Origin of the sequence: Marinomonas sp. (assembly GCF_039940335.1) — a bacterium.
Taxonomy (GTDB): Bacteria; Pseudomonadota; Gammaproteobacteria; order Pseudomonadales; family Marinomonadaceae; genus Marinomonas.
On sequence record NZ_JBDVGW010000009.1, the window covers coordinates 1 to 41,733 of the forward strand.

At 43.4% G+C, this 41,733-nt stretch carries 42 protein-coding genes and 3 tRNA genes; 22 read left to right on the plus strand and 23 right to left on the minus strand.

All coding sequences use genetic code 11. The features are described from left to right. Nucleotides 1–270: 270 nt before the first annotated feature. Nucleotides 271–1,575 (minus strand): tyrosine--tRNA ligase, encoded by a 1,305-nt coding sequence (tyrS, locus tag ABJF92_RS05870; RefSeq protein ID WP_446814885.1) that lies wholly within the window; start codon nt 1,573–1,575, stop codon nt 271–273. A gap of 105 nt (nt 1,576–1,680) precedes the next feature. Here tyrS and ABJF92_RS05875 point away from each other — a divergent pair, with 105 nt between their 5' ends. Next, nucleotides 1,681–3,159 (plus strand): peptidoglycan DD-metalloendopeptidase family protein, encoded by a 1,479-nt coding sequence (locus ABJF92_RS05875; protein WP_446814886.1) that lies wholly within the window; start codon nt 1,681–1,683, stop codon nt 3,157–3,159. A 67-nt stretch (nt 3,160–3,226) separates the two neighbouring features. On the opposite strand, the gene trxA is transcribed toward ABJF92_RS05875, so the two are convergent. The 6 genes from trxA to lptM all read right to left on the minus strand — a co-directional run bounded on the left by trxA (nt 3,227) and on the right by lptM (nt 7,269). Next, nucleotides 3,227–3,553: a thioredoxin TrxA gene (gene trxA / locus ABJF92_RS05880; protein WP_445977793.1), complete on the minus strand. Its 327-nt coding sequence runs from the start codon at nt 3,551–3,553 to the stop codon at nt 3,227–3,229. 105 nt (nt 3,554–3,658) lie between these two features. Continuing rightward, entirely contained in the window at nt 3,659–4,372 is a 714-nt protein-coding gene (locus tag ABJF92_RS05885; RefSeq protein WP_446814887.1) for an HAD family hydrolase, read from the minus strand. After that, nucleotides 4,369–5,034 carry a DUF484 family protein gene (locus tag ABJF92_RS05890; protein ID WP_446814888.1) on the minus strand — a complete coding sequence of 222 codons (666 nt, stop codon included), beginning with the start codon at nt 5,032–5,034 and terminating at the stop codon, nt 4,369–4,371. The genes ABJF92_RS05885 and ABJF92_RS05890 overlap by 4 nt, the downstream gene beginning before the upstream one ends. Before the next feature lie 7 nt (nt 5,035–5,041). Continuing rightward, entirely contained in the window at nt 5,042–5,872 is an 831-nt protein-coding gene (gene dapF / locus ABJF92_RS05895) for a diaminopimelate epimerase (RefSeq protein WP_446814889.1), read from the minus strand. 10 nt (nt 5,873–5,882) lie between these two features. Further along, entirely contained in the window at nt 5,883–7,136 is a 1,254-nt protein-coding gene (lysA, locus tag ABJF92_RS05900; protein WP_446814890.1) for a diaminopimelate decarboxylase, read from the minus strand. A 10-nt stretch (nt 7,137–7,146) separates the two neighbouring features. Next, nucleotides 7,147–7,269 carry an LPS translocon maturation chaperone LptM gene (gene lptM / locus ABJF92_RS05905; RefSeq protein WP_446814891.1) on the minus strand — a complete coding sequence of 41 codons (123 nt, stop codon included), beginning with the start codon at nt 7,267–7,269 and terminating at the stop codon, nt 7,147–7,149. Nucleotides 7,270–7,441: 172 nt separating this feature from the next. Here lptM and ABJF92_RS05910 point away from each other — a divergent pair, with 172 nt between their 5' ends. After that, a complete protein-coding gene (locus tag ABJF92_RS05910; protein WP_446814892.1) occupies nt 7,442–8,299 on the plus strand; it encodes a hypothetical protein in 858 nt (285 codons plus the stop codon). A gap of 76 nt (nt 8,300–8,375) precedes the next feature. Here the strand turns inward: ABJF92_RS05910 and argH are convergent, their stop codons facing one another. Further along, entirely contained in the window at nt 8,376–9,782 is a 1,407-nt protein-coding gene (gene argH / locus ABJF92_RS05915) for an argininosuccinate lyase (protein WP_446814893.1), read from the minus strand. Nucleotides 9,783–9,939: 157 nt separating this feature from the next. Between argH and hemC the strand changes: the two genes are divergently transcribed. Genes hemC through ABJF92_RS05935 form a run of 4 tightly spaced genes read left to right on the plus strand, consistent with a single transcriptional unit; the run spans nt 9,940 to nt 14,250 of the window. Continuing rightward, nucleotides 9,940–10,863 carry a hydroxymethylbilane synthase gene (gene hemC, locus ABJF92_RS05920; protein WP_446814894.1) on the plus strand — a complete coding sequence of 308 codons (924 nt, stop codon included), beginning with the start codon at nt 9,940–9,942 and terminating at the stop codon, nt 10,861–10,863. Nucleotides 10,864–10,872: 9 nt separating this feature from the next. Beyond that, on the plus strand, nt 10,873–11,634 hold the full coding sequence (locus tag ABJF92_RS05925; protein WP_446814895.1) for a uroporphyrinogen-III synthase: 762 nt from the start codon (nt 10,873–10,875) through the stop codon (nt 11,632–11,634). Continuing rightward, nucleotides 11,624–13,018 carry a uroporphyrinogen-III C-methyltransferase gene (locus ABJF92_RS05930; protein ID WP_446814896.1) on the plus strand — a complete coding sequence of 465 codons (1,395 nt, stop codon included), beginning with the start codon at nt 11,624–11,626 and terminating at the stop codon, nt 13,016–13,018. The genes ABJF92_RS05925 and ABJF92_RS05930 overlap by 11 nt, the downstream gene beginning before the upstream one ends. Then, on the plus strand, nt 13,015–14,250 hold the full coding sequence (locus ABJF92_RS05935; RefSeq protein WP_446814897.1) for a heme biosynthesis HemY N-terminal domain-containing protein: 1,236 nt from the start codon (nt 13,015–13,017) through the stop codon (nt 14,248–14,250). Before ABJF92_RS05930 ends, ABJF92_RS05935 begins: the two co-directional genes overlap by 4 nt. Before the next feature lie 81 nt (nt 14,251–14,331). Here ABJF92_RS05935 and ABJF92_RS05940 read toward each other — a convergent pair whose 3' ends face one another. Both ABJF92_RS05940 and ABJF92_RS05945 read right to left on the minus strand, forming a co-directional pair. Continuing rightward, nucleotides 14,332–15,243, minus strand: coding sequence for a hypothetical protein (locus ABJF92_RS05940; RefSeq protein WP_446814898.1), 912 nt, complete (start codon nt 15,241–15,243; stop codon nt 14,332–14,334). A gap of 46 nt (nt 15,244–15,289) precedes the next feature. Next, nucleotides 15,290–15,475, minus strand: coding sequence for a hypothetical protein (locus ABJF92_RS05945; RefSeq protein WP_446814899.1), 186 nt, complete (start codon nt 15,473–15,475; stop codon nt 15,290–15,292). Between the two features lie 89 nt (nt 15,476–15,564). Between ABJF92_RS05945 and yaaA the strand changes: the two genes are divergently transcribed. Beyond that, entirely contained in the window at nt 15,565–16,338 is a 774-nt protein-coding gene (yaaA, locus tag ABJF92_RS05950; protein ID WP_446814900.1) for a peroxide stress protein YaaA, read from the plus strand. A 53-nt stretch (nt 16,339–16,391) separates the two neighbouring features. Here the strand turns inward: yaaA and prmC are convergent, their stop codons facing one another. The 3 genes from prmC to hemA are packed head-to-tail and all read right to left on the minus strand — an operon-like array spanning nt 16,392 to nt 19,598. Beyond that, nucleotides 16,392–17,234, minus strand: coding sequence for a peptide chain release factor N(5)-glutamine methyltransferase (gene prmC / locus ABJF92_RS05955; RefSeq protein WP_446814901.1), 843 nt, complete (start codon nt 17,232–17,234; stop codon nt 16,392–16,394). Nucleotides 17,235–17,237: 3 nt separating this feature from the next. Further along, nucleotides 17,238–18,326, minus strand: coding sequence for a peptide chain release factor 1 (gene prfA, locus ABJF92_RS05960; RefSeq protein ID WP_446814902.1), 1,089 nt, complete (start codon nt 18,324–18,326; stop codon nt 17,238–17,240). A gap of 3 nt (nt 18,327–18,329) precedes the next feature. Continuing rightward, nucleotides 18,330–19,598 (minus strand): glutamyl-tRNA reductase, encoded by a 1,269-nt coding sequence (hemA, locus tag ABJF92_RS05965; RefSeq protein ID WP_446814903.1) that lies wholly within the window; start codon nt 19,596–19,598, stop codon nt 18,330–18,332. A gap of 264 nt (nt 19,599–19,862) precedes the next feature. Here hemA and ABJF92_RS05970 point away from each other — a divergent pair, with 264 nt between their 5' ends. From ABJF92_RS05970 to ABJF92_RS06020, 11 genes are all read left to right on the plus strand, one after another. Beyond that, complete coding sequence (locus ABJF92_RS05970) at nt 19,863–21,605, plus strand: tetratricopeptide repeat protein (protein WP_446814904.1); 1,743 nt, start codon at nt 19,863–19,865, stop codon at nt 21,603–21,605. 2 nt (nt 21,606–21,607) lie between these two features. Continuing rightward, the gene (gene lolB, locus ABJF92_RS05975; protein WP_446814905.1) at nt 21,608–22,189 is read left to right on the plus strand and encodes a lipoprotein insertase outer membrane protein LolB; all 582 of its coding nucleotides are present in this window, start codon (nt 21,608–21,610) and stop codon (nt 22,187–22,189) included. Between the two features lie 4 nt (nt 22,190–22,193). Next, entirely contained in the window at nt 22,194–23,051 is an 858-nt protein-coding gene (gene ispE / locus ABJF92_RS05980; protein ID WP_446814906.1) for a 4-(cytidine 5'-diphospho)-2-C-methyl-D-erythritol kinase, read from the plus strand. A 63-nt stretch (nt 23,052–23,114) separates the two neighbouring features. Continuing rightward, complete coding sequence (locus tag ABJF92_RS05985) at nt 23,115–24,062, plus strand: ribose-phosphate diphosphokinase (RefSeq protein WP_446814907.1); 948 nt, start codon at nt 23,115–23,117, stop codon at nt 24,060–24,062. A gap of 68 nt (nt 24,063–24,130) precedes the next feature. Continuing rightward, nucleotides 24,131–24,709 (plus strand): 50S ribosomal protein L25/general stress protein Ctc, encoded by a 579-nt coding sequence (locus tag ABJF92_RS05990; protein WP_446814908.1) that lies wholly within the window; start codon nt 24,131–24,133, stop codon nt 24,707–24,709. A gap of 19 nt (nt 24,710–24,728) precedes the next feature. After that, nucleotides 24,729–25,313: an aminoacyl-tRNA hydrolase gene (gene pth / locus ABJF92_RS05995; protein ID WP_446814909.1), complete on the plus strand. Its 585-nt coding sequence runs from the start codon at nt 24,729–24,731 to the stop codon at nt 25,311–25,313. A 29-nt stretch (nt 25,314–25,342) separates the two neighbouring features. Beyond that, nucleotides 25,343–26,434, plus strand: a complete 1,092-nt coding sequence (ychF, locus tag ABJF92_RS06000) for a redox-regulated ATPase YchF (RefSeq protein WP_446814910.1) — start codon at nt 25,343–25,345, stop codon at nt 26,432–26,434. Between the two features lie 112 nt (nt 26,435–26,546). Then, nucleotides 26,547–26,621 (plus strand) — tRNA-Gln (locus ABJF92_RS06005). 7 nt (nt 26,622–26,628) lie between these two features. After that, a tRNA-Met gene (locus ABJF92_RS06010) sits at nt 26,629–26,705 on the plus strand. Nucleotides 26,706–26,715: 10 nt separating this feature from the next. Continuing rightward, nucleotides 26,716–26,790: transfer RNA gene (locus ABJF92_RS06015), tRNA-Gln, on the plus strand. Between the two features lie 103 nt (nt 26,791–26,893). After that, nucleotides 26,894–27,559, plus strand: a complete 666-nt coding sequence (locus ABJF92_RS06020; RefSeq protein WP_446814911.1) for a TIGR04219 family outer membrane beta-barrel protein — start codon at nt 26,894–26,896, stop codon at nt 27,557–27,559. A 103-nt stretch (nt 27,560–27,662) separates the two neighbouring features. On the opposite strand, the gene clpB is transcribed toward ABJF92_RS06020, so the two are convergent. The 3 genes from clpB to rluD form a co-directional block, all read right to left on the minus strand. Further along, entirely contained in the window at nt 27,663–30,239 is a 2,577-nt protein-coding gene (gene clpB / locus ABJF92_RS06025; protein ID WP_446814912.1) for an ATP-dependent chaperone ClpB, read from the minus strand. Nucleotides 30,240–30,361: 122 nt separating this feature from the next. Beyond that, nucleotides 30,362–31,096: a peptidoglycan editing factor PgeF gene (gene pgeF / locus ABJF92_RS06030; RefSeq protein ID WP_446814913.1), complete on the minus strand. Its 735-nt coding sequence runs from the start codon at nt 31,094–31,096 to the stop codon at nt 30,362–30,364. Between the two features lie 243 nt (nt 31,097–31,339). Beyond that, nucleotides 31,340–32,323: a 23S rRNA pseudouridine(1911/1915/1917) synthase RluD gene (gene rluD / locus ABJF92_RS06035; protein ID WP_446814914.1), complete on the minus strand. Its 984-nt coding sequence runs from the start codon at nt 32,321–32,323 to the stop codon at nt 31,340–31,342. Nucleotides 32,324–32,483: 160 nt separating this feature from the next. On the opposite strand from rluD, the gene ABJF92_RS06040 reads away from it, so the two are divergent. Continuing rightward, nucleotides 32,484–33,326 (plus strand): outer membrane protein assembly factor BamD, encoded by an 843-nt coding sequence (locus ABJF92_RS06040; RefSeq protein ID WP_446814915.1) that lies wholly within the window; start codon nt 32,484–32,486, stop codon nt 33,324–33,326. Nucleotides 33,327–33,375: 49 nt separating this feature from the next. Here ABJF92_RS06040 and ABJF92_RS06045 read toward each other — a convergent pair whose 3' ends face one another. Together ABJF92_RS06045 and ABJF92_RS06050 are read right to left on the minus strand one after the other, a co-directional pair. Then, complete coding sequence (locus ABJF92_RS06045) at nt 33,376–34,035, minus strand: glutathione S-transferase (RefSeq protein ID WP_446814916.1); 660 nt, start codon at nt 34,033–34,035, stop codon at nt 33,376–33,378. A 69-nt stretch (nt 34,036–34,104) separates the two neighbouring features. Beyond that, the gene (locus ABJF92_RS06050; RefSeq protein WP_445977763.1) at nt 34,105–34,320 is read right to left on the minus strand and encodes a cold-shock protein; all 216 of its coding nucleotides are present in this window, start codon (nt 34,318–34,320) and stop codon (nt 34,105–34,107) included. A 451-nt stretch (nt 34,321–34,771) separates the two neighbouring features. Here ABJF92_RS06050 and ABJF92_RS06055 point away from each other — a divergent pair, with 451 nt between their 5' ends. Beyond that, entirely contained in the window at nt 34,772–35,983 is a 1,212-nt protein-coding gene (locus ABJF92_RS06055; protein ID WP_446814917.1) for an ammonium transporter, read from the plus strand. Between the two features lie 73 nt (nt 35,984–36,056). Further along, nucleotides 36,057–36,515, plus strand: a complete 459-nt coding sequence (locus ABJF92_RS06060; RefSeq protein ID WP_446814918.1) for a tRNA-uridine aminocarboxypropyltransferase — start codon at nt 36,057–36,059, stop codon at nt 36,513–36,515. Here ABJF92_RS06060 and ABJF92_RS06065 read toward each other — a convergent pair. From ABJF92_RS06065 to ABJF92_RS06085, 5 genes are all read right to left on the minus strand, one after another. After that, the gene (locus tag ABJF92_RS06065) at nt 36,505–37,227 is read right to left on the minus strand and encodes a fumarylacetoacetate hydrolase family protein (RefSeq protein WP_446814919.1); all 723 of its coding nucleotides are present in this window, start codon (nt 37,225–37,227) and stop codon (nt 36,505–36,507) included. The two genes, ABJF92_RS06060 and ABJF92_RS06065, sit on opposite strands and share 11 nt — an antisense overlap. 19 nt (nt 37,228–37,246) lie before the next feature. Further along, entirely contained in the window at nt 37,247–37,885 is a 639-nt protein-coding gene (locus tag ABJF92_RS06070; protein WP_446814920.1) for a cupin domain-containing protein, read from the minus strand. A gap of 244 nt (nt 37,886–38,129) precedes the next feature. After that, the gene (locus ABJF92_RS06075; protein WP_446814921.1) at nt 38,130–39,038 is read right to left on the minus strand and encodes a porin; all 909 of its coding nucleotides are present in this window, start codon (nt 39,036–39,038) and stop codon (nt 38,130–38,132) included. Nucleotides 39,039–39,462: 424 nt separating this feature from the next. Continuing rightward, the gene (locus ABJF92_RS06080; RefSeq protein ID WP_446814922.1) at nt 39,463–40,014 is read right to left on the minus strand and encodes a DUF2058 domain-containing protein; all 552 of its coding nucleotides are present in this window, start codon (nt 40,012–40,014) and stop codon (nt 39,463–39,465) included. Nucleotides 40,015–40,143: 129 nt separating this feature from the next. Next, nucleotides 40,144–40,353 (minus strand): cold-shock protein, encoded by a 210-nt coding sequence (locus ABJF92_RS06085; RefSeq protein ID WP_012071288.1) that lies wholly within the window; start codon nt 40,351–40,353, stop codon nt 40,144–40,146. 482 nt (nt 40,354–40,835) lie between these two features. Here ABJF92_RS06085 and ABJF92_RS06090 point away from each other — a divergent pair, with 482 nt between their 5' ends. Further along, complete coding sequence (locus ABJF92_RS06090; RefSeq protein ID WP_446814923.1) at nt 40,836–41,087, plus strand: hypothetical protein; 252 nt, start codon at nt 40,836–40,838, stop codon at nt 41,085–41,087. Nucleotides 41,088–41,733: the final 646 nt, after the last annotated feature.

A 41,733-nucleotide genomic window follows, 5' to 3' on the forward strand; every position in this document is an offset into this window, starting at 1 on the left:
TATAAAGCGAATTGACGTGTTTGACGTCTCGTAAGACTTCAATTTTTTTGATCAACCACCAACCGAAGTTAGTAAGTCGATCTTCTGAAGTCTCCAGCGAGCGCCCACACAAATTATCTGATTATCTATTTTAAAGAGCGTCTGATCACGTTCTCCGTGTCAGTGGGAGCGTATAATACCGTCTAACTTTTTTTGTGCAAGTAGTTTTTTTGATATAAACAAAAAAAGGCACCGAAGTGCCTTTTTTGAATTCAATTCTGTGTGTTTTGATTACAAAACAAACAGGTGATGCTTTTTCTTACCTAACTTCACGAGGAAATACTTACCGTAATAGCCAGTCTCAGTTGAAAAGATACTGGCAGCATCCATGTTATTTTCTAAGCCCTGAGCTTGACCGTTTACAAAAACAGAGTTTCGCTGCAAAGCATCCTTTACTTGCTTGCCACTGGCCGCTAAGCCTGCATCTGCTAACAAGGTAGTTAGTGGCGTTGCCGATAGGTCAATCCCCTGTAACGAACTACTTGGCAGACCGTCTAGTTGAATTTGCTCAAGATCTTGTTCACTTAGCTCATCCGCCTTACCACTAAATAATGCGGCCGTAATTCGCTCCGCAGCCTGCAAACCCTCTTCCCCATGCACTAGCTTGGTTGCTTCACGAGCAAGAATAGCTTGCGCTTGTGGTTTACCGGTACTTTCTTGATCAGCTTTTTCTATCTCACCAATTTCTTCAAGGCCTAAGAAGGTGAAGAATTTCAGGAATTTATATACATCAGCATCCGCAGTGTTCATCCAGAACTGGTAAAAAGCGTATTGACTGGTTTTCGCTGGATCTAACCAAACCGCACCCGACTCTGTTTTACCGAACTTTGTGCCGTCAGACTTTGTAACCAAAGGAACCGTTAAACCAAAAGTTTGCGCTTGATTTTGGCGACGAGATAAATCGATACCACCGACAATATTTCCCCACTGATCACTTCCGCCTACTTGAATCGTACAATCGTAGGCACGGTTAAGCTCAGCAAAGTCCATACCTTGCAGCAGTGCATAAGAGAATTCAGTAAAAGAAATACCTGCTCCTTCTCTATTCAGGCGCTGCTGTACAGATTCTTTATTGATCATGGCATTTACTGAGAAATGTTTACCAATTTCACGCAAGAAATCCAGCATACTCATTTCGCCAGCCCAATCTAAGTTGTTTACAACTTTTGCAGGATTAGGGACATTGTCAAACTTAACAAACTGACTGACTTGTCCGCGTATTTTTTCTGCCCAGTTAGCCACAACATCTGAGGTGTTCAATTGACGCTCTGCTGCTTTAAAGCTTGGGTCACCAATCAAACCAGTCGCACCACCAACTAGCGCAATAGGGTTGTGACCAGCATCTTGAAAACGTTTCAGTACTAGGAGAGGCACAAGGTGGCCTAGATGTAAACTATCGGCTGTTGGATCAAAACCACAATAAAGCGTACGACTGCCACTATTTAGGTGCGCTTTAAGCTCATCTTCTGCTGTCATTTGAGCAATAAGCCCACGAGCTTGTAAATCTACCAAAAGGTCGCTACTACCAACTGTCATTATTTCGATCCATTTCCTAGTGAGTTAATCTTTATAAAGCATTCAATTATAAAAGTAATGTTGGTAGGATTATAAGGCTTTATTAAGAATTTTTGGGTACTCATTTTGACTAAGTTACTACCAACAAGGCACCTTCTCTCGATTGCAGCCATTTCTTTTGTGATTGCGATTGCCTTAATTGCCTTCCCTACAGAGGAAGAGAACACTTCAGGCGCTATTTCACTGGAGACTAATTTTGCCATTGTGGAACAGTCCCAGCTCACATTAGCAGATCTGCCCACACCTAAAACACAGCCTAGCCTGCAGTTTCAGATTCCAACCAATGTCACCGCAAAAGGATTACCCTACGAACTTGACTCTCCGCTAGCCAATAAAAAGTCACTTCAATTGAGTAACGCGCAATCGGCTCAGACAACCCCTTTAGCACCAACGGAAAACCAAACAATCATTGAAGAGCAGCGTCCTAGCTTTCGCGAACAGTCGGCCACCGTTGTTTCCGGAGACTCTCTTTCAAAAATACTCAGCAGCCATGGCATCTCAGCAAATGATATTTATAAGGTTTCCCAAGCAGACAAAAGCCATAGGTCACTGTTAAGAATGCGACCCGGGCAGACTCTTGATTTCAAAACGGACAACCACTCAGGTGAACTTACTTCGTTGACACTAACGCTTAATCGTTTAGAAAGCGTGGTATTCCAACGTAACGACCAACAATTCGACCGTGAAGAAGTAACCCGCACCCCAGAAATTGCTCAGACCTACAAAGAAGCCACTATTAATAATTCATTATTTGTAGATGGCATGCGTGCTGGCATTAGCCAAGCCATGCTTATTGGGTTGGCTAACATCTTCGGCTGGGATATTGACTTTGCCTTAGACATTCGAAAAGGCGATAGCTTGAGTATACTTTTTGAAGAGAAGTTTTTAGATGGTGAAAAAATTGGCGAAGGCAATATCCTTGCTGCGCAGTTCATTAATAATGGACGAACCTTTCAAGCCATCCGCTACAAAACCGCTCGTGGCTCGAGTTATTACACCCCTGACGGGCTAGCCATGCGTAAAGCCTTCATCCGCACACCTGTAGATTTCACACGCATTTCTTCGAAATTCAACCCTAACCGACTGCATCCAATTTTCAAAACTAGCCGCCCACACCGTGGCGTGGATTACGCAACATCGAGTGGCACACCAGTCAAAGCCGCAGGGGATGGTAAAATCTCTTTTGCTGGCAAACAAAACGGTTATGGCAACGTTGTTATTATTGACCATGGTAAAGGTTATCAAACCCTCTACGCACACCTGAAAGGCTTTGCTCGTGGCACCAAGCGAGGCAATCGAGTTCAACAAGGTAAAGTAATTGCTTACGTTGGTCAGACCGGTTGGGCGACTGGTCCTCACTTACACTATGAATTTCGTATCAACGGTGTTCATAAAAATCCTGTTACGGTAAAACTACCGAACGATGATCCGATGGCGAAGAAGGATTTAACAAATTACCTTCCTTACGCCAAAAAAGTCATGGCCACGCTAGAAAATTCACATTCACCCGCCTTTGCACAGAAATTGGCATCTCTAAGCAACTAAGCCAAGCCAATATTCAGACACAAAAAAAGCAGCCCATTGGCTGCTTTTTTATTATTAAACAAAGCAATTAGATTGCGCTGTTAATAAATTCAACTAGTTGTGACTTAGAAACGGCGCCAACTTTAGTTGCAGCCACTTCACCACCTTTAACGATAAGTAAGGTAGGAATACCACGAACATTGTATTTTGGTGCTGTCTCTTGGTTTTCATCAACGTTCAATTTAACAACTTTTAAGCGTCCTTCAAATTCAACGGCAATATCTTCCAATACAGGCGCAATCATTTTACAAGGACCACACCAAGGAGCCCAAAAATCAACGATAACAGGTAGTTCGGAATTCAATACTTCTTCAGCGAACTGAGCATCTGTAATTTGGATAATATTTTCACTCATAAACTTTTCCTTTCAAGCGATTTGATAACTAACGAATGGTAGCTAGTGTAACACCAAATCCTCAGGGTAAAAATGAGTTCCTACTAATAAGCTAATAGAAAAGCGCTATGACAATAATGAGCGTATTGCAGTAGGCAGTTCCAGCAAAGAATAAACTTCCGCATCCGCTGGCTGACCCCAGCCATCTTGCCAACGTCTGGCCCCATGACGGTTAAACCAGATAGTTTTCGCCCCTGCATTTGCAGCGCCATAAACATCATCGTGGGGGTGGTCACCAATATGTATAACCTGCGGGGTAGAAGTTTTGCTTTGCTCGGCCGCCATTTCAAAAAGCTGAGCGTCAGGTTTCGCCACTCCTTGCTGGTCGGCTCTTAAAGCAAAGTCAAAGTACCCCCCTAAACCAATGTAGGGATGATACACATCGGCGTTGCCGTTCGTGATCACGGCCAATGAGTAATCTCGATAGAGCTCCTCGAGAACCTCTCTCACATGAGGAAAAAGATCTACCCTTTGTCGCCATTCAGCAAAGTGTGTCAGTGCTGCCTCGGCAACCATCTCACACTCTTCCGAGGGCAACTGAAACTGCTTCAATGCTTGCTGATACACACCAAGCCGAATTGCCGTCAAGTTGCCGACTAAGTCGGGGGATCGAGCCAACAGCCTAGCTTTTTCTTCTTGTTGCCAAGAAAAATCAAACTGGTCATAAAACCCCGGAAATCGTTCCTCGAACCAACTTTCCATAGCGTATTCTGCTCGCACGATAACAGGTTCAACATCCCAAAGCGTATTGTCTAGATCAAAGGTTATTAATACCGTCATTTTATCAACCTAGTCAAAATGGCACTTAGAAGATCAGCAATATATTGCAAAAACATCGCACCTTTTTCATGGTGAAAAGCAGACACCTGCTCCGCCCCCAGCACTAACACACCTAAGTTTTGGGCACTATCAGACTGAGTCGATAAGATAGGTAATACTGCGATGGATTGTATTTTTTTCGCGTTTTCCGAAAACAAAAAATCCAACTCACCCTCTGGTAGCTCACCACAATAACACTCAGCAAAACCTGAAGTTTGCGGCAACACAAGATCATCTTCCGTTAAAAAATGTGTTCGAATACTACAATCTGGGTAATCATCGAATAATACGAGGGAGTGAAAAGAGATATCAAAGTCGTCTCGAATCATATCATCAACCACGGCGGCAAAATCATCGAGCGTCTCACAAGCCAGACTTGCTAAAACCAAGCGACGACTTTTTTTCATGGTGGACTCATTTTCTCGAGCCACTTCCACCAATCGCTCAAACTCATTGCGATAACTCGCCGTAGACTTTCGCAACTGGTTGACCTGATACTCCAGCAAAGAAATTGCTTTACCAGAGGCAGGATGAGGAAGTGTTAAAGACTCCAACAACTCGGTATGTTTAATAAAAAAATCCGGACTGTCTGATAAGAACTGAATTACTTCCTCTTCCTTCATACGACCTCTATAGGTAAATTTGCCCTTCAAAGACTTTCGCGGCAGGCCCTGTCATAAGAATAGGTTGGTCACCACCCTGCCACTCAATTTGTAGATCACCACCGGTTAAATGGGCGGTAACTTTAGAGCTAAGCCAGCCTTGCTTAATACCAGCGACTACGGCGGCACAAGCACCTGTACCACAGGCTTGAGTTTCCCCAACACCACGTTCATACACTCGCAGATTTATTTCACTCTTGCTAAGCACTTCCATGAAACCAACATTCACATTATTTGAGAAACGCTCATGAGCTTCTAATTCTGGGCCTACTGTTGCCACCAACTCATCGCTCAATTGGTCTACTTTCAATACTGCGTGGGGGTTACCTACCGAAACGGGAGTAATATCATAAACGCCTGATTGCGTCTCAACAGCATAAGTCGACTGCAGAGCGTCCGCAGTGAAGGGTAAATCCTTCGGTTCAAAACTTGGCGCCCCCATATCTACGGTAACCTGACCATTATTCAACACTCTTAATTGAATAGGGCCGCGTTTGGTTTCCACGTCAATAATATGTTTGTTCGTCAATTCACGATCCAGTACAAACTTAGCAAAGCATCGAGCACCATTGCCACAGTGTTCCACCTCAGTGCCATCTGAATTATAAATACGGTAGCGGAAGTCCATTTCAGGATTGGAAGGCGGCTCAACCACTAACAGCTGATCAAAGCCAATCCCCCAATTACGATCACTTAATAGCTCAATCTGCTTTTTATTAAAAAAAACTTTTCGAGAAACCGCATCCACAACAACGAAGTCGTTACCTAGTCCATGCATTTTGGTAAATTTTAATAACACCTTCGTCTCCTTAGCTAGGCAAAACTTGCTCGCCAGCCAATTGGTGCTCTATCGTTTCACGAGCGCGAATCAAATGAGCTTGGTCTCCGTCTACCATCACTTCGGCAGCACGATTACGACTATTGTAGTTAGACGCCATAGTGAAGCCATAAGCACCCGCTGAACGGATAGCCAACAAATCACCCGCCTGAATATCTAGTTCGCGATCTTTACCAAGGAAATCCCCTGTCTCACAAATTGGCCCGACCAGGTCATAACTACGCTTACCTTCTGTGGTGGGCAACAATGAAACTGGAACTATGTCCATCCACGCAGAATACAAAGAAGGACGAATTAGATCATTCATTGCACCGTCGATAATGGCGAAGTTTTTATGTGGCGTGCATTTTAGAAACTCAACTTGCGTCACCAGCACACCTGAGTTGGCAGATATTGAACGACCAGGCTCGAACGCCAAAGACAGTGTACGGTCACCCAGTTTTTCCAACAAAAGCGCTGCGTATTCTGCTGGTTGCGGAGGCTCTTCATCACGGTAGCGAACCCCTAAGCCACCGCCAAGATCCAAGTGTTTGATTTCAATGCCATGGGCGGCAAGATCATCAATTAAACCAGTTAGGCGGTCGAAGGTGTCTAGAAACGGCTTAAGCTCCGTTAACTGAGAACCGATATGACAGTCCACGCCCATAACATTTAGGTTTGGCAATTCGTGAGCAATTTTGTAGATTCGAACAGCATCTTGAATATCGATCCCAAACTTATTTTCTTTTAAACCTGTCGAAATATAAGGGTGTGTTTTAGCGTCAACATCAGGGTTAACACGCAGAGACACAGGGGCAATTTTGCCACACTCTCCAGCCACTTCATTAAGACGATATAATTCCGCTTCAGACTCAACATTAAAACAGTGAATCCCTACTTCCAACGCTCGGCGCATTTCTACCGCTTGCTTACCAAGGCCTGAGAACATCACTTTTGCTGGATCGCCACCTGCTTTCAGTACACGCTCTAGCTCACCAATGGAAACTATGTCAAAACCAGCACCAAGACGCGCCAAGACATTTAAAATGGCGATATTCGAACAAGCCTTTACGGCATAACAAATCAATGTCGGATGAGAAGCAAAGGCTTCAGCATAGGCTAGATAACGGTTTTCAAAGGCAGCACGGGAATATACATAGCAAGGCGTACCAAATTGTTCTGCAATATTTGCTAAGGGTACATTTTCAGCATGTAGCTGCTGATCTGAGTAATTAAAAAATTCCAATTGGGGATCCTCAATTTGTCGATGATGCTTGTACTGCTTCAAGGTTTTTTTCTGGTAAATACAGAGCGCCCTTGTTACCACAAGACATTAAAATCACAGCAAAAAAACATATTGAAACGCATTTTAGCATCATCTCTATCTCTTCTATTTTTGATGGCTACAGTATACTGGTAGCCCGCTAGATTCCCAACCCTAGTCTAGAAATTACTCAGATTTTCATCAGATTAGACAAATATGAGGCTAGCTCTTGAATTTATAGGCTTTACCTCAAGCTATTGAGCTATACACTAGCCAAGGTTAACCATTTGAACGAAACAAAAAGAACGCTCGGGATGAAGAAGAATACGCCACCCAAAATTATTGCTTTGATATTTGCCATTATGGCGCACCTACTCATCCTGCACTTGTGGTTAGTAGATGATGAGGCGACAGTTATCTTTCCAAGCAATGCCGCATCACAAAGTAATTTCGAGATTTCGCTACTTCCTCAAAATGACGCGACATCGAAGAACACTGCGCCATCTATACAACAAGACACTGAATCAACTAAAAATAAGGTAGGTACCAATACGCCAGCCAGCGCCCCTCTCATTGACACGAAAAGTGAAGCCCCACTTAGTGATGTCAAAGACTTCACTGCATGGCACCAAAGCGCTGAAATGACCGGAGGAGCAAGTTATCCTGATAAATCCGATAATCTAACGGATGCGGATGCAGACCAAACCAAAGAACCTAGATATGTACCGCCTAAAGCTGGGCACGAGACAGTAGACACTGAGACGGAATTTACGGACCTACGTAAAATTGAAAAGCCAACACTTTTAGATGTAAAAATAGACGAGCATAAAAACACAACAAATTCTGCTACCGAAAAAGTCTTCTCTCCGACTTTAAAGGAGCAGATAACATCATCGCAAAAAACACAAAAGGAATATTTAAAAACTCAAACAAAAGAGACTCGATATCCTATCACGGAAGATGCGGATGGCACTCGATACGTCAATATCAAAGGGGTTTGCTGGCGCATTCCTAAAGACAACCAAAAGGAAGAGTGGACTGTAGTGCTCTCTGGTTGTGGCGGCCAAACCAAGACATTCTTGTTTGAACTGAGCATAGCGCCTGATATTTTAGGCGCTGATTCTCCGTTTAATTTACCCCAATAAAAACCCCCTTAGTGACAGAGGTTATCCACCATCACTAAGGGGTACAACTAGCCTAGGCTAGTAAGCTACCAATTTGTTACGCCATACGTTGAGACAAATCCGCTTTAGCACGTTCCACAGCTTTCAACACTTGGGCTGGAGCCGTGCCACCAACATGATCTCGCGCTGCAACAGAGCCTTCTAGAGTCAGTACATCAAACACATCTTGTTCAATCATACTACCAAAACTCTTAAGCTCTTCAAGGGTCATTTCAGATAGATCTTTGCCCTCTTTCACACCGTAACCTACGGCTTTACCAACCACTTCATGGGCATCACGGAAAGCCACACCTTGACGAACAAGGTAATCTGCAAGATCGGTTGCAGTGGAGAAACCACGACGCGCCGCTTCGTACATAGGCTCTTTTCGAGCTTCAATGGCAGGAATCATGTCCGCAAATGCACGCAATGACCCTTTTAAAGTATCAACCGTATCAAACAACGGCTCTTTGTCTTCTTGATTATCTTTGTTGTAAGCCAAGCACTGAGATTTCATCAGCGTTAATAGACTCATTAGATGCCCATAAACACGGCCTGTTTTGCCGCGTACCAATTCAGGCACATCTGGGTTTTTCTTCTGAGGCATGATAGAAGAGCCGGTACAGAAACGGTCTGGCAAATAAATAAAGTTAAACTGGGCAGACGCCCACATTACCATTTCTTCCGCCCAACGGGACATATGCATCATGATGATGGATGCAACAGATGTGAATTCGATGGCAAAGTCACGATCACTCACTGAGTCCAATGAGTTGTAAGTTGGACGCTCAAAGCCTAATAACTCTGCTGTCATATTACGATCAATAGGATACGTTGTGCCTGCTAAGGCCGCCGCACCAAGCGGCAAGATATTGATGCGCTTACGGCAGTCAACTAAGCGTTCGTAGTCACGTTGCATCATTTCATACCAAGCCATTAAGTGGTGACCAAAAGTCACTGGCTGAGCAGTTTGCAAGTGCGTAAAACCTGGCATTATGGTGCTGGCTTCTTTTTCAGCCAAACTCAGAATACCTTGTTGTAGTCGTGTTACTTCTTCTAACAGAAAATCCACTTCGTCACGCATGTAAAGACGAATATCCGTCGCCACTTGGTCATTACGCGAGCGGCCGGTGTGCAGTTTCTTGCCCGTTATGCCAATTTTTTGTGTTAGGCGAGCTTCGATGTTCATGTGTACATCTTCAAGTTCTACCGACCACTGGAATTCGCCATTAGCAATTTCCGTCTCTATTTCCGTTAAACCTTGAATAATCTGATCACGCTCTTCTTCCGTTAGCACGCCAACGGCGGCCAACATTTTACCGTGTGCAATCGATCCCTGAATATCTTGTTTTGCCATTCGTTGATCAAACTCAACGGAAGCGGTAAAACGTGCTACAAAAGCATCTACAGGCTCAGAAAAACGGCCACCCCATTGCTGGTTGGTGGTTTTATTCGTATCAGTCATTCAATCAGTTCCCAGACAAATTAAAACAGCTGCCAAGAGTACCCTAAGCGCCACTACATATAAAGTACAGAAGGATGACGCTGGCACGCTTAACGAGTATGATTGTCGATAAATTTGATAAAAATATCCCTTAGAAGCCCCACCATTAGGAGACTTTGTGAAAGATAAGATTGTGATCGCCACCCGTGAGAGCCAACTGGCATTATGGCAAGCCGAAAATGTCAAAAGCCAGCTCGAACAGCGCTACCCAGACCTTCAGGTAGAACTCTTAGGAATGACGACCAAAGGCGATCAAATTTTAGACTCCCCTCTATCCAAAATTGGCGGCAAAGGTTTATTTGTAAAAGAACTAGAAAATGCCTTGCTTGATGGCCGTGCCGATATCGCGGTTCACTCGATGAAAGATGTCCCAATGCATTTTCCTGAAGGGCTAGGGCTGGCCGTGATCTGTGAGCGTGAAAACCCTACTGATGCGTTTGTTTCCAACCACTATAAAGAGCTGGATCAACTACCAGAAGGCGCTGTGATTGGCACTTCTAGTTTACGCCGCTCCTGCCAGTTAAAAATGCAATACCCTCACTTAATCATTAAAGAGTTACGAGGCAACGTAAACACCCGCCTAAGAAAACTCGATAATGGTGAATATGATGCCATTATTTTAGCCACCGCGGGCTTGCTACGTCTTGAAATGGCTGACCGCATCCAGCAAGAAATTCCCGCTGAGCTAAGTCTACCAGCAGGTGGTCAAGGCGCTATGGGGATTGAGTGCCGCACCGACGACCAAGACACATGGCAGTTACTTAGCCCTCTTCAGCACGAAGAAACAAGCTATCGCGTAACCGCAGAGAGAGCCGTAAACGAAAGACTCAATGGTGGCTGCCAAGCCCCTATCGCTTGTTTCGCACTACTTGAAGAAGATCAAATATGGCTCCGTGGTTTAGTGGGAAGTCCCGATGGTAAAACCATGATCACAGGGGAAATTCGTGGCACTAAAGTGCAAGCTGAGCAACTTGGTGTGCAACTTGCCGATGATTTATTGGCTCGCGGTGCAGGCCAAATTCTAAAAGACTTATACAAGTAAAGAGACGGAATGCCACACAAAATTCTGATCACTCGGCCTGAGCCAGAAAATGCGCAAACCTGTCAGCGACTTGCTGAACAGGGCATTATTGCTGTGCCTCTCCCCATGATGTCTATTACCCCTATTACTGACATAACGGAAATCGCTAAGATTCGTTCACAAGTTTTTAATATAGATGAATATGATTACGTGATTTTCGTTAGCAAAAATGCAGCAAGAGCCGCCGCAGAATGGCTAGACGAATGTTGGCCCATGCTACCCGAAAAAGTTTACTGGATAGGGATAGGCCAAGGCACCACCCAAACCTTAATTGCAGAAGGTATTCCGGCCTTATCCAACCCAGGGCACACCAGCGAAGATTTATTAGACTGGCTCAAGCCCATAAAAATGGCAGGTCTAAAAATACTGATCGCTCGAGGCTCAGAAGGCCGCCCTACTTTAGGAGAAAAACTCTCCCAAAGAGGAGCAAAAGTGAGCTATCTTTCTCTCTATGAAAGAAAAAAACCCACATATAGTGCTCAAACTTTTGTTATGTTACCCGATATCAATAAAATATGGGCAACCAGTGGGGAAAGCCTGCAAACATTAACGGAATATACCCTAGCGCTGAAAAAAGCATGGCTGGACTATCCATTATTTGTCCCCAGCCAAAGAGTCGTACAACAAGCCATGGAAGCTGGCTGGAAAAAGGTTATATGTGCCGACGGTGCGGATGACTTTAGCCTATTAAAAGCAACTGAACTTCATACAGGAAGATCGAATGACAGATAATAATGAGCAAATAGCACAACAAAAAGATGCGGACCTAAACAAGTCGGACGATAAAAAAAGTAGCAATGCTCCCCATCCTGCTCAATCTAAAAAAGCCATCAAGGTTGGCACAACATCCTCTTCCAATAAACTAGCCAACCTTGCCATTGGCCTATCGGGTATCGCCTTATTAAGCAGCGCTTGGCTTTTTTACCAAAGCACTAACAACCAACAGAGCTATCATCAAATTACCACACAGCTAAGCACACTTAGCCAACAGCAAGACACTCTAAACGCCCGAGTAAATAAACAGGATAATCAGCAAGTCCAGCTGAACGCCATCACCAAAGAAATCAAAAGCCTCCAGCAAGACAGTCAAAATACAACAGCAGAATTCACTTTAGCGCAGACTCATCAAGCAGAAAAAATCCAGCAGCTTGAAGCTAAATTGAATCGTTTGAACAACACCACTAAAGAAGATTGGAAGTTGGCTGAAGCAGAATACCTAGTCCGCCTTGCCAATCAAAGGCTATTGCTGGAATCAGACAGTGGTGGCGCCGAAGCCCTGTTAAGCAATGCAGACAATATTTTAAAAGAACTAGAAGATCCTATTTTCTTTGCCGCCAGAAAAGCTATCGCCAAGGATATACAATCTCTAAAGGCTGTTAGTCAATTTGATCTGGAAGGACATTACCTGCAACTGGATGCCTTGTACGAACTAATCCCTCAACTGCCACAGCGAGAACCCTCTAAAGGCTGGCAAGAATCCGCAAAACAAACAGAGCAGGCCCAGCAAGAATCCGTTGAACAAACCAATGCGTTTGCAAACACATTAGAAAAACTTTGGTTATCGTTGCGTTCTCTTGTGGTGATTAACTATCAGCACAAACCAATTGAGGCGCTTCTTCCACCAGCTGAATACCAGCAGTTGGTTACTGGTTTACAACTACAAGTGGATGTTGCACAAGTCGCGCTCGTCAAAGGTGAGAGCAACATCTATCAGCAAGCCCTTGCTCGTGTCGCCGGCGCGATTACAGAGCACTTTGATACCGACTCACAACGAGTGACGACCTTCTTAGCAAGCCTCACAGCATTACAGCAAGTTAATCCTAATCCAGACTTACCTTTACCTAGAGGCTCTTTACTGGCAATGCAGTCTCTTATGAGTGAGTGGAAACAACGCAGTTCTGTTCAAAACACCGAAACGGATACACAACCCCCCGCTCAATCTCCAGCACTGAAAGAGCCATCGAGTAATGTTTCAAAAGGCATCTCGTCTTCAGAGGCAGACACGCCAGTAGAGGATCCTACCCAGCAACAGGAAACACCAAAGACCACCGACACCCCTCCTAAGCAGAGTGAAAGCACCACGCTAAATGCTGAAGCAACAGGAGAGCAGGTATGAGGAAGTTTCTCTTTTTACTGGTCATCATGATGGCCGTGGGCGGTGTGCTTGGCCTACTCATGCGACAAGACAGTGGTTATGTTCTCATTGCCTATAATGGCGTTACTCTAGAAACCAGCTTGTGGGTGCTAGTTGCCGCGCTTTTCGTGACATTATTTGTATTGAGCTGGGTAAAACGCATTTTGTTTATCACCTTGAGACCAAGTAATTCACTGGCCAAAGTCACCGGCAACCTTGCCCAGAAGCGCGCATCAAAAAATACCATTCGTGGCATGCTAGAGCTTATTGGGGGTAACTGGAATAAAGCAGAGAAACTATTAACCAATAGCGCTGATCGTGTTCCTTACCCTTTGATCAACTACATTGGCGCTGCTTATGCTGCCAGCGAGCAAGAAGAACATGAACGTTCTAAATCCCTACTTCGCAACGCTCATCAGGCAACCCCAGAAGCTGCATTTGCCATCGGCTTTGCCCAAAGCCAAATACAAATGCGTCAAAAGCATTACGAGAGCGCACTTGCTTCCTTGTTGCGCTTACAGAAGCTCAAACCTAAACATAAGCAAACGCTAAAAATGCTGGTTTCAGTGTACACCCAACTTAAAGATTGGGATGCCTTGCTGGCCCTAACTCCGACGCTAAAAAAGTACGGCATTTTTGATAACGACAACATGTTTGAGTTAGAGCGCAATGCCTTCTTAGCCTTGTTAGACAAGATGAAATTTCGAAACAAAATGGGCGACAATAACAAAGAACTCGTTCATGACATTGAAACCCTATGGCGTAAACTCGATACGCTAGATCAAGATCAGCGCATGCAACAGCTTTATGCACAAACTCTCATCACCTTTGGAGATGAGGCCAAAGCTGAAAGTTTTATTCGCGCCAGCCTAAATAAGAAATGGTCCGAAGAGCTCATCTACGAATACGGCCAATTAACGGAAAATAATGCTCGTAAACGCCTAAGCCAATGTGAAAGCTGGTTAAAGAAGTACACAGAAAGTGCCAACCTTTATTTAGTATGTGGGCGACTCAGTCAGTCATTACAGCTATGGGGCAAAGCCCGAGACTATTACGAGCAAGCCTTCTCTTTAGACTCGCAAAATGAGGCAATGGCCGAACTTAGCCGTTTATTGCATGCTCTAGGCGAAACACAAGCCAGCAATGAAATGCTGATGTTTAGTCTAAAACAAGCAAGCCATCATCTAAAAGAACTACCGCTGCCTCATCATTAATTAAGCACCAAGCTTAAAAATGCTAAACGCCGCTAACAAGCTAATGTTAGCGGCGTTTTTATTTGTTTGAAGAAAACGCTCTTAATCCTTCAGTACCTTATTCAGCCACCGAACGATCACAGGCAATACCGAGGTTGGAATCTGTAAAGCGCCAACCATTGGCAAAAAAGCCGGCCCGAGTAATCCACCAGCAATACTGTAAGTAAGCAATACGTTACGATTAGCGGAAGTTAGCCCTGCGGTTAAGGCGACTGCTTTGCCATAACGTCGGTAAAAACAATAGGCTAACCCAAAAAAGATACAACACAAGCCAATGGCGATAAGAAAATAGTTAAGGGCCATCCAAGGGTCTGTATCGAACAATAAGCGGAAACTACCAACCAAACCGAAAGGAAAAGCAAACACCAACAAAATGGTATAAGGAGAAATTTTTGCCAACACTCGTTGCAGCTTCTCTTCTGGACAAAACGCATGCACGACAAATGAAATCAGCATGGGTCCGAAAATAAAAATAACTAAGCGAATAAAATAGGTGACTAAATCTAGATCAATGGGCCCTTCTTGAAATAACAACAAGGCCATCACAATGCTTATAGGAAGCAATAGTGTACTCGCAATCGTCATTGCCATCGCTCCCAAACTATCAAAACCTAACGCTCTGATAATTGCAGGTGTAGCAAATAATGAACCTGTCGCCGCCACCCCGACTACGGCTAGCAAAAGATCATGGTCAAAATTCAGTAATTTGGCGAACACCGCCACCACCAGCATCATAATAAAAGCATGCAATAAGGCATATCGCCATACAGCAAGACTTCGTAGACGCTCAATCAAAAGCTTTTGCTTCATGCTCAATAGAGTCAAAGCCATCAGGAAGAAAAGCACGATAGGTAGAAATGGAAATATTGCTAGAGAAATCGAAGGGAGTAAAAAACCCAATACAGCAATAAGAAACATAAGCAACAGAGAGTGACGCACAACAAAAGCAAGCAAGAGGCATTCCTTTGACTAGATTGACTAACGATAAGTCCGTTAATTATTATTTTTTTGTACTAGAGAATAACTTATTATTTTCTGGAAGCTCAGCAATCTCTACTGGCCAGTTTTCACGGGCTCGGTCGAATTGATCACGTAATGCTACCAGCTCATCCCCAGACGTCGTCAGAGGTTGATCACCCATCTGCGGCTTTTTTACCTTCGGGAATGGGATTAAGTTATTCTTCATAAATTATCTCTATCAAAGCATTCTCTAGATATCTATCGGCACTCTATGGATAATCTTAAGCAAACGCAACGGCGAACAACGGAACTTATATGAAATTTTTAATATCACCAGCAAAAACACTCGATTTGACCTCACCGCCGACGGTGGAGGAAAATAGCCAACCAAGCTTACTCGAGCACTCTCAAGAGCTAATCGATACTATAAAAGATTACACTCCAGCACAAATTGCTAGTTTAATGAAACTTAGCGATAAATTGTCTTTATTGAATGTCTCCCGCTACCAAGAGTGGCAACAGAGTCACACCCAAAACAATAGCCGCCCAGCGGTTTATACCTTCATGGGTGATGTTTATACAGGTTTAGATGCCTATTCCCTTAGCGTCGAAGATATAGCTTATGCTCAGAAAAACCTACGTATCCTCAGTGGTTTATACGGTCTACTAAAACCATTAGATTTAATGCAGGCATACCGCTTAGAGATGGGCACCAAGCTGACCAATAACCGAGGTAGCAACTTATATCAATTCTGGGGTGATATTATTGTTGATAAACTCAACAACGAATTAGAAGACGGTGAACTTGTGGTAAACCTGGCCTCAAATGAATACTTTAAAGCCGTCAATAAGAAGAAGTTAGCGGCTCGCTTGATCAGCCCTAACTTTTTAGATGAAAAGAATGGTCAGTTCAAAGTGATCAGCTTTTACGCCAAGAAAGCCCGAGGATTGATGGCTCGCTATCTGATTGAAAACCGCTGCCAAACCTTGTCGGATATTCAAGCGTTCGATCTAGCGGGTTACCGTTACGACCCTGAACAATCAACGCCTGACGCTCCAATATTTGTTCGCCCAGAAAGCGCACAATAAAAGCACAACCATAGCTAAGGGGCTTGTTTCCCCTTAGCGATTAAACCTCAAAGCTAGCTTTGGGAATAATGCCCTAAAGTTACCCTATCGTTGCCACCATAGTCTTGAAAGCTTTCTATTTGCTCATAACCTTCTGCGGCCAATATTTCTCGAACTTGTGCCGCTTGATCATAGCCATGTTCAAAAATCAAACAAGCACCCTGAGCCAAATAAGTTTTGGCCTGAATGACTATATGACGAATATCCGCGAGACCATGCTCTTCTGCTATCAAGGCCGTTTTTGGCTCAAAGCGCACATCACCTTGCTCTAAATGTTGATCCGCAGGGTCAATATAGGGTGGGTTGGAGACAATGAGATCGAATGGCTTTTCGTTCATTAGCTGCTCAAACCAGCTACTTTGCGTAAAACGGACACTTAGATCATGTCGCTGGGCATTCCGTTTAGCCAAGGCCACAGCCTCATCAATAAGATCCACACCAAATACTTGGGCATGCTGACACTCTGACGCCAGAGCCAATGCAATGGCTCCGGTACCTGTCCCCAAATCCAAAATACGACTAGCAGCTTGAGTGGGCACCTTAGTTAAAGCAACTTCCACCAAACGTTCTGTATCCGCTCGGGGAATTAAGGTACAAGGGCTGACTTCGAGATCCAATGTCCAGAACGCCTGCCTTTCTAAAATATAAGCAATTGGCTCCCCTGCTAAGCGACGCGCCAGCAGCGCTTCAAAAGCCACCAGCTGCGCTTTATCAACAACTTTATCGGGCCAAGTGTAAAAATAAGATGTAGAGACGTCTAACACTTGTGCCAATAATAGCTGCGCATCGAGCAAAGCGCTTTCATAAAGAGGCTCTAAGCGCTGACTCGCACTTTTCAGCAGCGCGTCTATTTGCATGGTTTAGTTATCGCCACTTAGTGTCGCAAGCTGTTCAGCCTGGAATTCATTCACCAGTGGGTTGATCAACACATCCAGATCACCGGTAACAATCTCATCCAATTTGTATAAAGTTAAGTTAATACGGTGATCGGTGACTCGCCCTTGAGGGTAGTTATAGGTACGGATACGTTCCGATCTGTCACCACTGCCCACTAGGGATTTACGAGCTTCGGATTGCTCACTAGCGGCTTTTTCTTGTTCTGCAGCCAACAAACGAGACGCTAGCAATGACATGGCTTTAGCGCGGTTTTTATGCTGTGAACGTTCTTCCTGACATTCCGCAACAACACCCGTTGGAATATGCGTTAAACGGATCGCTGAGTCGGTTTTGTTAACGTGCTGACCACCTGCACCAGAGGCTCTGAAGGTATCAATACGCAAATCCGCTTTGTTGATATTGATATCCGCCACTTCGTCCATTTCTGGCATTACTGCCACGGTACAAGCAGAGGTATGTATACGACCTTGGGATTCTGTTGCTGGTACACGTTGCACGCGGTGGGCACCGGATTCAAATTTCAATTTTGAGTAAGCACCTTCCCCAACAATACGGGCGATGACTTCTTTGTAACCACCATGTTCACCTTCGCTAGCACTAACGATTTCAACTTTCCAACGTTGCGTCTCAGCATAACGGGAATACATGCGGAACAGATCACCAGAGAAGATAGATGCTTCATCACCACCTGTCCCCGCACGTACTTCTAAGAAAACGTTTCGCGAGTCATTCGGGTCTTTCGGAAGCAAAAGTTTCTGCAGGGTCAGTTGTAATGCTTCTTTCTGCACCTGCCCCTCTTTCATTTCTTCGACGCCCATCTCTTTAATTTCTGGATCGGAGTCCGTCATCATCACTTCTGCTTCCAGCAAGTTTTCTTCAACTTGCTGATATTCATTAAAGCATTTCACAACAGGCTCTAATTCCGCATATTCTTTTGAATAAGCACGAAACAAGTCCTGATCCATAATAACTTCAGCAACACCTAATAGGGCAGCAAGCTCTTCATAGCGATCAGACAAACTTTCTAATTTTAATTTTATCGATTGTTTCATTTTTTAATGGTCTTTTTCTTCGTCTATACCCAATACATTCGATGCTATGATCAAGGCTTGCTGATCTGCATCCCCCCCTGCATCACGCAAATAGCGGGTGGGGGCATGAATGAGTTTGTTCATTAATCCATGAGCTAGTTTCGTCATCACTTGCTCTGGTGCTTGGCCTGTTTCTAGGCTTTTTAGTGCTTTTTCTAATTCTTGATTCTTGATGGATTCCGCTGCTTGGCGAAAGGTAACGATTAAATCGGAGACTTTTCTCGACTCAAGCGCTCGTAGGTAGAGCTCTACCCCTTCATCAATAATGCTCTCTGCCGCTTTCGCGGCATCTTGCCTTGCTTTAACATTTTCTTCAATAACCGAATGTAAATCGTCGACTGTGTACAAGTAAGCATCTTTTACTTCTTCGACTTCAGGCTCGATATCTCGGGGGACGGCAATATCAACTAATAATATCGGTGCATGACGACGTTGAGCGGTTGCCCGCTCCACCATACCTTTGCCGATAATGGGCAATTGGCTGGCAGTGGAAGAAATAACAATATCCGCTTGTGACAGATAGTCTCCGATATCCCCAAGCAGGATAGCCTCTGCCTGAAGGTCTGTGGCTAACTTCTCGGCACGCGCTAACGTTCTGTTGGCGACGATCAGACGCTTAACGCCGTTTTCCTTTAGATGCCGTGCCACCAGCTCTATCGTTTGGCCGGCACCAATCAATAACGCCGTACTTTGCCGAATATCTGCAAATATTCTTTGCGCCAAGCTTACTGCAGCAAAAGCAATAGAGACTGGATTCTCGCCAATAGCGGTGTCCGTGCGTACACGTTTGGCAATCGAGAAAACACGCTGAAATAACGACTCTAACTCTGACCCTAAGCAAGTTCCCTCTTGGGACACTGCGTAAGCAGATTTTACCTGCCCAAGGATTTGCGGCTCACCTAATACTAAAGAATCTAACCCTGAGGCAACACGCATTACGTGTCGCACACTATCGGCTTCAACATGTGAATAACAGTATTTTCGTAAATCTTGTTTGTCTAATCCATGATACTCAGCTAACCAATCAATAATTTGGGCAACACGCTCTTCATTATCCACAGAACAATAAAGTTCGGTACGATTACAGGTAGACACAATCACTGCTTCGTTTGCTTTTTGGTCGGCAACCAATGAAGACAAGGCATTTATCATTTTCTCGGGGGCAAAAGCCACGCGTTCACGTATCGCTACAGGCGCAGTTTTATGGTTAACACCCACAGTAATTAGCGGCATCAGGAAACTCTTATAAAAGAACGAGACTTTAAGATCATGAAAGGAGGAGACATTGCCCCAACACGACTTTTCATTATAAAAACTGTATTATACGAGAATTCGATTGCTTTTCTAACCTGTTAGTTCAATAAAACTAATAGGAATATTTCATAGCAATAGCTGACACAAGCCGTTACGAACGATAATATAATTCATTGAAATCAATTTTTTGAGAAAATGATGCCCTTAAGCATGAGAGCGAAGACCATAAAGACACGCTTGCTGTTGATAAAATCATCAATGGTCAGCCTGTTATCGCTTATTGCTTTATTGGGTTGTGGTACCACCTCCGAGAAAACCCCAACTGACAGCTTAGCTTCAACACCATCATCTAATGAAGCAAACCAGCCAACTCAGCACCTTGAAGACCTTCTCAGCGCCGAGTTTACATTACAACGAGCAGGTGCCGATGTAGCTTATCCTCAGTTTTATAAGCTTGCACTCCAATCAAAAGATTTAGAGCTTACACAGCGACTAACAGAGATCGCCTTAGCCACTCGCAACACTTCCCACATTGTTGACAGTACAGGCCTGTGGCTAGCCATCGATCCACAAGCTTCCGAAGCTTATGCGATTAAAATGCAAGCGTTATTAAAAGCGCATCAACCTACCGCAACAGCAAACATGCTTATAAACGCATTAGATAATCAAGCGTCACTTGAGTTTTTGCCTGTTTTTTTAGAAAAAAACCTAAACGAAAACAGCCTTATCAGCACCCTGACAGATGCTCTCGAGCTCCTACCAGACCTTCAACCGCAAAACAAATACGTGCAACTTACTCGAGCGCGTATACATTACCTTGATGGCCAATACCCTCAAGCCATCACCATCACCAATCAACTACTTAAGAAGTATCAATACAGAGATGAAAACACCTTCCTAATACTTGCTTACAGCCAAGAAAAGATGGGTAATCTAAAAGCAGCGATCAAAGCTTTACAAGCTTCTTTAAATAAACATCCAGATAGCATAGATACTTTAACGCCGCTATTAGAATTTCTCGTACAAGGGAAAGAACAAGATACCGCCTATAAAACCTACCAAGACTATAAAGTAAGCTCGACGTATAAATTTCCGTTAGCTATTAGTTTTAGCAGCGTTCTTCTTAAATACGAACACCCAGATTTAGCGTTAAAAGTACTAGAAGAGCTCCCTGATACAGAGCAAAGACTGGCCGAGCAGGTAACATACCTTGCCGCTCAAGCATTAGCTCGATTAGACCGCAAAGCAGAAGCTATCCAAAAAATGGAGGCCGTTGAAGGCGTACTCCGCTCTAGTGCGACCAACCAAATGGCAGTATGGCTATACGATGAAGCCAGAGAAGAAGAAATCAATACTATGATACTGCGTCGCCTTCAAAGGGAGAGCGCACCAGAAGAAATTGCTAATATAAGCCAATTACATCAAGAGAAAGGCAAGAGTCAACTTTCCTTGGAGCTGCTAACCAGAGCTTTAAACAGTTACCCTGAATCTAATATGCTACGCTACCAAAAAGCGCTTTTGTGCGACTCTCTAGACCTTTGGCAAGATGCGATTACTGAGTTTGAAACGCTTCTATCCAAAGACCCTCACAATCCACAATATCTTAATGCTCTTGGCTACACTTTACTCATCCGCACACCCAACTTAAAAGAAGCCATGGGCTATATTGAACTAGCTTACGAGCAATCAAATAATGACCCTGCCATTATCGACAGCTTAGGGTGGGGATTCTTCCTCATGAACGAATTAGAACAAGCCGCTTACTATTTAAAAAAAGCCTGGTCTATTCTTCCAGACCCTGAAATTGCGGCACATTATGGAGAATCTCTCTGGAAGCAAAAGAATTACCAACAGGCCATTAGTGTCTGGCAAGCGGCTTTAAAAGAGTCGCCAGATTCAGATTTACTGCTAAATACTATCAATAGACTTTCACCGACGCTCATACAATTCGCTTCTCAACCGTCTGCCAATACACCGGAGCAGTAAATATGCTATTTAGAGTTTTCTTTCTAGTTTTCACCAGCTGTTTACTCATTGCTTGCAGTAGCCAACCTTCTGGCCCTAGTACACCACCACCAACGAACGCTGCAAATATTATTGCTTGGGATATTTCTGGCCGCATTGGCATCCGCACTCAAGATGACGCGTTATCCGGAAACTTTAGCTGGCAGAAAAACGCCGAGACCTTTGATCTGAATATCTCAGGACCATTTGGACAAGGTGCCACCTCTTTAGTGAAAGAAAAAGACGCTCTGGTTACCCTAGCCTACGATGATAAAACCGTTACTGGAGAGAGCGCTAAACAGTTGTTAGAAGATGAGCTTGGTTGGGCCTTTCCTGTTGAACAGGTTGCCTATTGGGTGCGAGGCTTGACCAGCCCAAACTCTGCTGCGGTTATTATTCCATCGGAAGAGAATTTAGAGCAGCTCCATCAAATTGATCAAGATGGCTGGCTGATCGAATACAAAAGCTTTACGACGGTAAATGAGTTAGAATTACCTCAGAGAATTCAGATTTCAAAAGCACCTTATAGAGTGAACCTAATCATTAATCATTGGACCATTCAATAAACTAATGAAACTTCCCTCCCCCGCAAAATTAAATTTATTTTTACACATAACAGCACAAAGGGAAGACGGGTATCATAACCTACAAACCGTCTTCCAGTTTATAGACCTCTGCGACCAGCTTGACTTTACATTAACCAATGACAGTGAAATTCGATTAGCGCCAGAAATCCCTGACCTACCTTGTGAGCAAAACCTCATTTATAAAGCGGCTAGACTCTTACAGCCTTATCGTCATACAGCCACCTCAGGTATCCAAATAACCTTGGAAAAACAATTACCTATGGGCGGCGGTATTGGTGGTGGAAGTTCTAATGCAGCAACCACTTTACTGGCACTTAATACCCTCTGGAACTGCCAACTCAACCTAGAGGAACTGGCTAAAATCGGCTTGACTCTAGGGGCCGATGTACCCGTTTTTGTGATGGGCTTTGCAGCCTTTGCAGAAGGTGTCGGCGAAGAATTGTTACCCGTTGAACCAGACACACCTTATTATTTGCTCATAAAACCCAATTGTCATGTGTCCACCGCTCAAATTTTTACCGATAAGTATTTGACAAGAGACACCCCTCCCATCAAAATATCGCACGCCTTGACACTGGACGGGCATAATGACTGTCTAGAGGTGGTAAAAAAACACAATCCCGAAGTAAAAGAAGCCTTTTCATGGTTACAACAACATGGAAACGCTAAGTTGACCGGTACGGGTGCATGCCTATTTATGGCTTTCCCCTCAAGGGTTGAAGCCGAAAGGCTAAAACGCATGGTTCCGGGCAAATGGCAGGCTTGGGTTTGCAAGGGGTGTAATAGGTCACCAGCTCATAAAGCATTAGACCAGTGGATAGAGCATAATAGAGGTGTGTAGCTATAACAACCTACACCCTTCGCCAGTCTATTTTCATCGCTACAAAATACAAGGGTATACACAGTGTCCAAGTTGATGGTTTTTACCGGTAATGCAAACCCTGAACTCGCTCGCAGAGTGGTACGCCGTCTAGGGCTACCAATCGGAAATGCAACAGTAGGTAAGTTTAGCGACGGAGAGATTACGGTCGAGATTAATGAAAATGTTCGCGGTAAAGACGTTTTCATCATTCAATCTACATGCGCCCCTAGTAACGATAATTTAATGGAGCTCATCGTCATGGCGGATGCCTTACGTCGAGCTTCTGCAACACGAGTTACTGCCGTTATCCCTTACTTCGGATATGCGCGACAAGATCGTCGAGTACGCTCTGCTCGTGTGCCAATTACAGCTAAAGTTGTAGCGGATATGATTTCTGCTGTTGGCATCAACCGAGTTTTAACGGTTGATTTGCACGCAGATCAGGTTCAAGGATTCTTTGATATCCCTGTGGACAACGTTTATGCAACGCCGTTGTTGCTTGATGATCTACAGCGCCAAGGCCACGAAAACATTACTGTGGTTTCCCCTGATGTAGGCGGTGTTGTTCGTGCTCGTGCCTTCGCGAAATTACTTGATGATGCTGACTTGGCTATTATCGACAAACGTCGCCCACGTGCCAACGAAGCGCAAATCATGCACCTTATCGGTGATGTGGAAGGCAAGACCTGTGTATTGGTCGATGACATGTGTGATACCGGCGGCACTTTGTGTGCAGCGGCGAAAGCACTAAAAGAACACGGCGCGTCCAAAGTACTCGCGTACTGTACACACCCTGTGCTATCTGGCAAAGCCATTGATAACATTTCAAATTCTGTGCTCGATGAGTTGGTTGTGACTGATACCATCCCATTGACACCTGAGGCACTTAAGTGCTCTCAAATACGCCAGTTGTCGATGTCTGACATCATGGCAGAGGCGGTTCGTCGCGTATGCAACGAAGAGTCTATCAGTGCCATGTTTGGGGCCTAAACCAAACACTTTCGCTCGGAATGGGTCGCAGTTCTGGGCACAACTTTATTATTTATTAGGAAATAACCATGACATTATCTATTAATGCCGTAGCACGTAATCTAGAAGGTAAAGGTGCGAGCCGCCGCCTTCGCAAAGAAGGTCAAGTACCTGCTGTAATTTACGGCGGCGATGTTGCCCCTCAATCTGTTTCGTTCAAAGATAACGAACTACTTAAAGCGGTTACTACTCCAGGCTTCCTAACAGGCCTTGTTGAAGTTTCTGTTGAAGGTAAAACTGAGCAAGTATTGGTTAAAGCACTTCAGCGCCACCCAGCAACAGGTGACGTAATGCACATGGACCTTCTACGTGCACAAGCTGATAAAACGATCACTACTCGTGTTCCTTTAACCTTTATTAATGCAGCGAAAAGTGAAGGCGTTAGTAAGCAAGGTGGTCGTTTGACTATCGAAGCGAAATTGGCTGAAGTTCGTTGTCTACCAGCTAACCTTCCAGAAGCGTTGATCATTGATGCTGGTCAAGCTCAACTAGGTCAAATCTTCCACTTGTCTGACGCACAGCTTCCTGAAGGTGTTGAGTTGATCGCTTTGCTAAAAGGCGAAGATCACAACCAACCAATCGGTCGTATCGACAAATCTAAGCGTTAAGAGCATTGAAGGCAGTATTGTGGCAGGTTTCAAATTATTAGTCGGTCTGGGTAACCCAGGCAGCGAATACGAGAACACTCGCCATAATGCTGGCGCTCAGTGGATAGAGGCATTGGCTCGTCAGAGCCAATGCCTTTTACGTTCTGAAAAGAAATTTTCAGGGTTCTTCGGCAAAGTTTCTATAGCTGGTGAAGAATGCTATCTACTCATTCCCACCACCTATATGAATTTAAGCGGCAAGGCTGTTCAAGCAGTTTGCCAATTCTACAAAGTCCTTCCTCAAGAAGTCCTCGTCGTTCATGACGAATTGGACATTCCACCTGGTAGCGTTAAATTAAAAAAAGGTGGCGGCCACGGCGGCCACAATGGCTTAAAAGACATTATTGCGAAGCTTGGTAACAACAAAGAGTTTGCACGCTTAAGGCTTGGCATAGGCCATCCAGGGCATGCCAGCCAAGTAGCGAATTATGTCCTTAAAAAAGCCGCACCAGATGAGTACGCTAAAACCATGCAAACGATCGATGAATCGTTGCGCTACGTTGATGACATAGTCAAAGGTGACTTAAACCGTGTCATGAATCAACTACACAGCTTTAAAGCATAATCACACACATTTTATTCAGGATCTTCATTATGGGTTTTAATTGCGGCATCGTTGGCTTACCTAACGTTGGTAAATCCACTCTTTTTAATGCTTTAACCAAAGCAGGTATTGGTGCGGAGAACTTCCCTTTTTGTACCATCGAACCAAACGCAGGCATTGTTGCTATGCCAGACCCTCGTCTTGACGCTTTAGCAGAAATCGTCAAGCCTGAGAAAGTACTTGCGACGACCATGGAGTTTGTGGATATTGCAGGCTTAGTAGAAGGCGCTTCCAAAGGTGAAGGTCTGGGTAACAAGTTCCTTGCCAACATCCGTGAAACCGATGCGATTGCTCACGTTGTGCGTTGTTTTGAAGACGACAACGTTATCCACGTTTCTAACCACGTAAACCCAAAAGCAGATATCGAAGTCATTAACCTCGAGCTTATCTTTGCCGACATTGAGTCGATTGATAAGCAATTACTGCGCACCGGTAAAAATGCAAAAAGTGGCAACAAAGAAGCCATTGCCCACAAAGCTTTTCTAGAAAGCATTAAAGAGCACTTAGAAAACGGCTTGCCTGTGCGCTCTATGGACCTTACAGTCGATCAGAAAAAAGAAGTTAAACTTCTTCATCTATTGACCACTAAACCCACCATGTACATTGCTAATGTCTCTGAGGATGGATTTGAAAACAACCCTTACCTAGACGAAGTAAAAGCGATTGCAACCTCTGAGAACGCCGTAGTAGTGGCTATCTGCAATCAACTTGAAGCAGAGATTTCTGAACTAGACGCAGAAGAAATGAAAGAGTTTCTTGATGAAATGGGTATGGAAGAACCAGGCCTAGACCGCGTTATCCGCGCAGGTTATGAACTTCTAAACCTTCAGACATATTTTACTGCTGGTGTAAAAGAAGTTCGCGCTTGGACAGTTAAGCAAGGTGCGACCGGCCCTCAGGCAGCCGGCGTAATTCACACAGACTTTGAAAAAGGCTTCATTCGTGCAGAAGTAGTTGGCTACGAAGACTTCATCCAATACAAGGGTGAAAATGGCGCCAAGGAAGCGGGTAAATGGCGTCTAGAAGGGAAGGATTATATTGTCAAAGATGGCGATGTGATGCATTTCCGCTTCAATGTTTAATTAATATCAAGAATTTCATAAAAACACTTGACCCATTAACGGGTTATATGAATAATATCGCGCCACAGAGACAGCAGATCGTTTTACGAAAACTGTTTTTGTGAGTGTCTGTTGGGGTATAGCCAAGCGGTAAGGCAACGGGTTTTGATCCCGTCATGCGTAGGTTCGAATCCTGCTACCCCAGCCACAGACATGGCTATGTAGCTCAGTTGGTTAGAGCACATCACTCATAATGATGGGGTCACTAGTTCGAATCTAGTCATAGCCACCAATTCGATAATTGGGGTATAGCCAAGCGGTAAGGCAACGGGTTTTGATCCCGTCATGCGTAGGTTCGAATCCTGCTACCCCAGCCAGAAAATCTTCTCCTTTTCACATTCTTTATTTATCTGGATTTTGTTTGCACACTATCTATAATGTGTCTAAACCTGTCTGTTTCTAAAATATGGATTTATGAAAATGAAAAAAGCCCTTTTACTCGCCTCTGTGTCTGCTGTGCTTACCGCCAATACAGCTTATGCCGATTTGCTTGGCGCCAATGCTGAATTTGGTATCTTTCAAGCTGAAAATACATTAACGACTGATAGTAGCTCTGTATTTGATCTTAAGGACGAATCTGGGCAATACTTCAGTGCCGACGTTCAGCACTTCATTCCTCTGATCCCGAATGTCCGTGTAGACGCCTTCAGCTTAAGCACAACAGGCACATCCACAACTGCTGGCGTTTCTTCAACGGCTAAGCTAGACATCGAGACTAAAGACATCACAGGCTATTACGGCCTAGGTCTACTTTGGGTAGGTATTGAGGGTGGTTTAACTGTCCGTAATCTTGAAATGGACTACGATGTAGGTGGTAGTACAACCTCTGTCAGCAAGTCTGCCATCCCTATGCTGTATTTAGCCGCGACCATTGATATCCCTGGAACGGGCATTACTCTTGCAGCTGAATCAAAAGTTATCTCATCTTTTGATGACACAACCATAGACGATGAAACATTCAAAATTCAATACAGCACACCTTTCCTTGTAGGCGTTGAAGCCGGTTACCGCAGTCTTGAGCAAAAGGTTAAAAACACTGAATCAAAAACCTCTGGTTACTTTATTGGTGTAACACTAGACATTTAAGCAAGACCAAAAAAAACCTCTAGCAACAAAGGTGAAGTGACCCCATAGAGTTGGACACTTCAAAAGCTAGAGGTTTTTATTTTTCTCCCCAAGAAGTTCAATACTATTTTGAGAAGCTAATCACTTCGCCCTGTACCTGAGCTTTGATTTGATCTCCACTTATAAATTTACCTGACAGAAGATCATTCGCTAATGGGTTTTCAATCCATTGCTGAATCGCGCGTTTTAAAGGTCTTGCACCATAAACTGGGTCATACCCCACTTCTGACAATTTATCCAAAACCTGTTCGTCCAACTCTAACGATAACCCCATTTCTTCAAGGCGTTGATTAAGGTGAACTAATTGAATACTCGCAATACCTTTAATTTGAGATTGTAACAGTGGGTGAAATACTACGGTTTCATCAATACGGTTGATGAACTCTGGACGAAAATGCCCTGACACCACCTCCATGACTCGAGATTTAATGTCTTCATACTGCTCATTAGAACGGAAATCCTGAATAACGTCTGAGCCTAAATTTGAAGTCATGACGATAACAGTGTTCCTAAAGTCCACTGTTCGGCCCTGTCCGTCCGTTAAACGTCCATCATCTAATACCTGTAATAAGATATTAAATACATCAGGGTGAGCTTTCTCCACTTCATCTAACAACAGCACTGAATAAGGTCGACGACGTACCGCTTCCGTTAAATAACCACCCTCTTCATAACCTACATAACCCGGCGGCGCACCGATTAGACGAGCAACAGAATGCTTTTCCATAAATTCAGACATGTCTACCCGCACCATAGCTTGTTCGGTATCAAACAGGAAACGCGCAAGAGATTTACACAATTCAGTTTTACCCACTCCTGTAGGCCCTAGAAACAAGAAAGAACCGTTAGGCCGATTAGGGTCTGCCAAACCAGAGCGCGAGCGTCTCACAGCATTAGAGACAGCGGAAACGGCCTCTTCCTGACCAATAACAGATTTATGTAAAGCACCTTCCATTGAAAGCAGTTTTTCTCGTTCTCCTGTGAGCATTTTATCTACTGGAATACCGGTCCAACGAGACACGACTGTGGCGATTTCTTCTTCCGTAACTCGACGTTTAAGAAGCTGCATATCTGTCGTCTCTTCCATTTGACTGGCCTTTTCAATTTCCGCCTCCAGCATTGGAATAATGCCGTACTGTAATTCAGACATTTTCGCCAAATTACCTTCACGGCGCGCTTCTTCCATCTCATGCCGAACGGTTTCCAATTCCTCTTTGAGCTTTTGCGCACCCTGCACCGCGGCTTTTTCCGCACTCCAAATTTCCTCTAAATCACTAAACTGTTTTTGCAACTCAGAGATTTCGTCTGACAGTTCCTGCAAACGCTGCTTAGAAGCTTTGTCTGTTTCTTTTTTTAGGGCTTCCTGCTCTATTTTTAATTGAATAAGGCGGCGCTCTAAACGATCCATATTCTCCGGTTTAGAGTCCATTTCCATTCGGATACGGCTGGCGGCCTCATCAATCAAATCGATGGCTTTATCAGGTAATTGACGATCCGTAATATAACGCTGAGACAGTTTCGCAGCCGAAATAATAGCTGAGTCTGTAATATCAACACCATGATGCACTTCATAACGCTCTTTTAGACCGCGAAGAATGGCAATGGAATCCAACACACTTGGCTCTTCCACCAACACCTTTTGGAAGCGGCGCTCAAGGGCGGCATCTTTTTCAATATATTGCCGATATTCATCGAGCGTTGTTGCACCTACACAATGCAATTCACCACGAGCTAATGCAGGCTTAAGCATATTACCGGCATCCATAGAGCCTTCTGATTTACCGGCACCGACCATGGTATGAATTTCATCGATAAACAAGATGACTTGCCCTTCTTGCTTAGAAAGCTCACTTAATACTGCTTTAAGACGTTCCTCAAACTCACCACGATATTTTGCCCCAGCAATCAAGGTACCCATATCTAGCGACAAGACTCGCTTATTTTTTAGCCCCTCAGGTACCTCACCATTAATGATACGTTGGGCAAGCCCTTCCACTATGGCGGTTTTACCGACCCCAGGCTCACCGATCAAAACAGGGTTATTTTTACGGCGGCGTTGAAGCACTTGAATGGTTCGTCGAATTTCATCATCTCGACCAATAACTGGGTCGAGCTTACCTTGGGCTGCGCGCTCCGTCACATCAACCGTGTATTTATCCAGAGCTTGACGATTCTCTTCAGCATTAGGGTCGTTAACCGAATCGCCGCCACGAACTTGATCAATTATGGTCGAGATATCAGCTTTGGTTATGCCAGAAGCCTTAAGCGCTTTGGCTAGGTCATCTTTACCGTCAAACATAGCCATAAGCATTAATTCAGATGATATGAACTGATCTTTGCGTTTCTGCGCTTCTTTATCAGCAAGGTTTAACAAACGCCCCACTTCTGGAGACATCTGTACATTGCCATCATGGTCTTGCACTTGCGGCAGTCGCGTCACTAAACCATTCAAACTTTCACGGAAGCTACCTACAGATAGCCCTGCTTGTTGTAAGATAGGTCGCACACTGCCACCTTGCTGATCCAGCAAAGAAATCAAAATATGCACAGGTTCGATATAGGTATGATCATGCCCAAGGGCGACAGATTGAGCATCTGAAAGGGCTAGTTGAAGCTTGCTGGTTAAACGGTCGATTCTCATGGTGACCTCCTGACGACGAATAAGGTTAAGTAACTCTTTGTGTCTTTTATAAGCCCAAAAAGTGACTTTTCAATAGCAGGGTGTCATTTTTTTGACAGTCCATCATTCAAGAAGAGAGTTCATCACTCAATCCAAATCACCGATGCCATTCGGCCTGTTTTGCCATCACGACGATAGGAGTAAAAACGGTCTTTTTCTAGATAAGTACAAAACTCTCCCCCGTATACATTGGTCACGCCCGCCAAGGCAAGGCGCTGCTTGGCTAACCGATACAAGTCCCCCAGCCACTTTCCATTATCTTTTTGCGTGAAAGCTTGCTCGGCCTCTGAATCTTTCTCAATAAAAGCCTCACGCACTTCAGAGCCTACTTCAAATGCCTCTGGCCCTATAGCAGGTCCAAGCCAAGCCATCACTTCTTGCCCTTCAAATGCCGCCAAGGTTTGCTCTAGGACGCCTTCACAAAGCCCTCTCCAGCCAGCATGAGCAACCGCTACTTTTGTTCCAGCAAAGTCACAAAAAAGTACCGGCAGACAATCCGCCGTAAGGACCGCACACACCTGCTGCGGAATGTCGGTAAAGGCCGCATCCGAGGGGACATCGCTACAGCTAGAAGGTAGTTTTTTTACAGCTGTACCATGCACTTGGCTCAGCCAAACAAGAGAGTCTGGCATAGCAATAGCCTGAGCAAATAAATGACGATTCTGGACCACATGATCCGGCTCATCCCCCACATGACCTCCAAGGTTAAGGGAATCAAACTCGCCCTCACTTACGCCTCCCTTGCGGGTTGAAACATAAGCCTTCACGTTTACAGGAGCTGGCCAATCGGGCATTAAAAAACGCTTTGTACTTGTCATAGTAGAACCTTATTAAAGGCGAGATTATGGATAAAAGTAATGAGAGACATTAGCAACTTAAGCGTCATACCGACAACTGTTTTACCCGTTTTTTACTAATACGCAGACTTGTGGAATAGACTATGATATCGAGGGAGAGGGAGAGAAAGAAACAGGTAACACTCAAGTTTTATGAGTTCGTGAGAAAAGAAGCTGATGCAGCCCCAGAAAGCTGAGACTGCAGTGTGGTTATTGTCGCTTTGGCTAGAAGTATTCTGAATCGTTACTGCCCGATTCAACCATATCGGTTTTAAGAGAGGCGAGTAATTGCTGCATATCTTCTGGCAAGTCGATTTCCCACTCCATCCATTCCCCAGTGATTGGGTGGGCCAATTCAAGCTTCTTCGCGTGTAGCGCTTGGCGACGAAAATGACGTAAAGATTCCTGCAATTCAGGAGAGCAAGCTTTAGGCATTTTTAAGCGACCGCCGTATTGCGGATCACCCACTAACGGATACTGAATAAACGCCATATGCACACGAATTTGGTGCGTTCGGCCCGTTTCTAACTTCAAACGCACATGAGTGTGGTTTTTATAGCGTTCCACTAAACGGTAGTGTGTTACGGCATCTTTACCATTTACTGGCTCTACCGCTTGTTTCTGCCGATTATGAGGGTGACGACCAATGGGCTCATCGACAATTCCACCACCAGTCATGACACCAATGGTAATGGCTTCATATTCACGCCCCATGCTGCGCTCTTGTAGTTGCGCCACTAGATCCGTTTGTGCAGCCAAGGTTTTTGCCACTACCATCAAACCTGTGGTTTCTTTATCTAATCGGTGGACGATACCCGCTCGTGGAATGTGTGCAGTCTCAGGAGCGTGATGCAAAATTGCATTCATCAAGGTGCCGTCACGGTTTCCGACAGCTGGATGGACAACTAAACCTGCTGGTTTATTTACGATGATGATGTCGTCATCTTCGTAGATGATATCCAATGGCATCTCTTGGGCTTCATGATCTTCTTGATCTTCAATCAAGACATCTAGCGAAATAACTTCGCCGCCAAATAGTTTTTCTTTAGGTTTAGTTACCTTGCCATCTACTTTTAGTTCGCCCTCTTTAATCCAAATTTTTATTCTCGACCGGGAATAATCGCTGAAGATTTCTGCCGCAATTTGATCAAATCGATTTCCGCTTAAATCGAACGGAACCTGGGCTTCTTTTACTATGCGCTCTGCCATACAATGTACTTATGCTTGTTGTTCAAGGTCTCTAGAAAGTATCATAGGGACCTAATGTGAAAAAAACGTGTAGCGCCTTGTTCTTCATTTTTTTTCGTAATATAACGCTACAAATGCCGATTGAGGCCAATCTACTACTTTACCAAGGTTTTTATTATACATGGGATTTCATCACTCGTTGCTCCGATTCGTAGGAATCATTAGTTTTTCTTTACTTGTCGCCGCTTGTTCTAGCAAGCCAGTCCATGAACCGGACCTTCCTGAGCAGGTTTACTATGACAAAGCTCAACAAGCGATCGAAGAAGGGCTTCCGGTTACTGCCATTAAACACTTAAAAGATTTAGATGCTCGTTATCCATTTGGAGAATACAGCACCCGTGCTGAACTGGATCTTATTTACGCTCAATACGAAGCTGGGGAATATATTGCCGCTCACGCCTCTGCTGATCGTTTCATTAAGAATCATCCAAGCCATGAGCTGTTAGACTATGTGTACTATATGCGTGCATTGTCTACCTATACAGGCACTCAGACCTTAGTCGCACGTTATCTAAACACAGACCCAAGTAACAGAGACTCAAAGGAGTTTACTCAATCCTTCAATGAACTTGGTGATTTGTTGGCACGCTACCCAAATAGCCAATACGCTCCCGATGCTAAGGCCAGAATGCAGCATTTACGTGAAATTATTGCCAAGCATGAAGTTCAAGTTGCGTTTTATTATCTGAAACGCAAAGCGCCGTTATCGGCATTACGACGTAGCCAAGAAGTCATTGAGCATTACCCTAGTAGCTTGTCAGTAGAAAGGGCTTTAGCCATCAGTGTGCAATCTTACTATGACCTGAATCAAGATGATTTGGCGAAACTAAATATCAGTGTTTTACAAAATAACTACCCAGATACAGAGTATTTAGATGAGTCGGGGGATTTTATAGCGTTATCTTTACCGAGTGATGCAGACCCAGGATTTTTATACTGGGTAACCTTTGGCTTGATAGATTAATAACAACTTGGCGTACTTCTAACGTTATAGGAAGTACGCCTTTTTATTATTATGGAAACAAAACCTCTGTCTGCTCACTTTCCCATCGCGGATATTTTTTCATTACTAATTCAAACGTCTTAGAATCCAAAAAGCCTTTCAACCACTCCTTTACTGAATCATATTCACTAGCACTAAACCAAGCAGCATTGACTCCGGCAAACTGACGAATAAATGGAAATATAGCAATATCTGCCAAGCTCATATCTTTACCCAATAAATAGTCCTGCTGACTTAAGCGCAAATTCAATCGTTTTAAGAATATACAAGCCTTACTGCGATAATACTCTTCGCTGTGGTCTGGATAGCGGTCAGCATACTTATACCTATCTAACCAATATTTGAAGTGATTGTCATTGTAATTTATCCAAGTACTTATTTTAGAGGCCAGCCTTCTATCAGCTGGCCATAACAGATCTACACGACCTTTCAGCTCACTTTGAGACAAAGCAAAGTGCATAATATCCGCACTCTCTTCATACCGTTGACCATCCACATTGATCAACTGTGGAACTGTCGTACGACCTCCCAAGGCTAGAAGTTGAGGAGGTTTATCCTTAAGAACCACCTCTCTTAGCACTACAGGTACTTGTAAAAAGGCTAAACAGTAGCGCGCACGTATCGCATAGGGGCAACGACGAAATGAATATAATACTGGTAACACAAACATGTCCTTACATTACGGGCATAAAAAAGCCATGCTTATGAAACATGGCTTTTTAAACAAAGAAAGCAAACGCTATTCAACTATTGTTACATTCTCTGCTTGAGGGCCTTTTTGACCTTGAGTGACTTCAAAGCTTACTTTTTGGCCTTCTAGAAGAGTACGACGACCGGTACCATTAATTGCGCGAAAATGAACGAACACATCTGAACCACCATCTTGCTCAATAAATCCAAAACCTTTCTCGTCGTTAAACCACTTAACAATACCTGAAACTAACTGACCTGACATACAAACCTCAATTCTTATTTAAATTGTTCTTGTAGAACAAACTACTCATTAAGCTAAAAGTCATTAAGCCTTTTGCCATCTTATAAAAGTTAGAATAATTAAATAAAACTAACTCTTATGATAATAAAGCCTTAAAAATAAAATAGGAAGCCAATAAAAACCCAGATTTTAAAAACATAAAAAATAATATTTCTTTGTAGCACCATGAAAAACTTAACCTTCTGTTCAACCTCTCATTAAAAAGCACCAAAACAAAACACAAAAAGCACCAAAAACAAACACAAAAAGCACCAAAAACAAACGTCCGCACCATAAAAAAGCAAAAATGGAATGTTTCTTGCTTATTATTGCGACCCACTTGGCAAAGAGCTCAAAAAGACAGAATTTAAGTTCTAACAGAGTGCAAAAACAACAATCAGCACCGTACAGGTGCATTTTTAGGAGTCATTTCGTGATATCAACCCAAAGCGCAGTAGAAATGCTGGTAGCAAGCTCAAACACTTTTTTTATTTTATTAGGCGCAATCATGGTTTTTGCCATGCATGCAGGTTTTGCCTTTCTAGAAGTCGGTACGGTTCGACATAAGAACCAAGTGAATGCCTTAGTCAAAATAATGACAGATTTTGCGGTATCCGCCTTAGTCTATTTCTTTGTCGGTTATCAAATTGCCTATGGAATCAATTTCTTTGAAAGCGCCAGCAGTCTTGCTGAACAAAACGGCTATACATTAGTAAAATTCTTTTTCCTAATGACCTTCGCTGCAGCAATACCAGCGATTATTTCTGGTGGCGTCGCTGAACGAGCAAAATTCTATCCCATGCTTATTTCCGCTGCTATTATTGTCGGTCTCGCCTATCCATTTTTTGAAGGCCTTATTTGGAATGGCAACTATGGGTTTCAGGATTGGTTGACAGCAACTTACGGCGCGCCATTTCATGATTTTGCAGGCTCTGTCGTTGTTCATGCTTTCGGTGGCTGGGTTGCGCTGGCTGCAATTATACTGCTTGGCACTCGTAACGGCCGCTTCCGCAATGGCAAACTCGTTGCTTTTGCCCCATCCAACATCCCTTTTCTTGCGCTAGGCGCTTGGATACTTTGCATTGGTTGGTTTGGGTTTAATGTTATGTCGGCTCAAACCCTAGATGGTATCAGTGGCCTAGTAGCAGTCAATTCATTGATGGCGATGGTTGGTGGTATCGTTGCGGCGATGATACTTGGTAAAAATGACCCAGGCTTTATTCATAACGGCCCTCTTGCTGGGCTTGTCGCAATCTGTGCTGGTTCAGACATTATGCATCCGATTGGAGCGCTGGTTACGGGCCTAGTCGCTGGCGCGCTATTCACTTGGCTATTTACCTTGATTCAACAAAAGTTCAAGCAAGTAGATGACGTCCTTGGTGTATGGCCTCTACACGGCATCTGTGGCGCTTGGGGTGGCATAGCAGCAGGTATCTTTGGCTTAGAGAGCTTTGCAGGCTTAGGCGGCGTTAGCTTTCTCTCGCAAATTATAGGTACTTTTACAGGAGTTGTATTTGCGACTGTTAGTGGCTTAGTCGTCTACGGTGCTATCAAGTCGATCAGTGGTGTACGCCTAAGCGAAGAAGAAGAGTTTAATGGAGCCGATTTATCCATCCATAAAATTGGATCTGTCAGTAAAGAGTAATTTCTTATAAGCTTAACTCTAATATTCATGCCCTGCTTTCGCAGGGCTTTTTTTAGGGCAATAAGATACTGCAATGAAAATTTGGTTACTCACCCATAGCGAAGAACTCAAAAAGCCAAGTGCAACAGGACCGCTCGTTAAGCAACACTTAATAGAAGAATGCGAGGTCATCACTTGGTCAAGGGTTTGCCCCCCAAAAGAAATTCTTGAACTTCCAAAAGATAGAACCATCTTAGTGTATTTAACAGATGACACCACTAAACGAGCTCTCGAAGATGGTGCCTTGAGTGCTGAGCACATCATTGTGATTGATGGTACTTGGCAGCAAGCACGAAAAATGTATAACCAATCACCTTACTTACATGACTTAAAGCACTATCAAATTGAAGGTGAAACATCTGTCTTTAGTAAACGTCGTAACCAAAAAGATGCCGGCCTATGTACAGCTGAAGTGGCGCTTCACTTTCTAAAAAAGCGCCAACACCCTAAAACACAACTCTTACAGCATAGCTTTCATGCGTTTAATCAGTAACCTTAAGACTGATTGAACCTAAATGCTCAATACTGGCATCCATTACATCTCCAACCTTTACAGCGCCCACATTTTCAGGGGTTCCTGTCATAATGAGATCACCAGGACGCAATTCGAAGACTTCAGACAGCTTACAAATGACTTCTTCAATCGACCAAGTAAGGTGAGAAATATCACTCTTTTGCTTCACCTCCGAGTTTACCTGCAAAACGATTTCTGCCTTAGTAAGGTCTTTTGCAATAGCATGATTATTCAAGATTATTGGGCTCATTGGAGCAGACAAATCAAAAGACTTACCTACCTCCCAAGGACGACCTTTCTTCTTAGCTTGGGCTTGTAAGTCCCTACGAGTCATATCAAGACCAACACTGAACCCTAGAATGCTTTCTTGCGCCTGCTCAATAGAAAGATTGTTACCACCTTTTCCAATTGCAACAACCAACTCCACTTCATATTCAAACTGCTCAGTAGCCATTGGATAAGCTAGGTCTGTCTGATTAGAAAATTCAACTGGCAAAACACAAGACGCATCCTTGGCAAAAAAGAATGGAGGATCTCGATCTGGGTCATCACCCATTTCTCGAGAGTGAGCAGCATAATTGCGACCAACGCAATATACTCGTCCTACAGGGAAAAGCTGCTCGCTCCCCTTAACAGGCAAGTAAACTCTTTGTTGTTCGGCAACAATACAATCAATATCTGCACTACTCATTAAGTGGGTACTCCTTAACTTAAAAATGTCCTGATTTTATCCATAACAAAGTTGAAGACTTTACCTGCCACTCATCACAGTGAAAATTCGGCACTCTCATCCAACTACCAGTTTGAAGTTCAAAATTATCATAAACAGCCTCACCAGAAACAACAAAAATTTCAACACAACTTGAGAGATCTAACAATGAGAGCACATTAATCTCAGGAGACATTCGTACCAACCAAACAGATTCCTGCCCAAAGCAATAAAGCAACTCACTTGCGGCCTCATTACCACACCAAAAGTGCGCAGGTGTTTTAATACAAGAATTTAAATCTGTTTCTTGAAATTGATGTAACTTTACAAATAACAGACACCCTTTCTCACTATAGGGAGCATGACTACTTCCAGGCGGGTTTCTAAAATAACTTCCTGCTGGATAATCTCCATTTTCATCAGAAAATATACCATCAAGCACTAATATTTCTTCGCCTAAGGGATGAGGATGGGGGCGAAACAATGAACCTGCTTCGTATTGAACTAGACTCGTAGCGTGACCTCTTTCCGCTTCGGCTCGAGCTAGCGGCTTGCGCAAAACGCCAGCCATTGGACTTAATTGCCATTCTTGCTGGGCGCTATGTACTAAAACAAATTCACTAAAATCCATATTAATCATAGCCAACCCCAATAAACAGTAAACGATTAAGTCTAACGTTTTGATCAAATAACAATCAAGTTCTTTATTGAAACTCAGAAAACCCAAAAAAAAAGGCACCAGATGTTGCCATCTGATGCCAAGGAATGTTCCAACAATCTGCTATTAAAGAAGAAATATGGAACCTTGAATGATCGTATTTAACATAAGGCTTTTCGCACTTAGGTGCGAAAAGCCTTAGAGTAAATAAAATCGTTAAACGATCTTAGAAACCGTAGTACACACCTACTGCAGAAGTAGAGTCTTCAGATTCTCCGAACTGACCAACTTCACCGTATACATAAATGTTTGCAGCGACGTCATAAGTAATACCAACACCATATTCATCGTAATCTTTAGAAGATGCAGCATCTAGATCAACAGTTTGGTATGAGCCATAGATATCACCCATGCCATAGCCGTAACGTGCAGAAACACCTAGGATATCCTGAGTCTTATCTTCGTTTTCGTATTTAAGGCCAACATTAAGATTAGGTAGTACATCGAAGCCAATGTTTAGACCTGTCGTTGCATTCTCATCAGAAGTGTTATCGTTAGAATCGTAACCAACGGCAACAGTAAGAGCGTCAACAGAATATTTGATTACAGATGTTACAGCAGTACCGTAATTTACATCACCATTAACATTGCCATCACCTTTAGCTTGAGCTGACAACTGTACTTCAAAACCACCAAAGCTTGGTGAGAAGTAAGCAACAGTATCGCCTTCACTTGTAGTTGAAGCGCTTTCAAAGCCTAGGTATTCAAACTGGTCAACAGAGTCTTGGATTGCATTGTTGTAAATGCTATCGAAAGTACCCGCTTGAACAGTACCAAATCCACCTTTCACACCAACAAAGGCTTGGTCAAGACCTACACTTACATCACTATTTTTTTCGTCTGCATCAGCTTCAAGCTCATATTTGAAAAAAGCCGTTAGATCTTCATTTACTTTAGTCTCACCCTTGATACCAAAAGTAGAACCATTGTCAGCGAAAGAAGAACCACCAGAACCTTCTCCGTACGCGTATTGGATATTACCGTAAAGGTCTACAGTCGTTTCTTCAGCAGCATTAGCTGAAACAGAAGCAAGAGCCGCGCTTGATACAGCTAGAGCAATAATTGATTTTTTCATTCTCGTTTCCCTTTATAGATGCAATTTACTTTTTTTCTAATGAATGCTCGATACATGCAAGCAACAGTCATTTAATCTAAACATTTCTACAAAATTGACAATAAGTTAGAGCTTACTTGCATAGTCTTATCTTTATCTGTTCTTTATTTTTGAGAAAAGTTAAATAAAAAGGAAATAAAATCAAATAAAGACAAATGCTTATTTTTTATTTCCCATAAAATCATAGGGTTAGAAACATATAGTAGGAAATGTGTAAGAAAAAGACTTAAAACATGTCTCTTTAGCGACACATAGTGCAATGTAATCGTAAAAACACACTTGAGAAATGTGCAAAAAGGCAGAAAGTAGGAGGAGAAAATGGGATATCAGGAAGAAAAAAACGCAAAAGTGGACATTAATTTGCCCACTTCTATGAAATAAAGGACTACCACATCAAATCGTCAGGGATTTTAAAGTCAGCATAAGGATCATCTTCATCCTCAGCCTCCTCTACACGATTGTTGCACACCAGTATGTAACTCTCGTCTCTTTGCTTGATTTTAAGCGCTACAGGTTCTGCGACTAACTCATACTTATCATCGAGTTTAGCTATTGCTAAACGACCACGACTCAACTCATTATGCATTGATTGGCTGATATACAACTGCTTAACTTTTTTCTCATCCGTAAAATGATAAGCGATATCCCCTTCTTCTTTAGGAATCTTGTTCTGCTCAATCATCTGACGGATTTGACCTTGTATAGCCTTATGCTCAAGCTGTTTCTGCTTTTCAAGATTCAACTCACGGTCTTTTTGTGCTTTATCTTCGCGCTGCTTTTTAAGTTCGGCTTGGCGAGCACTGTCATCGATAGGTGCCGCTTTGCCATTTTTAACCTTTTGCTTGTGTTGTAGTTTTTCTGCTTTTAACTTGTTAGCTTTTTTCTTATTAATAAGCCCAGCACCTAATAGCTGCTCTTGTAACGACTTGGCGGCCATATTTTCCTCCAGAAACAATCTCAATGCACAGATCTAAAATAACGTTCACTATGTACAAAAACAAAAAAAGCGACTTAAAAGTCGCTTTTTAGCATTCGCACTGCTGAGAAAAAACTCAGCAACGTTACCTTATAAAGGTGTAACGTTTTGAGCTTCAGGGCCTTTTTTGCCTTGAGCTACTTGGAATTCAACTTTTTGGCCTTCAGCCAAAGTTTTGAAACCAGAAGTGTTGATTGCAGAGAAGTGAACAAAAACGTCAGGACCTTGATCCTGAGTGATGAAACCGAAACCTTTAGTTTCGTTGAAAAATTTTACTGTACCAGTAACTACGTCAGACATGTCTGTTTATCCTGTAGATTAAGTTAATTTACTCGTAGAAAATATTATCTACGATATAGTGCTAAAAAAACTCGGTATTACTTATGACTTAACAGGACCGAACATACTGACGTATTATTCGCAACTCTGGACATAAATATTGCCAACTCTTTTAAACGAACTTGATTGTAGTCCTCATAGAGGCACCGGGTCAATCATGTTTTCGATATTTTCTATAAATAAATGCAATTAAATTATATACAGCTAAAGTTAAATGCCCCCAGATACCACAGCCCAACACAATTTTAGCGAACCTAGCCTTATGCTGGTCCAGCTTTAGCGACAGATAGAGGCTATTAAAAGAGTCGCAAACATACGTACGATACAACTGGTTTCATAGGCAACACCCATTCCACCTATCACTAGAGGTGAAAGACAAAACCAAACAAATATTCATGAAACGTATATAGAAGATTGTGGATTTACTAGACAGGCGCAAGTAAATGGATAATCACAACCTGCTTTGTTTCAATGGTCAGAACGAAAACTCGCTGAAAAACTTACGTTATCTACAAAAGGTTTTCCGCGTCAGCCTGAAGGCTGACCCACTGTTGGTCATTAGTATAAATCAGGCTGATCTTGTAGGTTCGGCTTTAGCCGAAGGCGGAATTGATAGCAATCATACAATCAAAAGATTTCCCCAAATATCTTCAGTCACCTCGGCTAATGAAAAACTTACGTTATCGTCAATATGATTTCCGCGTCAGCCTGAAAGCGGACCTACGGTTGATCATCAGTATATGTGAAGCTAATGTTGTAGGTTCGGCTTTAGCCGAAGGCGGAGTTGATGGTAGTCCAGCGCATCATGCAATTCAAAGATTAACCCAAATATCTTCAGTCACCGCGGCTAATAAAAAACTTACGTTATCGTCAACATGATTTCCGCGTCAGCCTGAAGGCTAACCTACGGTGGGTCATTAGTATAAATCAGGCTGATCTTGTAGGTTCGGCTTTAGCCGAAGGCGGATTTGATGGTAGTCCAGCGCAATCATGCAATTCAAAGATTAACTCAAACATCATCGTAAGCGTGGCTAATGAAAACTTACGTTATCCTCAACGTGATTTCCGCGTCAGCCTGAAGGCTGACCTTCGGTTGATCATCAGTATATGTGAAGCTAATCTTGTAGGTTCGGCTTTAGCCGAAGGCGGAATTGATGGCAATCAAGCGCAAACATGCAATCCAAAGATTAACTCAAACATAATCGGTAAGTGTGACTAATGAAAAATATGCTTTATTTTCAAAATGATTTCCGCGTCAGCCTGAAGGCGGACCTACGGTTAGTCATCAGCATTTATTGGATGTGTTGCTTTCAAGGAGGGAAGGTTGTGGATTTGTATTTA

What these genes read in the sequence shown, in the direction of transcription:
- ABJF92_RS05945 (WP_446814899.1), bottom strand. Translation starts at nt 15,475, where the DNA reads ATGAAGAATAACTTAATCCCATTCCCGAAGGTAAAAAAGCCGCAGATG.
- lptM (WP_446814891.1), bottom strand. Translation starts at nt 7,269, where the DNA reads ATGATGCTAAAATGCGTTTCAATATGTTTTTTTGCTGTGATTTTAATG.
- ABJF92_RS06075 (WP_446814921.1), bottom strand. Translation starts at nt 39,038, where the DNA reads ATGAAAAAATCAATTATTGCTCTAGCTGTATCAAGCGCGGCTCTTGCT.
- ABJF92_RS06060 (WP_446814918.1), top strand. Translation starts at nt 36,057, where the DNA reads ATGAAAATTTGGTTACTCACCCATAGCGAAGAACTCAAAAAGCCAAGT.
- prfA (WP_446814902.1), bottom strand. Translation starts at nt 18,326, where the DNA reads ATGAAACAATCGATAAAATTAAAATTAGAAAGTTTGTCTGATCGCTAT.
- argH (WP_446814893.1), bottom strand. Translation starts at nt 9,782, where the DNA reads ATGACTGATACGAATAAAACCACCAACCAGCAATGGGGTGGCCGTTTT.
- ABJF92_RS06090 (WP_446814923.1), top strand. Translation starts at nt 40,836, where the DNA reads ATGGATAATCACAACCTGCTTTGTTTCAATGGTCAGAACGAAAACTCG.
- yaaA (WP_446814900.1), top strand. Translation starts at nt 15,565, where the DNA reads ATGAAATTTTTAATATCACCAGCAAAAACACTCGATTTGACCTCACCG.
- rluD (WP_446814914.1), bottom strand. Translation starts at nt 32,323, where the DNA reads ATGGCAGAGCGCATAGTAAAAGAAGCCCAGGTTCCGTTCGATTTAAGC.
- ABJF92_RS06080 (WP_446814922.1), bottom strand. Translation starts at nt 40,014, where the DNA reads ATGGCCGCCAAGTCGTTACAAGAGCAGCTATTAGGTGCTGGGCTTATT.
- tyrS (WP_446814885.1), bottom strand. Translation starts at nt 1,575, where the DNA reads ATGACAGTTGGTAGTAGCGACCTTTTGGTAGATTTACAAGCTCGTGGG.
- ABJF92_RS06065 (WP_446814919.1), bottom strand. Translation starts at nt 37,227, where the DNA reads ATGAGTAGTGCAGATATTGATTGTATTGTTGCCGAACAACAAAGAGTT.
- pgeF (WP_446814913.1), bottom strand. Translation starts at nt 31,096, where the DNA reads ATGACAAGTACAAAGCGTTTTTTAATGCCCGATTGGCCAGCTCCTGTA.
- lolB (WP_446814905.1), top strand. Translation starts at nt 21,608, where the DNA reads ATGCTATTTAGAGTTTTCTTTCTAGTTTTCACCAGCTGTTTACTCATT.
- ABJF92_RS05885 (WP_446814887.1), bottom strand. Translation starts at nt 4,372, where the DNA reads ATGACGGTATTAATAACCTTTGATCTAGACAATACGCTTTGGGATGTT.
- clpB (WP_446814912.1), bottom strand. Translation starts at nt 30,239, where the DNA reads ATGAGAATCGACCGTTTAACCAGCAAGCTTCAACTAGCCCTTTCAGAT.
- ABJF92_RS05925 (WP_446814895.1), top strand. Translation starts at nt 10,873, where the DNA reads ATGCCACACAAAATTCTGATCACTCGGCCTGAGCCAGAAAATGCGCAA.
- ABJF92_RS05990 (WP_446814908.1), top strand. Translation starts at nt 24,131, where the DNA reads ATGACATTATCTATTAATGCCGTAGCACGTAATCTAGAAGGTAAAGGT.
- ychF (WP_446814910.1), top strand. Translation starts at nt 25,343, where the DNA reads ATGGGTTTTAATTGCGGCATCGTTGGCTTACCTAACGTTGGTAAATCC.
- hemA (WP_446814903.1), bottom strand. Translation starts at nt 19,598, where the DNA reads ATGCCGCTAATTACTGTGGGTGTTAACCATAAAACTGCGCCTGTAGCG.
- ABJF92_RS05930 (WP_446814896.1), top strand. Translation starts at nt 11,624, where the DNA reads ATGACAGATAATAATGAGCAAATAGCACAACAAAAAGATGCGGACCTA.
- ABJF92_RS05935 (WP_446814897.1), top strand. Translation starts at nt 13,015, where the DNA reads ATGAGGAAGTTTCTCTTTTTACTGGTCATCATGATGGCCGTGGGCGGT.
- ABJF92_RS06045 (WP_446814916.1), bottom strand. Translation starts at nt 34,035, where the DNA reads ATGTTTGTGTTACCAGTATTATATTCATTTCGTCGTTGCCCCTATGCG.
- ABJF92_RS05890 (WP_446814888.1), bottom strand. Translation starts at nt 5,034, where the DNA reads ATGAAGGAAGAGGAAGTAATTCAGTTCTTATCAGACAGTCCGGATTTT.
- ABJF92_RS06085 (WP_012071288.1), bottom strand. Translation starts at nt 40,353, where the DNA reads ATGTCTGACGTAGTTACTGGTACAGTAAAATTTTTCAACGAAACTAAA.
- ABJF92_RS06050 (WP_445977763.1), bottom strand. Translation starts at nt 34,320, where the DNA reads ATGTCAGGTCAGTTAGTTTCAGGTATTGTTAAGTGGTTTAACGACGAG.
- ABJF92_RS06020 (WP_446814911.1), top strand. Translation starts at nt 26,894, where the DNA reads ATGAAAAAAGCCCTTTTACTCGCCTCTGTGTCTGCTGTGCTTACCGCC.
- ABJF92_RS06070 (WP_446814920.1), bottom strand. Translation starts at nt 37,885, where the DNA reads ATGATTAATATGGATTTTAGTGAATTTGTTTTAGTACATAGCGCCCAG.
- prmC (WP_446814901.1), bottom strand. Translation starts at nt 17,234, where the DNA reads ATGCAAATAGACGCGCTGCTGAAAAGTGCGAGTCAGCGCTTAGAGCCT.
- trxA (WP_445977793.1), bottom strand. Translation starts at nt 3,553, where the DNA reads ATGAGTGAAAATATTATCCAAATTACAGATGCTCAGTTCGCTGAAGAA.
- ispE (WP_446814906.1), top strand. Translation starts at nt 22,194, where the DNA reads ATGAAACTTCCCTCCCCCGCAAAATTAAATTTATTTTTACACATAACA.
- ABJF92_RS06040 (WP_446814915.1), top strand. Translation starts at nt 32,484, where the DNA reads ATGGGATTTCATCACTCGTTGCTCCGATTCGTAGGAATCATTAGTTTT.